This window comes from Streptomyces indicus (assembly GCF_900100315.1).
Lineage (GTDB): Bacteria > Actinomycetota > Actinomycetes > Streptomycetales > Streptomycetaceae > Streptomyces > Streptomyces indicus.
Genome location: NZ_FNFF01000001.1, coordinates 677,328 through 734,203, shown reverse-complemented (window position 1 = coordinate 734,203; position 56,876 = coordinate 677,328). Strand labels below are relative to the sequence as shown.

Below are 56,876 nucleotides of genomic sequence, written 5' to 3'. Positions count from 1 at the left end.
AGACAAGCCGGCCGCGGGCACCGAGCCGGCGCCCGAAGGCGCGGCCGCGCGCCCCGACACCGCCGAGAAGCCCGCCGCTCCGGGCCCCACGGGCGAGGGCGCGGGCCGCTCCGAGGGCAAGCTCACCGAGCCCGGCCGCAAGATGAGCCGCAGCCTGGGCCTGATGGCCTTCCTCGGCTGGATCCTCGTCCTCGGCGGCCTGGTCGGCCTCGTCTACACCGGCGTCGCCACGCTCACCTCGATGCTGCTGTTCGGCTGGCTGCTCCTGGTCGGCGGTCTGGTCGGCCTGGTGCACGCGCTGCAGAACCGCGGCTCCAACTTCTTCTGGCTCGGCGTGGTCGTGGCCGCGCTCAACCTCGCCGCCGGCGTCGTGGTGATCCGCCATCCGCAGGGCACGGCCGAGGCCCTCACCATGTTCGCGGCGCTGCTCTTCCTCACCGGCGGTGTGTTCCGCCTGGTCGGCAGTGTCGTGGTGCGCGGGCCGCAGTTCGGACTGACGCTGGTGCAGGGCGCGTTCGGCGTCCTGATCGGTGTGCTGATCCTCTTCGAGTGGCCGGGCAGCAGCCTCTACGTGATCGGCTGCTTCTTCTCGCTCGCGCTGCTCTTCGACGGGCTCGGACTCGTGGCGATGGGGATCGCGGGCCGGCGCATCGTGCGGCAGGTAAGCGGAGTTGAGGGCTCCGAGGGCCCCAAACCCCCTGAATCCCCGACAGCTTGAAGTCAGAACAAGAAGCACATCAATCAGTCGCACAACTGACGCTGTCATACGCGCTCGATCAAATACCGTCGATACACGACGAGTTCCGGTCAGCGATGCGGTACGGACCAAAACCTTCCCAAACTCGAAGCGTGGTGACAATCGAGCGTGAGGGCGGCGACCGGACGATGCGCGACTACGGCAGGGTGCCCCCCGACCCACCAGCGGCCGGGCCACTGCCGTACGAGGGCGTCTGGAGATTCACCGCACCGTCCGTGGACGCCTCCGTGCCGCAGGCCCGCAGGGCGGTGCGCGACCTGCTCGCCCGGCAGGGGGTGCCCGCCGCCGACGACACCGTGCAGGGCCTGCTCCTGATCGTCTCCGAGCTGGTCACCAATGTCGTACGGCACGCGGCGCTGCTCTCGCCGATGCTCGCCGTCGAGGTGGCGGTGGGCGCCGAGTGGGTGCGGGTCTCCGTCGAGGACAACCACCCGTACCGCCCCAAGGCGCTCGAAGCCGATCAGGGGCAGACGGGCGGGCGCGGGCTGCTCCTCGTACGCGAGATCACACGGGAGGCCGGCGGGGCCTGCGACGCCGAGCACACCGCGACCGGCGGCAAGGTGATCTGGGCCGCCCTGCCGCTCAAGCCGCTGCTCACCAGCCGGCGCCTGGACCCGTCAGCTCTCTGATCGCGGGCCGCGCGGCGTCGAGCACCGTCATGAACCAGGCGGAGAACGGACCCTGCTCATGCCGCACGAGCAGCTCCTCGGGCGTCACGAACGCCGTCTCGCCGACCTCGTCCGGGTCCGGACGCAGCGGGGACTGCACCATGCCGACGAACAGGTGGTTGAACTCCTGCTCCACCAGGCCCGAGTCCGGGTCGGGGTGGTTGTAGCGCACGGTGCCGGCCTCGGCCATCAGCGAGGGCGAGACACCCAGCTCCTCCCAGACCCGCCGGGCCGCCGCGGCGAAGGGGGCCTCGCCCGGATACGGGTGCCCGCAGCAGGTGTTGGACCAGACGCCGGGGGAGTGGTACTTGCCGAGCGCCCGGCGCTGCAGCAGCAGCCGGCCCCGCTCGTCGAAGAGGAACACGGAGAACGCCCGGTGCAGCTGACCGGGCGCCTGGTGCGCGGAGAGCTTCTCCGCGGTGCCGATGGTGGTGCCGTCCTCGTCGACCAGTTCGAGCAGGATCGCTTCCGCGGCGCCGTTCCTGGAACTGTTCGCCGCGGGGGCTGGGGTGATCGGCATAACCGTCCTTTCGGGTCGAAGCCTCAAGTCTGCCGCAGTTCGCCGGGCACCGTGCTCCGGCGCTCCGCGTCGGCCTCATTCCGGAGCTCCGCCCCGGCGACTCGCGGCTCCGCCCCGCGGCGCCGGGCCTCCGTGGAGGCTGACGCCCCCGCACCCCCGCACGGTTGCTCCGCTCAGACCCCGAACGCCGCCGGATACCGGATCGTGCCCGAGGGGACCGGGCCCTCGCCCTCGAAGACCATCGCCATCATGGCCTCGTCCGGCACCTCGAACCCGGGCCTGACGCCGAAGCCGGACGCCCGCGTGAACCCGAAGCGCGGGTAGTACTCGGGATGCCCGAGCACCGTCAGCAGGCGCTCCTGCCCCCGCGCCCGCGCGGCGTCGACCACGGCCTCGATCACGGCCTGCCCCGCCCCCTGGCGCTGGTACTTCGGGAGCGTCGCCACCGGAGCGAGCGCCAGCGCCGGCGCCTCGTCCACGCGGCACCGCGTGATCAAGGCGAACGCGGCCAGCTCGCCGTCCGGGGCCTCGGCCACGTACGACAGGCCCTCGATCCACGCGTCGGTGTCCGCGCGCAGCGCGTCCACCAGATCGGCCTCCATGGGGGTCTCGAAGGCCGCCGCGTTGAGCGCGTGCACCGCCTCGCGGTCCGCGGGCCGCTCCGGGCGCACGATCCAGTCCTGTCGCTCGCTCATACCGTTCTCCTCGTCCTGACGCTGTCCTGGCGCTTGTCGATGTCCCCATGATCAAGCAGTTTTGAAGAAGCCGTCGCCCCGCCCCTGTTCCTAGCCTGGAACCACAGACGCCGGCCCGCAGCGAAAGGCACTCCGATGGCCACCGCGAAGAAGACCACAGCCAAGACCGCCGCGCCCGCCGCGCCCGTAAAGAAGGCGGCTGCGAAGAAGGCACCCGCCAAGAAGGCGCCCGCCAAGAAGGCCGCGAAGTCGTACGAGGGCTTCTCCGAGGAGGAGCGCGCGGCCATGCGGGAGCGGGCCAAGGAGCTCAAGGCCGCCGAGAAGGCGGATCCCGAGGGCGTCGTCCGCGGCAAGATCGAGGAGATGACCGGCACCGACCGGGTCATCGCCGAGCGCCTCCACGAGATCATCAAGGAGAACGGCCCGGACCTCGTCCCGCGCACGTACTACGGGATGCCGGCCTATGCGAAGGACGGCAAGGTGCTGTGCTTCATCACGCCCGCGGCAAAGTTCAAGGTCCGCTACCTCACGCTCGGCTTCGAGCAGACCGCGAACCTCGACGACGGCGCGATGTGGCCCACCTCGTTCGCCGTCACCGAGCTGACGCCCGAGGTCGAGAAGCGGGTCGCCGAGATGGTGCGCCGCGCCGTCTCCTGACGCCGCACCGCCGGCGCCGCCCCGCAGGGGTGTCTCAGTGGCACACCTTCGCCTCGTGGTCCGCATGCCCGCCCGGCTCCAGCTGGAAGGTGCAGTGCTCCACGTCGAAGTGGTCCCCGAGGCACCCCTGAAGGTCGTGCAGGAGCTTCTCGTGGCCGATCGAGTCGAGCATCTCCGCGCTGACCACCACGTGCGCCGAGAGCACTGGCATCCCCGAGGTGATGGTCCAGGCGTGCAGGTCGTGCACGTCCTCGACGCCGGGCAGGGCCAGCATGTGCGCGCGCACCTCCTCCATGTCGACCCCCTTGGGCGCCGCTTCGAGGAGCACGTTGAGCGTCTCGCGGAGCAGTTTGACGGTGCGGGGCACGATCATCAGGCCGATCACGATGGACGCGATCGGGTCCGCGACGGTCCAGCCGGTGAGCAGGATGACCGTCGCCGAGACGATGACGGTGGCGGAGCCGAGGGCGTCCGCGAGGACCTCCAGGAAGGCGCCCCGCACGTTCAGGCTCTCCTTCTGGCCGCGCATCAGCAGCGACAGCGAGATCATGTTGGCGACGAGGCCGATCACACCGAAGACGATCGCCAGTCCGCCGTCCGTGTCGGCCGGCGTGAAGAACCGCTCGACCGCCTCGTAGAGGACGAAGCCGCCGACCCCGAGCAGCAGCACACAGTTGGCGAGCGCCGCGAGGATCTCGGCGCGGGCGAACCCGAAGGTGCGGTTCGCGCTCGCGGGGCGGTTGGCGAAGTGGATCGCGAGCAGCGCCATGCCGAGGCCGAGCGCGTCGGTCGCCATGTGCGCGGCGTCGGCCACCAGCGCGAGCGAGTTGGCCGCGATGCCGCCGATGATCTGCACGACCATGATGCCGAGCGTGATGCACAGAGCGGTACGCAAACGCCCCGTATAGGCGGCTGACGCCGTGCCACCCGAATTGCCGTGAGTGTGCCCGTGGTCGTGCCCGGCTCCCATCGGTGCTCCTTCGCTGGTTCTCGTCGGACGCAGGTGCGGTGCGCGGGCCCGTGGAGCGAGCCGGCGATCACAGTGAACTACGGGTGGGGGGTATATGGCAACGCTGCATTGAACACCGTTGTCATGTGCCCTGACCTGGGCAAACGCGGTGCAGGTCAGAGCCTTGCGGCCGGTGCGCGAAGCGTTGGCCGCCACCGTCGCGGTTTGTGACTTCAGGGCCGCATCAAGGAAGATGAACACGGCGGCCGTGCGCCCGCACGCCGCCTTGATCGGGCCGTGAACGGGCGGTGAACGGCCGCTTCCATTCATCCGATAACCTCAGCCGTCGTGCCGCCCGGCCCCGTCGGCCCGGGGGTCCCCACCTGCACGCCGCCCGGCCGCGCGCCGGCCTCCCAAGGAGTGAGTTCGTCTGTCGACCGCCATCCTCACCGGTTCGCCGGTACCCGGCTCGTCGCTCGAAGGCGATCTGCGGGCCCTGGGCTTCGACGTGCGGACCGCTTCCGCCCCGGCCGACGCCGCCGTCCTGCTGGCCTCCGTACCTGCTGATGAGCGCGTCGCCCTCGTCGACAGCGGCTTCGTCGGCCACCTGCACGCCCTGCGCCTCGGGCTGACCGACCCGCGCTTCAATGCCTCGGCCGTGTCGGGCGCCGTCTCCGTCCTGCCCTCCGCACGGGCCGCGTTCGCGCGTGCCGTGGAGCAGGCCGCCGTCAGTGCGGGCGGCGACACCGTCGTACGCGTGGACGCACTCGCCGACCGCGTGGCCACCGCACTCGAAGCGGACGGCACGGAGGTGCACCGCCCCGACCTCGGCGCTCTCGTCGCCACCGTCCCGGCCGACCCGCAGGCGCGCAACGAGGCCCGGCAGGCCGTCGCCGCGGTCGACGAAGAGGCGATCCGGCTCCGTACGGCCGTGAAGTCCCGCGACGGCTTCTTCACCACCCACTTCATCAGCCCGTACTCGCGCTACATCGCCCGCTGGTGCGCCCGCCGCGGCCTGACCCCGAACCAGGTCACCACGGCCTCGCTGATCACCGCGCTCGTCGCGGCCGGCTGCGCCGCCACCGGTGAGCGCTGGGGCTTCGTCGCCGCCGGTGTGCTGCTGATCTTCTCGTTCGTCCTGGACTGCACCGACGGACAGCTCGCCCGCTACTCGCTGCAGTACTCGACGATGGGCGCCTGGCTCGACGCCACTTTCGACCGCGCCAAGGAGTACGCCTACTACGCGGGCCTGGCCCTCGGCGCGGCCCGCGGCGGGGACGACGTATGGGCGCTCGCACTCGGCGCGATGGTCCTGCAGACCTGCCGGCATGTCGTGGACTTCGCGTTCACCGAGGCCAACCACGACGCCACCGCCAACACCAGCCCCACGGCCGCCCTCTCCGACAAACTCGACAGCGTCGGCTGGACGGTGTGGGTGCGTCGCATGATCGTGCTGCCGATCGGCGAGCGCTGGGCCCTGATCGCCGTCCTGACCGCGCTCACCACGCCGCGGATCACGTTGGTCGTGCTCCTGATCGGCTGCGCGTTCGCGGCGCTCTACACGACGGCGGGACGCGTCCTGCGGTCGCTGACCCGCAAGGCCGAGCGCACGGACCGGGCGGCCCGGGCCCTGGTGGACCTGGCCGACAACGGACCGATCGCCACGTATCTGGGCGGCGACCTGCCGGGCCGCGGGCGCCGGCTCGGCGGTTACAAGGCCCCGGTGGCCGCAGCGCTCGCCGTCGCACTGGTCCTGAACGCCGCGGTCTCGGAGTACGGCACCTGGGCACTGGTCGGCTCCGCGGCGATGTACGCGCTGCTCAGCGGCTTCGCCGTCAGCGCCCCCCTCAAGGGCCCCCTCGACTGGCTCGTCCCCCCGCTGTTCCGCGCCGGCGAGTACCTCACCGTGCTCGTCCTGGCCGCGAAGGCGGATGTGAACGGAGCCTTGCCCGCGGCTTTCGGGCTGGTGGCGGCGGTCGCCTACCATCACTACGACACGGTGTACCGCATCCGCGGAGGCACCGGTGCTCCTCCGCACTGGCTCGTGCGCTCGATCGGCGGGCAAGAGGGCAGGACGCTTCTGGTCGCGGTTGCGGCCGCGCTGCTGTCCGCACAGGACTTCACCGTCGCGCTCACGGCTCTCGCCGTGGCCGTGGCACTGGTGGTGCTCACCGAGAGCATCCGCTTCTGGGTGATCGCCGCCCGACAAGGCGCACCCGCCGTACACGATGAAGGAGAACCCGCATGATCGGCCTCGTCCTTGCGGCAGGCGCCGGACGGCGTCTGCGTCCCTACACGGACACCCTGCCCAAGGCCCTGGTGCCCGTCGATGGTGACACCACCATCCTCGACCTGACCCTCGGCAACTTCGCCGAGATCGGGCTCACCGAGGTCGCGATCATCGTCGGTTACAAGAAGGAGGCCGTCTACGAGCGCAAGGCGGCGCTCGAGGCGAAGTACGGCCTGAAGATCACGCTGATCGACAACGACAAGGCCGAGGAGTGGAACAACGCCTACTCCCTCTGGTGCGGCCGTGACGCCATCAAGCACGACGTGATCCTCGCCAACGGCGACACCGTGCACCCGGTCTCCGTGGAGCACACGCTGCTCGCCGCCCGCGGCGACGGCAAGAAGATCATCCTCGCCATCGACACGGTGAAGTCCCTCGCGGACGAGGAGATGAAGGTCGTCGTCGATGCCGAGAAGGGCATGACGAAGATCACCAAGCTGATGGACCCGGCGGAGGCCTCCGGCGAGTACATCGGCGTCACCCTCATCGAGGGCGAGGCCGCCGACGAGCTGGCCGACGCCCTCAAGACGGTCTTCGAGGCCGACCCGCAGCAGTTCTACGAGCACGGCTACCAGGAGCTCGTGAACCGCGGCTTCAAGATCGACGTGGCGCCGATCGGCGACGTGAAGTGGGTCGAGATCGACAACCACGACGACCTGGCCAAGGGGCGGGAGATCGCGTGCCAGTACTGACCCGGCTGATGCCCAGCCCGGTCGTCGTCGACATCCGGGCGGGCGCCCTCGACGACCTGGCCACGATCCTCACCGACCAGCGCATCGCCCCCACGGGCAAGCTGGCGTTCGCGATCAGCAGCGGCGGCTCCGGCAAGATGCTGCAGGAGCGCTTCGCGCCGGCCTTCCCGGGCGCGGACTGGTTCGACGACGCCGACGGCACCATCGACGGCGCCGTCAAGCTGGCCGACTCGATCAAGAAGGCAGGACGCTACGACGCGGTGGTCTCGCTCGGCGGCGGCAAGGTCGTCGACTGCGCGAAGTACGCGGCGGCCCGAGTGGGCCTGCCGCTGGTCGCCGTGGCCACCAACCTCGCGCACGACGGCCTGTGCTCCCCGGTCGCGACGCTCGACAACGACGCGGGCCGCGGCTCGTACGGTGTGCCGAACCCGATCGGTGTCGTCATCGACCTCGACGTGATCCGGGACGCACCGGCCCGCTTCGTGCGCGCAGGCATCGGCGACGTGATCTGCAAGATCTCCGCCGTCGCCGACTGGGAGCTGTCCCACAAGGTCAACGGCGAGCAGATCGACGGCCTGGCCGCCGCGATGGCACGCCAGGCCGCCCACGCGGTGCTCCGGCACCCCGGGGGCATCGGCGACGACGACTTCCTGAGCGTGCTCGCCGAGTCCCTCGTGATGTGCGGTCTCGCCATGTCCGTGGCCGGTGACTCCCGCCCCGCATCGGGCGCCTGCCACGAGATCTGCCACGCCTTCGACCTGCTCTTCCCCAAGCGCAACGCGCAGCACGGCGAGCAGTGCGGGTTCGGCGGCGCGTTCGCCACGTACCTGCGCGGTGACCACGAGACCACACAGGAGATGGTGGCGACCCTGCGCCGCCACGGCCTTCCGGTCCTCGCGGAGGAGATGGGCTACAGCGACCAGGACCTGGTGGACGCGGTGCTCTTCGCCCCGCAGACCCGTCCGGGCCGCTACACGATCCTCGAGCACCTCGACTACAACGCCGAACAGATCAAGGACGCCTACGCCGACTATGTCAAAGCCATCGGTAGCTGAGCTGCGCCCGGTCGTGCACCCCGCCGGGGTGAAGGACCGCCGCAGCGGCGAGCACTGGGCCGGCCGGCTCTACATGCGCGAGATCTCGCTGCGCGTGGACCGGCACCTGGTGAACACGAAGGTCACCCCGAACCAGGTGACCTACGTGATGACCCTCGCCGGCGCCCTCGCCGCACCTGCCCTGCTCGTCCCCGGGATCTGGGGCGCGGTGCTCGGTGTGGTGATGGTGCAGCTCTACCTGCTGTTCGACTGCGTCGACGGCGAACTGGCCCGCTGGAAGAAGCAGTACTCGCTCGCCGGTGTCTACCTCGACCGCGTCGCCGCGTACCTCTGCGACGCCGCCGTCCTGGTGGGCTTCGGCCTGCGGGCCGCCGACCTCTGGGGCGAGGGCCGCATCGACTGGCTGTGGGCGTTCCTCGGGACCCTCGCCGCGCTCGGTGCCGTCCTCATCAAGTCGGAGACGGACCTGGTCGGCGTGGCCCGGCACCAGGCCGGCAAGCCCGTGGTCCAGGAGGCGGCCAGCGAGCTGCGCTCCTCCGGGATGGCCCTGGCCCGCAAGGCCGCGGCCGCCCTGAAGTTCCACCGCCTGGTGCTCGGCATCGAGGCCTCGCTCCTGATCCTGCTCCTCGCGATCGTGGACGCGGCCCGCGGCGACCTGTTCTTCTCGCGTCTCGGTGTCGCCGTGCTGGCCGGCATCGCGCTCCTGCAGACGGTCCTGCACCTCGTGTCCATCCTGGCCTCGAGCAGGCTGAAGTGACGGCCGCGGCCACGCAGCTCAAGGTCGGGGCCGTCGTGATCACGATGGGCAACCGGCCCGACGAGCTGCGCGCCCTGCTCGACTCGGTCGCCAAGCAGGACGGCGACCGGGTCGAGGTGGTCGTGGTCGGCAACGGCTCCCCGGTGCCGGACGTGCCCGCGGGCGTACGGACGGTGGAACTGCCCGAGAACCTCGGCATCCCCGGCGGCCGCAACGTCGGCATCGAGGCCTTCGGCGCGGCGGGCAAGGACGTCGACATCCTGCTCTTCCTGGACGACGACGGCCTGCTCGCCCGGCAGGACACGGCACAGCTGTGCCGCGAGGCCTTCGCCGCCGACCCGCAGCTCGGCATCATCAGCTTCCGGATCGCCGACCCCGACACGGGGGAGACCCAGCGACGGCACGTGCCGCGCCTGCGGGCCTCCGACCCGATGCGCAGCTCCCGCGTGACCACCTTCCTCGGCGGCGCCAACGCCGTCCGTACGAAGGTCTTCGCCGAGGTCGGCGGGCTGCCCGACGACTTCTTCTACGCGCACGAGGAGACCGACCTCGCCTGGCGGGCCCTGGACGCCGGCTGGATGATCGACTACCGCGCGGACATGGTCCTGTACCACCCGACCACCGCACCCTCGCGGCACGCGGTCTACCACCGCATGGTCGCCCGCAACCGCGTCTGGCTCGCCCGCCGCAACCTGCCGGCCCCGCTGGTCCCCGTCTACCTCGGGATCTGGCTGCTCCTCACCCTGCTGCGCCGCCCGTCGCGGCCCGCGCTGAGGGCCTGGTTCGGCGGTTTCAAGGAGGGCTGGCGCACACCGTGCGGGCCCCGGCGTCCCATGCGCTGGCGCACGGTGTGGCGGCTGACCCGACTGGGCCGACCTCCTGTCATCTGACAAGCTCGTGTCTGAGAACATTCGGGCCATACCCCGGCCCCGGTGTTCGCCTGCGCGCGAGACCCACGGCGCATTCAAGAAGACGAAAGTTTCCACTTGTGAGTGAGACGACGCATGATGGCGGTGTCACGGTGACAGCGTCTCTGGGGCAGCAGTCCCCCGACGACCGGCTCTCGCGGGCCGAGCTGGCGGCCAAGTACGGCCTCAGCCAGAGCGGCGCCAGGCCAGGCCTGTTCGAGTACGTCCGGCAGCTGTGGAACCGGCGGCACTTCATCCTCGCCTTCTCGCAGGCCAAGCTGACGGCCCAGTACAGCCAGGCCAAGCTCGGCCAGCTGTGGCAGGTGGCCACGCCGCTGCTCAACGCGGCGGTCTACTTCTTCATCTTCGGTCTGCTGCTCGGCGGCCGCGGTGGCATGGGCAACGACATGTACGTGCCCTTCCTCGTCACCGGCGTCTTCGTGTTCACCTTCACGCAGAGCTCGGTCATGGCGGGCGTGCGGTCGATCTCGGGCAACCTCGGCCTGGTGCGCGCCCTGCACTTCCCGCGCGCCTCGCTGCCCATCTCGTTCTCGCTCCAGCAGCTCCAGCAGCTGCTGTTCTCGATGATCGTCCTGGTCGCGATCCTGGTCGGCTTCGGCCACTACCCCGACCTGTCGTGGCTGCTGCTCCTGCCGGCCCTCGCCCTGCAGTTCGTCTTCAACGTCGGCCTCTCGATGATCATGGCGCGCCTCGGCAGCAAGACGCCCGACCTCGCGCAGCTCATGCCGTTCATCCTGCGGACCTGGATGTACGCGTCCGGCGTGATGTTCCCGCTGGCCCCGATGCTGGCCAAGGCGCACGCACCGGCCTGGCTGGCCGACGTCCTGCAGGCCAACCCGGCCGCGGTCTACATGGACCTGATGCGCTACGCCCTGATCGACGGCATCACCCAGCACAACCCCATGCCCCCGCACGTGTGGGCCCTCGCCGTGGGCTGGGCCGTCCTGATCGGTGTCATCGGTTTCGTGTACTTCTGGAAGGCTGAGGAGCGCTACGGCCGTGGCTGAGACCCCCTTGAACCAGACGAGGATTCCCACCGTCATCGCGGACGAGCTGCACATCGTCTACCGCGTCAACGGTGCCAAGAGCGGCAAGGGCAGCGCCACCGCCGCCCTCAGCCGCATCCTCAAGCGCGGCGAGGAGCGCGGCGTCCGCAAGGTGCACGCGGTGCGCGGCGTGAGCTTCACGGCGTACCGGGGCGAGGCCATCGGCCTGATCGGCTCCAACGGCTCCGGCAAGTCCACCCTGCTGCGCGCCATCGCGGGCCTGCTGCCCGCCGAGCGCGGCAAGGTCTACACCGACGGCCAGCCCTCCCTGCTCGGTGTGAACGCGGCCCTGATGAACGACCTGACGGGCGAGCGCAACGTCATACTCGGCGGGCTCGCGATGGGTATGTCCCGCGAGCAGATCAGGGCGCGCTACCAGGACATCGTCGACTTCTCGGGGATCAACGAGAAGGGCGACTTCATCACCCTGCCGATGCGCACCTACTCCTCGGGTATGGCGGCCCGCCTGCGGTTCTCCATCGCGGCGGCCAAGGACCACGACGTCCTCATGATCGACGAGGCGCTCGCCACCGGTGACCGCGCCTTCCAGAAGCGCTCCGAGGCGCGCATCCGCGAACTGCGCAAGGAGGCCGGCACGGTCTTCCTGGTCAGCCACAACAACAAGTCCATCCGCGACACCTGCGACCGGGTCCTGTGGCTGGAGCGCGGCGAGCTGCGCATGGACGGACCCACGGACGAGGTCCTCAAGGAGTACGAGAAGTTCACCGGCAAGTAGCCGTTCGAACGCGAAAAGCCCCGTCGCAACCCCGGCGGGGCTTTTCCGCGTCCCGCCTTGCATCGGCGCACCCGGGTTCTCGCCCAGGGTCAATTCCTGGTCAACTTCCTTGTGTGCGCGGAAGGTTGACATGAATCGCTGCGTTGTTGTGATGTGCAGAACACCCCGGCATTCCGCCCGGCGCTGTACAACGTAAGCTGGATCGGTCGGATGGCGTGTCCGAAATAGAGTGAATTGCGTCGGCAGTGTAGAACGGGAGAGTGACGGCCATGGCTACGGAAAACTCCCAGCTCCGACAGTGTTTCGCCGTCCCTTCGCCGCGCCTGCGCGCAGGTGGCGGCCGATGACGCGCAGCCCTGGCGTCCAAGAGCGCGCGACACTGGACAAGGCCGCCGACGAGAACTTCCCGGTGGCCCCGTTTTTTCTGCCCAGGGCCTGGCGCGAGGACCTGATGGCGGTCTACGGCTTCGCCCGCCTCGTCGACGACATCGGCGACGGTGACCTGGCACCCGGCGGCGCCGACGCCCTGGCGCTCGGCCTCGACCCCGCGCAGAGCGACGACCGGATCGCGATGCTGGACGCCTTCGAGAAGGACCTGCGCAAGGTCTTCGACGGCCGCCCCGGCCACCCGCTGCTCCAGCGCCTGCAGCCCACCGTGCGCCGCCGCGCGCTGACCCCCGAGCCGTTCCTCGGCCTCATCGCCGCCAACCGCCAGGACCAGCTCGTCAGCCGCTACGGGACCTACGACGACCTCCTCGCGTACTGCGAGCTGTCGGCGAACCCCGTGGGCCGCCTGGTCCTGGCCGTGACCGGCACCGAGACCCCCGAGCGCGTACGGCGCTCGGACGCGGTGTGCACCGCGCTCCAGATCGTCGAGCACCTCCAGGACGTCTCCGAGGACCTGGCCCGCGACCGGATCTACCTGCCCGCCGAGGACATGAAGCGCTGCTCGGTCCAGGAGTCCGATCTGGCCCGGCCGCACGCGGGCGCCGCCGTGCGCTCCCTGATCGCCTACGAAGCGGAACGCGCCCGCGAACTCCTCGCCGAGGGCACGCCCCTCGTGGGCAGCGTCCACGGCCGGCTGAAGCTGCTGCTCGCCGGCTTCGTCGGCGGAGGACGGGCGGCTCTGCGCGCCGTCGCCGCCGCCGGGTACGACGTGCTGCCCGGCCCGCCCAAGCCCACCAAGGCGCAGCTGCTGCGCGAGGTGGGCGCCGTCCTGCGACCCGACCGTGGAGAGGGGTGAGCGAGGCCGTGGAGGAGTTCAGCGCCGCCGGCGCCCCCGTGCTCGCCGCGTACAGCTACTGCGAGGCCGTGACCGGGCAGCAGGCGCGCAATTTCGCCTACGGGATCCGGCTGCTGCCCACGCCCAAGCGGCGCGCGATGTCCGCGCTCTACGCGTTCTCGCGCCGCGTCGACGACATCGGTGACGGCGCGCTCGCGCCCGAGGTGAAGCAGGCCCGCCTGGAGGAGACCCGCGCGCTCCTGCAGCGGATCCGCGAAGGCCGGATCGACGAGGACGACACCGACCCGGTGGGCGTCGCGCTCGCCCACGCCTCCCGCGTCTTCCCGATCCCGCTCGACGGGCTCGACGAGCTCATCGACGGCGTCCTCATGGACGTACGCGGCGAGACCTACGAGACCTGGGACGACCTGAAGGTCTACTGCCGCTGCGTGGCCGGCGCCATCGGCCGCCTGTCGCTCGGCGTGTTCGGCACCGTGCCGGGCGCACGCAACACCGAACGCGCCCCCGAGTACGCCGACACGCTGGGCCTCGCCCTCCAACTCACCAACATCCTCAGAGACGTTCGCGAGGACGCCGGCAACGGCCGTACCTACCTGCCCTCCGACGACCTCGCCAAGTTCGGCTGCTCGGCCGGTTTCTCCTCCGCCGAGCCGCCCGCCGGATCGGACTTCGCGGGCCTCGTCCACTTCGAAGTGCGCCGCGCCCGCGCCCTGTTCGCCGAGGGCTACCGGCTCCTTCCGATGCTCGACCGCCGCAGCGGCGCCTGCGTGGCCGCGATGGCCGGCATCTACCGCCGGCTCCTCGACCGCATCGAGCGCGACCCCGAGGCCGTGCTGCGCGGCCGCGTCTCCCTGCCCGGGCGCGAGAAGGCCTACGTGGCCGTCCGCGGCCTGTCCGGATTCGACGCCCGCAGCATCGCCCGGCACACATCCGCCGGGAGGGCGTGACCATGTGGTCCCCTGGCGGTTTGTACGGGGTGTGTCTCCTCATCGCGGCCGACGGCCGCATCCCCTGCGATGCCCGGGCAAATCCCCCCAAGCGGCAAGCAACCCTCCACGAGCGATCGGCGTCCCTGACTGAGATGACCCACCAGGTGTTCATCCCGGGCGTTGCCGCGGGGGAGGGCGTATGACCGCGCAGGAAGTGCAGGCCGACAGCGACGCGCGCCGCTCCGCGGTGGTCGTCGGCGGCGGACTCGCCGGGATCACCGCGGCTCTCGGACTCGCCGACGCGGGCCTCTCGGTCACGCTGCTCGAAGGCCGCCCGCGGCTCGGCGGACTCGCGTTCTCCTTCCGCCGCGGCGACCTCACCGTGGACAACGGCCAGCATGTCTATCTGCGCTGCTGCACGGCGTACCGCTGGTTCCTCGACCGCGTGGACGGCGCCGCCCTCGCACCGCTCCAGGACCGGCTCGACGTGCCCGTGCTCGACGTCGCGGCCCCGAGCCCCCGGCTCGGCCGGCTGCGCAGGGCGGGACTCCCGGTGCCCCTGCACCTGGCCCGCAGCCTCGCCACGTATCCGCACCTCTCGCTCGCCGAGCGCGCCAAGGTGGGCCGCGCGGCGCTCGCGCTCAAGGCGCTCGACCTGGCCGACCCGGCCCTCGACGACGAGGACTTCGGCAGCTGGCTCGCCCGCCACGGGCAGTCCGCGCGCGCCGTCGAGGCGCTGTGGGACCTGGTCGGCATCGCCACGCTGAATGCCGTGGCCGGTGACTCCTCGCTGGGCCTGGCCGCCATGGTGTTCAAGACCGGGCTGCTCTCCGAGCCGGGCGCCGCCGACATCGGCTGGGCCCGCGTCCCGCTCGGCGACCTGCACGACCGGCTGGCCCGCCTGGCGCTCGACAAGGCCGGGGTGCGCACGGAGCTGCGCGCCAAGGTCGCGGGCCTCTCCCGTACGGAAGCGGGAGGCTGGCGCGTGCGGACGGACGGCGAGGAGCTGGCGGCGGACACCGTCGTGCTCGCGGTCCCGCAGCGCGAGGCCCACGAGCTGCTGCCCGACGGCGCGCTCGACGCCAAGGACCAGCTCCTGGAGATCGGCACCGCGCCGATCCTCAACCTGCATGTGATCTACGACCGCAAGGTGCTCAGGCAGCCCTTCTTCGCCGCGCTCGGCACCCCCGTCCAGTGGGTGTTCGACCGTACGGAGGCCTCCGGTCTCAGCGGCGGCGGGCAGTACCTCGCCGTGTCGCAGTCCGTGGCGCAGAACGAGATCGAGACCCCGGTCGCCGAGCTGCGCGAGCGGTATCTGCCCGAGCTGAAACGATTGTTGCCCGCGGCCCGCGGCGCTGCCGTACGCGACTTCTTCGTCACGCGCGAGCGCACGGCCACCTTCGCCCCCGCGCCGGGCGTGGGCCGGCTCAGGCCCGGACCCCGCACCCGCGCCCCCGGCCTCTACCTGGCCGGCGCGTGGACCGACACCAAATGGCCCGCGACCATGGAGAGCGCCGTCCGCAGCGGCGCAGCGGCCGCACGGGCCGCACTCGGTGCCCTGGGCCGCCCCCACGGCCACCTGTTCGAGGAGGCGGCATGAGGACCGGCATCACCGACGGAACCACCAGCACCACCATCGGAAGAGGAGAGACAGTGCCGACTGAGCCTTCGGCCAAGGCGGTTGCCGACCACGGGCAGGAGGAGGCCGCCGTCGACGTGGCCGCTCTGCTCGAGCGCGGCCGGACCCTGGCCACGCCGGTGCTGCGCGCCGCCGTCGACCGGCTCGCGCCGCCGATGGACACGGTCGCCGCGTACCACTTCGGCTGGATCGACGCCGAGGGCCGCCCCTCCGACGGCGACGGCGGCAAGGCCGTACGTCCCGCGCTCGCGCTGCTCTCCGCCGAGGCCGCGGGCGCCGCGCCCGAGGTCGGCGTCCCCGGCGCGGTCGCGGTCGAGCTGGTGCACAACTTCTCGCTCCTGCACGACGACCTGATGGACGGCGACGAACAGCGCCGCCACCGCGACACCGTGTGGAAGGTGCACGGCCCCGCGCAGGCGATCCTCGTCGGCGACGCGCTGTTCGCCCTGGCCAACGAGGTGCTGCTCGAACTCGACACCGTCGAGGCCGGCCGCGCCGCGCGCCGCCTCACCACGGCGACCCGCGCCCTCATCGACGGCCAGGCACAGGACATCTCCTACGAGCACCGCGAGCGGGTCACCGTCGAGGAGTGCCTGGAGATGGAGGGCAACAAGACGGGCGCGCTGCTCGCCTGCGCCGTCTCCATCGGCGCGGTCCTCGGCGGCGCGGACGACAGGACGGCGGACACCCTCGAGAAGTACGGCTACCACCTCGGGCTCGCCTTCCAGGCCGTCGACGACCTGCTGGGCATCTGGGGCGACCCGGAGTCCACCGGCAAGCAGACCTGGAGCGATCTGCGCCAGCGCAAGAAGTCCCTGCCGGTGGTGGCCGCGCTCGCCGCCGGCGGCGAGGCTTCCGAGGAACTCGGCCGGCTGCTTGCCGCCGACGCCAAGTCCAACGACTTCGAGAACTTCTCCGAGGCGGAGTTCGCGCACCGCGCCGCGCTCATCGAGCAGGCGGGCGGACGCGAGTGGACGGCCCAGGAGGCCCGGCGCCAGCACACCATCGCCCTGCAAGCGATCGAGAGCGTGGCCATGCCCGAGTCGGTCAGGGCCCAGCTCGCGGCGCTCGCCGACTTCGTCGTCGTACGGAAGAGATGATCGTCATCACCCAGCGGAACAGCAGCCTCATATGACTCGCAGTCGCCGGCCGGTGCCTCGACAGCAGTGACAGAGCAGTCGCAGCAGTCGGAGCACTGACGCAGCAAGTCAAGGCATCGGCCGACGGCTAACCCCAGCACAGCAGCAAGCCAACTGCACGAAGGGGAAGCCATGACAGCGACGACCGACGGCAGTGCCGGGGCCATCCCGCCCCGTGCTCCCGCGGCCACTGAATCCGCCCGTATCCCTGCCGTGCCCGACGGGGCGCAGCAGGCCAATCAGCGTGCCATCGAGTATCTGCTCGCCCACCAGGACACCGAAGGCTGGTGGAAGGGCGACCTCGAGACCAACGTGACGATGGACGCCGAGGACCTGCTCCTGCGGCAGTTCCTCGGCATCAGGGACGAGGAGACCACCCGGGCCTCCGCGCTGTTCATCCGTGGCGAGCAGCGGGCGGACGGCACCTGGGCCACTTTCTACGGCGGCCCCGGCGAGCTGTCCACGACGATCGAGGCGTACGTCGCGCTGCGGCTCGCGGGGGACGACCCCGAGGCCGCGCACATGGCGAAGGCCTCCGCATGGATCCGCGCGCAGGGCGGCATCGCCTCCGCGCGGGTGTTCACGCGGATCTGGCTGGCGCTGTTCGGCTGGTGGAAGTGGGAGGACCTGCCCGAACTCCCGCCGGAGCTCATCTACCTGCCGAAGTGGTTCCCGCTCAACATCTACGACTTCGGCTGCTGGGCACGCCAGACCATCGTGCCGCTCACCATCGTCTCGGCGAAGCGCCCGGTACGGCCGGCGCCCTTCCCGCTGGACGAGCTGCACACCGACGCGCGCGACCCGAACCCGGCCAAGCCCCTGGCCCCCGCGGCCAGTTGGGACGGCGTGTTCCAGCGGCTCGACAAGGCGCTGCACGCCTACCACAAAGTGGCGGTGCCGGGTCTGCGGCGCATGGCCATGCGCTCGGCGGCCCGCTGGATCATCGAGCGGCAGGAGAACGACGGCTGCTGGGGCGGGATCCAGCCGCCCGCCGTGTACTCCGTGATCGCCCTCCACCTCCTCGGCTACGACCTCGACCACCCGGTGCTGCGCGAAGGGCTCGCCTCGCTCGACCGGTTCGCGGTGTGGCGCGAGGACGGGGCGCGGATGATCGAGGCCTGCCAGTCGCCCGTGTGGGACACCTGCCTCGCCACCATCGCGCTGGCCGACGCGGGGCTGCCCGCCGACCATCCGGCGCTGGTGAAGGCCGTCGACTGGATGCTGGCCGAGGAGATCGCACGGCCCGGCGACTGGTCGGTGCGCAGGCCCCAACTGGCGCCGGGCGGGTGGGCGTTCGAGTTCCACAACGACAACTACCCGGACATCGACGACACCGCCGAGGTCGCCCTCGCGCTGCGCCGCGTACGGCATCCGGATCCCGCGCGCGTGGACGCCGCGATCAAGCGGGCCACGACGTGGACGTACGGGATGCAGTCGAAGAACGGCGCCTGGGGCGCGTTCGACGTGGACAACACCAGCCCGTTCCCCAACCGCCTGCCGTTCTGCGACTTCGGCGAGGTCATCGACCCGCCGTCGGCCGATGTCACCGCGCATGTCGTCGAGTTCCTCGCGGGCGAGGGCAAGGCGCACGACCCGCGGACCCGGCGCGGCATCACCTGGCTGCTCGCCGAACAGGAGCCCAGCGGCGCCTGGTTCGGGCGCTGGGGCGTCAACTACCTGTACGGGACCGGGTCCGTGGTGCCCGCGCTCGTCGCCGCCGGACTGCCCGCCGCACACCCGGCGATCCGCCGGGCCGTCGCCTGGCTGGAGTCGGTGCAGAACGACGACGGCGGCTGGGGCGAGGACCTGCGCTCGTACGTGGACGAGTCCTGGGTCGCGCGCGGGGAGTCCACCGCGTCGCAGACCGCCTGGGCGCTGCTCGCGCTGCTCGCGGCGGGGGAGCGGGACTCCAAGGCCGTCGAGCGCGGCATCGCCTGGCTGGCCGAGACCCAGCGCCCGGACGGCAGCTGGGACGAGCCGTACTTCACCGGCACCGGCTTCCCCTGGGACTTCTCCATCAACTACCACCTGTACCGGCAGGTGTTCCCGCTCACCGCCCTCGGTCGTTACCTCAACGGGCACGGGCACGAGGGGGGTTGATGAGCACCACGCACGAGCCGGTTGCCCCGCTGCTCATCGCCTGCGCGCTGGGCATCGAGAAGTTCGCCCTGCGCAGCGGCGAGCGCGGCGGTGCCGCCGGACCGGTCACCGTGCTGCGGACCGGCATGGGACCCAAGGCCGCCGAGCGCGCCGTCGGGCGCACCCTCGACGACGACGCGCTCAGGGGCGCCGCGGTGATCGCCACCGGCTTCTGCGCCGGTCTCGCGCCCGGAATGCACCCGGGCGACCTGGTGGTCGCCGAACAGACCGTGGACCATCGGGGCAGCACGCCCTGCGAGGGAACGGAGCTGCTCGTCAAGGAGCTGGTCAAGGCCGTGCCCGGCCGGACCGTGCACACCGGACCCCTGACCGGCTCCGATCACGTCGTACGCGGCCACGAACGCGCCGAGTTGCTCGCCCGGGGCTCGATCGCGGTCGACATGGAGTCGGCCGCGACCCTGCGCACCGCCCGCGACCGTGCCTTCGCCGGAGGGCTGCGCCCGGTTGCGGCCGTCCGGGTGGTCGTGGACGCCCCGGAACATGAACTCGTACGGATCAGCACGGTGCGCGGTGGAATATCTGCTTTCCGCGTTCTTCGCTCCGTACTTCCCGCTTTCCATGAATGGCACCGTTCTTTGCTGCTCCCCCGGAGGTGAGCCAGATGGCCATGCCCCTTCGACAGTCCATCAAGGTCGCGACCTATCTTGCCGAGCAGAAGCTGCGCAAGCGCGACAAGTTCCCGCTCATCGTGGAGCTCGAGCCGCTCTACGCGTGCAATCTCAAATGCGAGGGCTGCGGCAAGATCCAGCACCCGGCCGGGGTGCTCAAGCAGCGGATGCCCGTGGCGCAGGCCGTCGGGGCGGTGCTCGAATCCGGTGCGCCGATGGTGTCCATCGCCGGCGGCGAACCGCTGATGCATCCGCAGATCGACGAGATCGTGCGGCAGTTGGTGGCGAAGAAGAAGTACGTGTTCCTCTGCACCAACGCGATGCTGCTCCGTAAGAAGATGGACAAGTTCAAGCCCTCGCCCTTTTTCGCGTTCGCCGTGCACATCGACGGAATGCGGGAGCGGCACGATGAATCCGTCGCCAAGGAGGGCGTGTTCGACGAGGCCGTGGCGGCGATCAAGGAGGCCAAGAAGCGCGGCTTCCGTGTCACCACCAACTCGACCTTCTTCAACACGGACACCCCGCAGACCATCATCGAGGTGCTCAACTTCCTCAACGACGACCTCCAGGTCGACGAGATGATGCTGTCTCCCGCGTACGCCTACGAGAAGGCGCCCGACCAGGAGCACTTCCTGGGTGTGGAGCAGACCCGGGAGCTGTTCAAGAAGGCCTTCGCGGGCGGCAACCGGCGGCGCTGGCGGCTCAACCACTCGCCGCTGTTCCTCGACTTCCTCGAGGGCAAGGTGGACTTCCCGTGCACCGCGTGGGCGATCCCCAACTACTCGCTGTTCGGCTGGCAGAAGCCCTGCTACCTGATGAGCGACGGCTATGTGCCCACGTACCGGCAGCTCATCGAGGAGACCGACTGGGACGCGTACGGCCGCGGCAAGGACCCGCGTTGCGCCAACTGCATGGCGCACTGCGGTTACGAGCCGACGGCCGTGCTCGCCACCATGGGCTCCCTCAAGGAGTCGCTGCGGGCCATGCGCGAGACCGTCAACGGAAACCGCGGGTGACGTGATGGAGCCCGTGGCGTTGGGGATCCCGTCCGTCCCGGTCAGGCTCGCCGAGCGGCGCCGGGCACGGCAGATCCACGTGGGTTCGGTGGCGGTCGGCGGGGACGCCCCGGTGTCCGTGCAGTCCATGACGACCACACGGACCTCGGACATCGGCGCGACCCTCCAGCAGATCGCCGAACTCACCGCCTCCGGCTGCGAGATCGTCCGGGTCGCCTGCCCCACGCAGGACGACGCGGACGCCCTCGCGACCATCGCGCGCAAGTCGCAGATCCCGGTGATCGCGGACATCCACTTCCAGCCGAAGTACGTGTTCGCGGCCATCGACGCGGGGTGTGCGGCGGTCCGGGTGAACCCGGGCAACATCAAGCAGTTCGACGACAAGGTGAAGGAGATCGCGCGGGCCGCCGCGGCCGCCGGCACCCCGATCCGTATCGGCGTCAACGCGGGCTCGCTGGACCGCCGCATCCTGGAGAAGTACGGCAGGGCGACCCCCGAGGCGCTGGTGGAATCGGCGCTGTGGGAGGCCTCGCTCTTCGAGGAGCACGGGTTCCGCGACATCAAGATCTCGGTCAAGCACAACGACCCGGTCGTGATGATCCAGGCGTACCGGCAGCTCGCGGCCGCCTGCGACTACCCGCTGCACCTCGGCGTGACGGAAGCGGGCCCCGCGTTCCAGGGGACGGTGAAGTCCGCTGTGGCGTTCGGTGCGTTGCTGTCCGAAGGCATCGGTGACACCATCCGGGTCTCGCTGTCGGCACCCCCGGCCGAGGAGGTCAAGGTGGGGCTGCAGATCCTCCAGTCGCTGGGGCTCAGGGAACGCCGCCTGGAAATCGTCTCCTGCCCCTCCTGCGGCCGCGCCCAGGTCGACGTCTACAAGCTGGCCGACGAGGTCACGGCCGGGCTCGACGGCATGGAGGTGCCGCTGCGGGTCGCGGTCATGGGCTGTGTGGTGAACGGTCCGGGCGAGGCGCGGGAAGCGGACCTCGGGGTCGCGTCCGGCAACGGCAAGGGACAGATCTTCGTCAAGGGCGAGGTCGTCAGGACCGTGCCCGAGTCGAAGATCGTCGAGACGCTGATCGACGAGGCCATGAAGATCGCCGAACAGATGGAGAAGGACGGCGTGGCTTCCGGGGAACCCGCCGTCACCGTGCAGTGAGGCGCTTGCCTCAGGGCGCGCCGCCGTGTCACGAGGCTCGCGGACGAGCCGGACGGTACGCGGGCGGGCCGAAGGGCACGCGGTCGAGCACGAGTTGAGCAACCCAACCGAGAGGGGGCCCGGCGTGACGATCCTGGAGACCATCCGGGGGCCGCGCGACGTGAAGGCGCTGGCCGAGGAGGAACTGGCCGAACTGGCCGAGGAGATCAGGGAGTTCCTGGTGCACGCGGTGGCCCGCACCGGGGGCCATCTCGGGCCCAACCTGGGCGTGGTGGAGCTCTCCATCGCGCTGCACCGGGTGTTCGACTCACCGGTCGACCGCCTGGTCTGGGACACGGGCCACCAGAGCTATGTGCACAAACTGCTCACCGGCCGGCAGGACTTCTCCAAGCTGCGCGGCAAGGGCGGCCTCTCCGGCTACCCCTCGCGCGAGGAGTCGGAGCACGACATCGTCGAGAACAGCCACGCCTCCACGGCGCTCGGCTGGGCCGACGGGCTCGCCAAGGCCGCTCAAGTACGTGGCGACGGCGGCCATGTCGTCGCCGTCATCGGCGACGGGGCGCTGACCGGCGGCATGGCCTGGGAGGCGCTCAACAACATCGCCGCCGCCAAGGACCGCCCGCTGATCATCGTCGTCAACGACAACGAGCGCTCGTACGCCCCGACCATCGGCGGCCTCGCCAACCACCTCGCGACGCTGCGGACCACCGACGGCTACGAGCGGTTCCTGGCCTGGGGCAAGGAGGTTCTGCAACACACCCCCGTCATCGGCCAGCCGCTCTACGAGTCGCTGCACGGCGCGAAGAAGGGCTTCAAGGACGCCTTCGCGCCCCAGGGCATGTTCGAGGACCTCGGACTCAAGTACGTGGGGCCGATCGACGGGCACGACATCGCGGCCGTCGAGTCGGCGCTCAGCCGCGCCAAGCGGTTCCACGGTCCGGTGCTCGTGCACTGCCTCACCGAGAAGGGCCGCGGCTACGAGCCGGCGCTCGCGCACGAGGAGGACCACTTCCACACCGTCGGCGTGATGGACCCGCTCACCTGCGAACCGCTCGCACCCTCCAACGGCCCTTCCTGGACCTCGGTGTTCGGCGACGAGATCGTACGGATCGGCGAGGAGCGGCCCGACGTCGTGGCGATCACGGCGGCGATGCTGCACCCGGTCGGGCTCGGCGCGTTCGCCGAACGGTTCCCCGACCGTGTGTGGGACGTCGGGATCGCCGAGCAGCACGCGGCGGTGTCGGCGGCCGGGCTCGCGACCGGCGGGCTGCACCCGGTGGTCGCGATCTACGCCACCTTCCTCAACCGCGCCTTCGACCAGCTCCTGATGGATGTCGCCCTGCACAAATGCGGGGTCACCTTCGTGCTGGACCGGGCCGGTGTCACGGGCGCCGACGGGGCTTCGCACAACGGCATGTGGGACCTGTCGGTGCTCCAGGTCGTGCCCGGCCTCAGGATCGCCGCGCCGCGCGACGCCGCGCAGCTGCGCGCCCAGCTCAGGGAGGCGGTGGACGTGGACGACGCGCCCACGCTCGTGCGTTTCCCGAAGGAGTCGGTCGGCCCCGAGATCCCGGCGCTCGACCGCGTGGGCGGTCTGGACGTGCTGCACCGCGGGCCGGGCGAGGACGTGCTGCTGGTCGCCGTGGGCGTGATGGCCCCGGTCTGCCTCAAGGCGGCCGAGCTGCTCGAAGGCCGCGGCATCGGCTGCACGGTGGTCGACCCCCGCTGGGTCAAGCCGGTCGACCCCGCGCTGCCCGACCTGGCCGCCGGGCACCGGATGGTGGCGGTCGTGGAGGACAACAGCCGTACATCCGGGGTCGGTTCGGCGGTCACCCAGTCGCTCCAGGACGCCGAGGTGGATCTCCCGGTACGGACCTTCGGCATCCCCGAGCAGTTCCTCGCCCACGCCAAGCGCGGCGAACTCCTCGCCGACCTGGGGCTCACCGCCGTCGACATCGCGGGGCGGATCGGGGCCACCTGGGACCGCAAGCAGAAAGAAGGAAGCGAAGGATGACGGACGAGGTCGTCGAGCGGGGCGATACGGGCCGCGGCGAGGCGGCGGGCAAGGGCTTCGACCTGGGCAGACTCCTTGCCGAGCGCGGCGCCGAACGCTACGAGCTGCACAGCCGCCACCTCAACCACCAGCTGCCGCGCATGCTGCACACCATCGGCTTCGACAAGGTCTACGAGCGGGCCGAGGGCGCGTACTTCTGGGACTCCGAGGGCCAGGACTACCTGGACATGCTCGCCGGGTTCGGCGTGATGGGCCTCGGCCGGCACCACCCCGTCGTCCGCAAGGCCCTGCACGACGTCCTCGACGCCTCGCTCGCCGACCTCACCCGCTTCGACTGCCAGCCGCTGCCCGGCCTGCTCGCCGAGAAGCTGCTCGCGCACTCACCGCACCTGGACCGGGTGTTCTTCGGCAACAGCGGCACGGAGGCGGTGGAGACCGCCCTGAAGTTCGCCCGGTACGCCACCGGGAAACCGCGCATCCTCTACTGCACCCATGCCTTCCACGGCCTGACCACCGGCTCGCTCTCGGTCAACGGCGAGAGCGGCTTCCGGGACGGCTTCGCGCCCCTGCTGCCGGACACCGCGGTCGAGCTCGGCGATCTGGACGCGCTGGCAAGGGAGTTGAAGAAGGGCGATGTCGCGGGCCTGATCGTCGAGCCGATCCAGGGCAAGGGCGTCCATGAGGTGCCGCCCGGCTATCTGCGCGCGGCCCAGGAGCTGCTGCACCGGCACAAGGCGCTGCTCATCGCCGACGAGGTGCAGACGGGCCTCGGCAGGACGGGCGACTTCTACGCGTACCAGCACGAGGACGGGGTGGAGCCGGACCTCGTGTGCGTGGCCAAGGCGCTGTCCGGCGGCTATGTGCCGGTCGGCGCGACCCTCGGCAAGGACTGGATCTTCAAGAAGGTCTACTCGTCCATGGACCGGGTTCTCGTGCACTCCGCGAGCTTCGGCTCCAACGCCCAGGCGATGGCGGCGGGGCTCGCGGTGCTCACGGTCATGGAGGACGAGCAGACCGTGGCGAACGCGCGGGCCACGGGTGAGCTCCTGAAGTCACGGCTCGCGGCGCTCGTGGACCGCTACGAGCTGCTGCACGACGTACGCGGCCGCGGGCTCATGGTCGGGATCGAGTTCGGCCGGCCGAACTCCCTCAAGCTGCGCAGCCGTTGGGCCGCCCTCCAGGTCGCCCGCAAGGGGCTGTTCGCGCAGATGGTCGTGGTGCCGCTTTTGCAGAAGCACCGGATCCTCACGCAGGTCTCCGGCGACCACCTGGAGGTCATCAAGCTGATCCCGCCGCTGGTGATCGGGGAGCGGGAGGTCGACCGCTTCGTCGAGGCGTTCACCGCGGTGATGGACGACGCGCACAGCGGCGGGACCCTCATGTGGGACTTCGGGAAGACCTTGGTGAAGCAGGCGGTCGCGAACCGGTAGCCGCCACCCGGCTGGCACGCGTGCTGCGGGCTCGGGGCTCTCAGCTCGGAGCCCGCAGCTCGGGTTTCGGCTCGGGCTTTTGCCTCTGAGGCAAGTAATTTGCCGCAGGGGCAAAGCTCTGGCTCAATCGACAGCATGAGTCCTGCCGACCCCGCGGCACCGGAGCAGTCCGAAGCGCTGCTCGGCGTCGCGCCCCAGCTGCGGGCGCTGCGCCGCCGCGCCGCGCTCACGCTCGAAGCGGCCGCCGCTTCCGCGGGCCTGTCGCCCGCGCACCTGTCCCGGCTCGAGACCGGTCACCGCCAGCCCTCGCTGCCGATGCTGCTCACGCTGGCACGGGTCTACGGTACGACGGTCTCCGAGCTCCTCGGCGAGACCCCCGCCGAACGCCAGTCCGTGATCCGGGCCGCCGAGGCCGAGCCGAGCGTGGCGGGCGGCTGGACCTACCGCCAGGCCGGGGCGCCCGGGCGCGGCATGCAGGCCCTGCGCGTGCAGGTCCCGTACGGCGCGCAGGGCGACATCGTGCGCGTGCATCCCGGCGAGGAGTGGCTGCACGTGCTGAGCGGCCGGCTGCGGCTGCGTCTCGCGGACACCTCGTACACCTTGGAGCCGGGCGACAGCGCCCACTTCGACTCCGCCACCCCGCACCGCATCGCCGCAGCGGAACGCGAAGGCGCCGAACTCCTCTTCGTCCACACGCTGTTGCAGAGCCCGGCCGACGCGCTGTGCCTCGGCGGCACCCACCCCCGTACGGCCGGAGGCGCACGATGAGCACCGAACCCCAGGACGGCGGCAAGGCCCGCCGGTTCATCGAGGACAAGTTCCCGCGCGGCCTGGCGATCCGCCTGTTCGTCTATCTGGTCGTCGGGCACTTCGTGGCGTTCTTCCTGTTCCTGCTCTTCGAGCTCGGGGCGAAGAACCAGTAGGGAAGCGGGGCGCCGAGTCCGCGCGGACGCGGTGGTCCGGCGCCCCCGACCCGTCAGTCGAGGAGCTTCGCCCGCAGCTTCTCGCGCAGCTCGGGCGTGGCGCCCAGTCCCTCCTCCAGGTACCGCTCGACGGAGCCCCAGTTCTGCTCCATCTCGTCGAAGGCCGCCTCCAGGTACTCGGCGCGCGCGTCGAACAGCGGGCTGAGCAGCTCCATGACCTCCGGCGACCAGGCCTCGGGGGCGTCGCTGGAGCGGCGCACCTTGTAGCGGCGGTGCTTGGCGTTGGACTCCAGGTAGTCGGCGATGATCGCCTCGCGCTCGACCCCGATCGCGAGCAGCGTCACCGCGATCGACAGGCCCGCCCGGTCCTTGCCGGCTGCGCAGTGCATGAGCGCCGGCACGCTGTCCTCGGCGAGCTCGGCGAGCACCCGGGTGTGGTCGGCGGTGCGCTCGCGGACGATGGCGCGGTACGTGGCGGACATACGGGCCGCGGCCTTGCCGTCGCCGAGGAGCTCGCGCAGCTGGTCCACATGGCCGTCGCGGACCATCTGCCAGAACTCGGCTCCGTCGGCCGGGTCGGTCAGCGGCAGGTTGAGATTGCGCACCCCGGGCAGCTCGACATCGGCGCCCTCGAGCTTCTGGTCCGCTGCGTTGCGGAAGTCGAAGATCGTGTGCAGGCCGAGCGAGCCGAGGAACTCGGCGTCCGTGGCGGTCGCGTGGGCCAGGTGACCGCTGCGGAACAGGACGCCGTGGCGCACGCGCCTGCCGTCGACGGTCGGCAGACCGCCCACGTCGCGGAAGTTGCGTACCCCGGCGAGTTCCGGCTCTGTCGACGGGATCTGCTGCGTCACGGGGGCTCCTCCCACGGTGGTCCGCCGCCGGAGCGGCCGGCGGCGTGCTGCGCATCGGGTGCACGCGCCATCGACGATACGACATGGCTTCCTCAGGCAATCATCTGCGGCCGGGGGTCCATGCTGTCCGGTCGGTATGGGCGAAATCCCGGTGAACGCTGCGGACCGCGCCATTGCGGGGGCGCTCCCGACGCCTCGATGATGTGCGTACCTGAGTGGTCCTGTCGGAATGTGCGGGAATGGGTGGGGCTCGATGACCGAGGTCGGCGGGGACGGGCGCGTATGGCTGCTCTCGGGGCCCACCAGCAGTTACGCGATGATGCTGACGGAGCGCGCCGAGCTGGTGCATCTGCACTGGGGCCCGCGCATCGCCCTCGCCGACGCCGAGGCGCTCGCGGCCGAACCCGGGCCCGCCGACTGGCCGTTCGAGTCGCGGCTGGACGGGCGTGAGGAGTACCCCGTCGAGGGCGGGCCGCGGTTCGTACGGCCCGCGCTGTCCGTGCGGACGCCCCAAGTACGCGGTACCGAGTGGCAGTTCGCGAGCGCGGCCCAGGAGGACGGCGGGCTGGCGCTCGGCTTCACCGACGCGCTGCACGGCTTGCGGATCACCCTGCGCTACGCGATGCGCGGCGATGTCGTCGAGCGGTCCGCCGAGCTCGTCCATGAGGGGACAGGGCCGGCCGTGGAGGTGTTGCGGGCGGACTCCGCGGCGTGGACTCTGCCCGAGCGCGAGGCCTGGCGGCTCACCCAGCTGCACGGGCGCTGGGCCGCCGAGTCGCGCGTGGAGCAGGTGCCGCTCGCGTACGGCGAGCATGTGATCGGCAGCCGGCGAGGGCACACCGGCCACCAGTACCTGCCGTGGGTGGCGCTGGACGCCGAGGGGGCGGGGGAGGAGCAGGGCGAGGTCTACAGCTGTGCGCTCGCGTGGTCGGGGGCGTGGCGGATCGCCGTACAGAAACTGCCCGGCGGGCTGGTGCAGATCACCGGCGGCACCGGGCACGACGCCTCCGGGCAGGTGCTGCTCGAGCCCGGACGGACCTGGCGTACGCCCGTGTTCGCCGGGTTGTGGAGCGGCGGCGGCTTCGGTGGTGCGAGCCGGGCCTGGCACGCGTATCAGCGCGCGTACGTGATCCCGGACGCGGACCGGGTACGGCCGGTGCTCTTCAACTCGTGGGAGGCCACCGGCTTCGACATCTCGGCGCCCCAGCAGCTCGAACTCGCCCGGCGCGCCGCCGAGACGGGCGTCGAGCTGTTCGTCGTGGACGACGCGTGGTTCGGCGCGCGCGTGAACGACCGGGCCGGGCTCGGCGACTGGACCCCCAACCCCGAGCGCTTCCCCGGCGGTCTGAAGCCGCTCGCGGACGAGGTGCACGCGCTGGGGATGCAGTTCGGCATCTGGGTGGAACCGGAGATGGTGAACCCCGACAGTGATCTGTACCGGGCGCATCCGGACTGGGTCCAACACCATTCCGGACGCACCCGGACCGAATTCCGTAACCAACTGGTGCTCAATCTGGCCCGCGAAGATGTCCAGGCGTATCTGTGGGAGCAGCTGCACGGGCTGCTTTCCGCCGTGCCCGTCGACTATGTGAAGTGGGACTTCAACCGGTGTTTCACGGACGCCGGATGGCCGGACGAGCCCTATCCGCAGAAGCTGTGGAATGAGCATGTGCATGCCTTCTACCGACTGCTCGACCGGCTGCGCGCGGCCCATCCCTCGGTGGCCTTCGAGTCCTGTTCGGGCGGTGGCGGCCGGATCGACCTCGGCGTCCTGAGCCGCACCGACCAGGTGTGGATCTCCGACAACACCGACCCGCTCGACCGCCTGGACATTCAGCATGGCTTCACCCATATCCACCCCGCGCGGGTGATGGCGGCCTGGGTCACCGACAGTCCGAACGTGCAGCTGAACGACCGGGTCAGCTCCCTGCGTTTCCGCTTCGTCAGCGCCATGGCGGGGGTGCTCGGCGTGGGCGGCGACCTCGCCGCCTGGAGCCCTCAGGAACTCGACGAGGCGCGCGTATGGGTCTCGCTCTACAAGGACATACGGGACACCGTGCAGCTCGGAGACCTGTACCGGCTGCTGCCTCCGCGCGGCGGGCTCAGCGCGGTGCAGTACGTACGCGGCGACGAGGTCGTGGTGCTCGGCTGGCTCCAGGCGCAGCGGTACGGGAAGCCCGTGCCCCGGGTGCGGCTGCGCGGGCTCGACGCCGACGCCTCGTACGCGCGCGTCGGGACGGACGAGGTGCAGCGCGGTGCCGTGCTCCTGCACCACGGACTGCGGACCGGCCTCAAGGGCGACTTCGATGCCGGTGTCTACCGGTTCCGTCGCGTCCGCCCCTAATGACCGTTTCAGGACCTAAGGCATAACTGGCCCTGAATTAAAGGGCGGTGGGGTTCGCGGCGTGAGCGGGATCATATTCGTGACGGTGTGTGGCGATCTTCTTCCGTGAATTCCGCTGGGTATCCGCACGGTAAAGATCGTTCCTCCACGGAGTGTCACGGCAATTCCCGGAATGGATCAGCTTCTGTGTGGTCCAAGGGAATTGAGGTGTTTGTTTTCCGGCGTACCGCTCGCTTACGTTCTGCGGCATCCGGTGGACGCCCAATCCTGCCGCCGCCGGATCCAGGCCACTCACCCGTGCACGGCAGGAGCGGGGGACCCGAAGGCACGACGCCGACTCCGGTCCCACCGGAGCGGCTTGGGGTGCAGTCGCCTCACGGCGGCCGGGCAGCTCCAGCCCGAACCCGACAGCTCACCTCGCAGGCGCCGGAGAGGAATCCGCCATGCCCGCGAAGGGTAAGCACCGCCGTCCGAAGTCCGCCCGCCTCACCCGCTCGTTCGCCGTCGCCGGCACGGGCGGAGCCGCCCTCGCCCTGCCGCTGCTCGGCGCGACGGGCGCGAACGCCGCACCGCAGACCGCCGGCGCGGCCCAGGCGTCCGTGCAGAACACCGCCGTGCAGAACGTGGCCGTCCAGAGCGCCCCGGTCCAGAGCGCCCCGGTCAAGAAGGCCGGGTCCGCCACCGAGACGTACACCGTCGTCGCCGGCGACTCGCTCTCCGCGATAGCCGCCGACCAGGACATCGACGGCGGCTGGCAGCCGCTCTACGCCGCGAACAAGAAGGCCGTCGGTGACAACCCCGAGCTGATCCACCCCGGTCTGAAGCTCAAGGTCGGTGCCGCCGTGAAGGCCGCGGCCGACTCGGCAGGTGAGCAGAAGTCCGCCCCGAAGCCCGCCCCGAAGCCCGCGGCGCAGTCCTCCGGCTCCGCCGAGCGCGAGAAGGCCCCGGCCGCCGAGGCCCCCGCCCCCAAGGCCGAGCAGGCCGCCGCCACGACCTCCGGCTTCACCGCCCCGGTCGCCGCCGGTGTCTCCACGCAGTACCGCACCGCGGGCTCCATGTGGTCCAGCGGCTACCACACCGGCACCGACTTCGCGGCCGCCTCCGGCACCCCGGTGAAGGCCATCGGTGCGGGCACCGTGGTCTCCGCGGGCTGGAGCGGCTCGTACGGCAACGAGGTCGTCATCCGGCACGCCGACGGCCACTACTCGCAGTACGCCCACATGTCGCAGCTGTCGGTGTCCACCGGCCAGACCGTCTCCGGCGGCACGCAGATCGGCAACGTCGGCTCGACCGGCAACTCCACCGGTCCGCACCTGCACTTCGAGGTCCGCACCGGTCCGGGCTACGGCTCGGACGTGGACCCCGTCGCCTACCTGCGCTCGCACGGCGTCTCGCTCTGACCCGTCCGACCGGCGTCCCGGTCGGCTCGTCGGCGAGAAATGCCCGGGTTGCGGAGCCACTGCGGCTCCGTAACCCGGGCATTCGTCGTGAAACGGTCTATTCCAGGTTGGTCGAGACTTTACGAGTGTCCTATCTCACGAGTCGTCAAGGGGCACCTACGGTGGCGTAGGTCACGTCCCGCGGTGAAAAATATGCCGACGTGGCAGACGATTCGACGACACCAGCACCCAGCGCCGCCGTGACCCCGGCGGTTTTCGCCTCCTATGTGGCCATCGGCGACAGCTTCACCGAAGGCGTCGGCGACCCGGGCCCGGACGGGGCCTTCGTCGGCTGGGCCGACCGGCTCGCCGTCCTGCTGGCCGACCGCCATCCCGAGCACAGCTTCCGCTACGCCAACCTCGCGGTGCGCGGAAAGCTCCTCGACCAGATCGTCGAGGACCAGGTGCCGCGCGCGAAGGCCCTCGCCCCGGAGCTGATCACCTTCTGCGCCGGCGGGAACGACATCATCCGCCCCGGCACCGACCCCGACGACGTGGCCGAGCGCTTCGAGCGGGCCGTCGCCGACCTCACCTCCTCGGTCGGCACCGTCGTCGTGACGACCGGCTTCGATACCCGCAATGTCCCGGTGCTCCGGCACCTGCGCGGCAAGATCGCCACGTACACCGCGCACGTGCGGGCCATCGCCGACCGCTACGAGTGCCCCGTGCTCGACCTCTGGTCGCTGCGCTCGGTGCAGGACCGGCGCGCCTGGGACCACGACCGGCTGCACCTGTCGCCCGAGGGGCACACCCGTGTCGCGCTGCGCGCCGCCCAGGTGCTCGGCCTCGACGTGCCCGCCGACCCCGACCAGCCCTGGCCCGAGCTGCCGCCGCGCAGGGCGCTCGAGGTGCGCCGGGACGACATCCAGTGGGCGCGCGAGTACCTGGTGCCGTGGATCGGGCGCCGGCTGCGCGGGGAGTCCTCCGGGGACCACGTGGCGGCGAAGCGGCCGGATCTGCTGCCGCTGTAGCGCAGGACGGGCCGTATCCGCACCGGCTCGGGCGGGTCAGCCGCTCTCCGGTGCGGAGGGTGCCCCGTGCGAGTGGTGCGGAGGGGCCTCGAGGACCGGGATGGTCTCCGGTACGCCCAGGTAGCTGAGGATGCGCAGCACGAACGGGTCGGTGCACACCAGGACCATCGAGCCGTCGGTGAGTTCGAGGCGCCGCCGCAGCCGCTCGATGAGGGCGATGCCGCTGCAGTCGACGAAGGTCAACAGGCGGATGTCCAGGACGAGTTCGGACGTGGGCAGGCGCAGCTCCTGGAGCAGCGGATCCTCGATGTCCAGGACCATGGCGACGTCGAGCTCGCCGTGCAGCTCCACGGTGAGCCGGTCGCCGTCGCGTCGCATGAGGGGTGCGGGCCGTCGGGTGTAGGGAAACACCTTGCCCCCAGGTCGTGTGCTGCCTCGTCGGGCGACACCAGGGGCCGGGGTGTCCGGCGCCGAATCTAAGCGGCTTGCATACGGGCGGGGAGGTGCGCCGGAGGGCAGTCACTCGATGGCGTGAATCTGATGTGTACCTCTTGACGTCTTGCCGCATCGGGCCCTCCGAAGGGTGGCTGGACCGGTGAGGTGATGCTCCGCCGCGGGCGGGAGTGGCGCGGCCCCGGGCCGGGCCGACGGTGCTGGGATGTCCGCGCGCACGGCCGCGCAGGCCGGGTGCGCGCGCCACCTCACCGGAAGGTCCACACCCATGGCCGTACGACCCTCGTCCCCGCTCGCCGTGCGCACCGCCGCGGCAGCTCTGCTCGCCGGCGGCATGCTGGCGGCGGGCGCGGCCCCGGCGCTCGCCGCGGAGCCCGCGGCGGCTTCCGCGCCGCAGCGCGCCGCGGCCCCCGCGCCGACCACCGTGACCGTCACCGGAGACGGTCAGGCCACCGCGAAGCCCGACATCGCCATCCTGCACATCGGTGTCGAGACCACCGCGAAGACCGCGCAGGCGGCGCTGACCGCACAGAACAAGGCCTCCGAGGCGATGCTCGACGCCGTGCGCAAGCAGGGCGTCGAGGAGCGGGACATCCGCACCGAGAGCCTCAACGTCTCCGCGGTCACGCAGCACGACCCCGACGGCGGCAGCAAGGTCACCGGCTACCAGGCGGGGCAGGTCTTCTCGGTGCGCGTGCGAGACATCGACAAGACCGGCGTGGTCCTTCAGGACGTGATGGACGCGGCCGGTGACGCGGGCCGCATCCACTCGGTGGCCTTCGACGTCGCCGACACGGGCGGACTGCGCGAGCGGGCCCGCAGCGCCGCACACCGCGACGCCCACGCCAAGGCGGCCCAGTACGCGAAGCTGAGCGGGATGAAGCTCGGGCGTCTGGTCTCCGTGAACGAGGGCGACAGCGGCGCACCGCGCCCGGTGGCGCTGCCCGCGGTCCAGTTCGACAAGGAGGGCGTGCCGGTCGCGCCCGGCGAGGTCGAGGACCGTGTGTCGGTGACCGAGGTGTACGAACTGCGCTGAGGCGAGGCGGTTCCGCGCGGCCCGGTGGACTCGATCCGCCGGGCCGCGTTCGTGTCGGCGCTTGCGTGGTGGCGCGGCGCGCTGTGTTCAGCGGCCGGAGCGGGCGAACGACCCTCGGTCCAGGCCGAGTTCACCGGCCAGTGCGTCGTCCACCCAGGTCAGCATGGCCGTGCGCGAAGGGCCTTTGGCGTACGCGGTGTTCTGCACCGCGAGACCGTCCAGGAGCGCGGTCAGGCGCAGTGCGGTGGCGGCCGGATCGGGGCAGGTGAACTCGCCCGCCGCGACGCCCTCGGCGATCACACCCGCGAGCGCGTTCTTCCACTGCCGGTCGAGGTCGCGGGTCACCCGGCGCAGCTGCGGTTCGCGCTGCCCCGCGGCCCAGCCCTCGATCCACAGCCGCCAGCCCTTGGCGCTGCCGGTCGGCGCGTACCAGCGGATGGCCGCGCGCAGCCGGCGCAGGGCCGTGGTGCGGCGGCCGAGCAGCTTGTGGAGATGGGCGAGGTCGCCCTGCGCGGCATGCGCGAAGGCGGCGGCGACCAGCTTCTCCTTGGTCGAGAAGTGGTACAGGACCAGGGCGTTGCTGACGCCGAGCGAGGCGGCGACATCGGCGATCCGGACCGCGGCGACACCGCGCTCCTCGATCTGCTCGACGGCGGCACGCAGGAGTTCCTCGCGTCGCTCCTGCACACTCAGACGGACCCTGGCCACACCGTCACCCTAGTTGGCGATCAACGCGGCGGGTGAGCGGGGGTTCGGGCGCCTCAGCGGTACGGGCCGGGCACTTCAGCGGTACATCCCGGGCACTTCAGCGGTACGGGCCGTAGCGCGCGTCGATCTCGGCCTGTCGCTCGCCCGCGAGGGCGTGCGCCGCCGCGCGCGGGGTGCCGCCGTCCGCCGCGGCGCGGTCGAGCACCGCCCCGACCAGATCGCGCAGCGCACGGCGGGTGTATGCGAACGCCTCCTCGGCATCGGCACCGATGTCCCCGAACAGCGTCCACCACCACCAGGCGTTGGTACCGGAGTTGACCACCACGTCCGGCAGCACTGTGATCCCGCGCGCGGCGAGCAGCGCCTCGGCCTCGGGCAGCACCGGCATGTTCGCCGCCTCGACGATCCAGCGGGCGGTGATCCGCTCCTGGTTCGCGGCGTCGATCGCGTACGAGACCGCCGCGGGCACCAGCACGTCGGCCTCCACCGACAGCCAGGCGTCGCCCGGCAGTTGACGGTCGGCGGGCCGCAGCGCCGTGCGGTCCACCGCTCCGTACGCGTCGCGCGCGGCGAGCAGTGCCTCGACGTCGAGGCCCTCCGGGTTCGCGACCGTGCCCCGGACGTCGGCCACGGCCACCACCTTCAGCCCGGCCCGGGCCAGGAAGCGCGCGGTCGCACCGCCCATCGTGCCGAGCCCCTGGACGGCGACGCGGGTCCCCTCGTACGGGACGCCCGCGCGGTCCAGGGCGGTCAGCACGGACTCCGCGACGCCGCAGCCGCCGACGAGTTCGTCCAGGCCGATGCCGTCCACCCGCAGCGCGAACGCCGCGGCGAGTCGCCTCCGCGCCTCGGTCTCGTCCTCGAGCAGCGGGTAGACGGCCTGCACGGAGGAGACGAGCCCGGCCTCCGCCATGGCCTTGTCGACCACGTCCTGGGTGAGGCCGAGGTCCTCGCCAGTGGTCCAGAAGCTCTCCACATAGGGGCGCACCGCCTGTAGATAGCGCACGAGGACGCCGTACGCCTCGGGGTCGCGCGGGTCGCAGTCGATGCCGCCCTTGGCGCCGCCGAGCGGGATGTACCGCGCGCCGGGCCGGTGGTGCAGGGCCTCCTTCATGGACATCCCGCGCGCCAGGCCCGCCACTTCGTCCAGGGTGCAGCCCGGGCGCATCCGCAGTCCGCCGCTGCAGACCCCGCGCACGAGCCGGTCCACCACCAGGTGCCCTTGGCGTCCGGTGACGTGGTCGGTCCACGTGAGGGTGAGCAGTGGGGTGTCGGGCATGGTGCCTCCGTACGGGCGGCTACTGATCGGCCGTTCAGTATGGGGAGGCGTCGCGCGGCCCGTCAACGCGCGGCGGGCGACCAGTGCGCGGGGCGGTGCAGGCCGTCCGGAAGGAGCGTCGCGGCATCGCCCTTGGCCGCGACCAGCTGGGACTGCGTCAGATAGACGGTGTCGCGCAGGTCGGCCCCGGACAGGTCCGCGTCCCGCAGATCGGCCCCGATCAGATCGGCCTGGCGCAGATCCGCGCCGCTGAGATCGGCCGCGACGAGCAGCGCCCCGCGCAGGCTCGCGCCGCGCAGGTCGGCGCGGGCCAGATCCGCGCCCATGAGGTCGGCGCCGCGGTGGTTGCGGGGGCGGCCGGGCGCCTGGGCGCGGTGCAGGTCGCCGGCGCGCAGGAGCAGGGTGTTGACCTCGTGGCGCACGGCCGGGACGTCCGTGTCCAGGAGCGTGCCGGCGTTCTGCCGGGTCAGGGCATCGACCCTCTCGTACGCGGCGCGGAGCTCGCGGTGGACCGGGCGGGCGGCGGGCAGGGTGAGGGCCTCGGCGAGGAAGCGGAGCAGCTCGTGCAGCTGCCGCATCACGGGGAAGACCGCGAACATCTGCCGCGCCGTCCCCTGGGACGTACGCCAGTCCGCGCCGCCGAAGGTCACCTGGGACACCTTCTGGCCGGCGCCCGCGCAGTCGAACACCGTGCAGCCCGTGAACCCCTTCGCGCGCAGGTCGGCGTGGATGCCGCAGCGGTGGTCCTGCCGCAGATTGCGACAGGGCGTGCCGGCCGCCTTGTTCACGGCGAAGTCACCGGACTTGGCGAAGGGCAGCGCGACACAACAGAGCGCGAAGCAGGAGGCGCAGTCTGCTTGGAGGTCGGGGTGGGTGGGGGTCGGGTGGCTCGGGGTGGGGTTGTTCGGGGTGAGGGGGAGGAGGGGGCGGGGTGGGGTGGAGGTGGGCTGGGTGGGGGCGGTTCGGGAGGACGTGGGGGAGGGTGATTGGGTGCGGGTGGGCTTGGCGGTGCGTGAGCGGGGCTTCTTGCGGGCGGATCCGCGTCCGTTATCCGTTGGCCTGGGGCTCCCGGGGGCCGGCGTACCCGAGGTGCGCTTGTCGGCGGCGAAATCATCGGCGGTCCTGCCGGGTTTGCTGCCCGAGGTCGGCTTGGTCCCTTGCGGGTTGCTGCCCGAAGTCCGCCTGGTTGCTTGAGAGTTGCTGCCAGGCGTCGACTTCGTCCCTCGCGGCCCGACACCCGAACGCGGCTTCTCGCCGCTGCTGCTTCGGCTCACCCTGCCGCCGGTGGCCGCCTTCCGGCCGGTGCCGGCCTGCGTCGCTTTCGCGCCCGCGCCGCCGGACGCTGCATGGGCCGTACGCGCCTTGCGTTCCCCCGAGCTGCGCGTGCCCGCCGTACCGCCGACCGCATCGCCCGTGCCGTCGCCCGAGCCGCGCGCACCCTCCCTGCGGTCACCCGACGCGGGCCTCCCCGGCGTTTCGGGTTCCTGACGCGTGGGCTTCCTGCGCTGGCGTGACACCGGGTGAGCTCTCCTGTCGTGGGGCGGGTACGAGACCCGCGGCGATCCCCTCATTGTGCGAGGTCCCGGACGAGGCGGTGGAATCAGGCCCTTCGGTGAGGGTGTGGGCGGGCGAGACCATTGGGTCGGCGGCGGAACCGCTTCGTTCGGCACGGGCGTCACGGTCCGCTCGGATGCGGCCGCACTGCAGGATGATCCCGGCCGTGCAGACCCCGATGCCGAAGGCGGCCCAGGCGACGAAGGCCAGGTGGGCGGTCGGCCCGTCCGCCCAGGTGTCCAGCCAGGCCACGCCGCACAGACCGAGCGCGCCGAGCAGACCGGCCACGCGGGCCTTCGCCGGCGTGCGGTCGGAGTGGGGTGCGGGGCCGACGGTCACGGGGCGACATTCTAGGGCGGCTCGGGCATACGTTCGGTGCTCCGCCCTGTCCGCCACTCTCTGCCCCGCACCGCGGCCCTGTCCCACCTGTCATGGTGGTGGCCACACCTGCGATGGCAGTAGCGAACCGCGCCAAGGCCGGCCGCCGCCCCGCCACGGCATACCGTCCGCCGGCACGCGCACCTGTGCGATCCGGCCCCTGAGCCGCTCCGGCGACGGTTCGAGAGCGGCTCGCAGGAGGAGTTGAGAGGCGGGCCCCGGGCGAACCTCGGGCGGTGGCCGTGCAGGTTCGAGCGAGGCAGGAGCGCCACCTGGGCAGGCACGGGTCTGCGGCCGAATCGGGGCGTTCGGGGCGGTGCCGACGCGGTTCGCGGGCGGCTTCCGGGCGGCTGCGGAATCGCAGGCGGAGTGGAGGCACCTCCAAGGCGATTCTGCCGACGGAACGGAACGGGGCTGCGGCCAGTGCAGCGCGGGCGGGGCGGGCGTGCGGGTGAGGCAGGGCCGGCCGGGAGCAGGCCCCGTGCTGCCCGCGAACGGTCATGCCCGCGAACGGTCCCGCTCGCGGACGGCTCCGTCTGCGAACGGCGCCCGTGAAAGGCCCCGCCCCTGAACGGCGGCCCCCACCCCGCACCCGCCGCGGAATCTTGCGTGCCCCTCCCACGTTGAGCAGGGCGTGACGTCCACGAGTCGCCCGAGTTCCGCGCACCGCGGATCCGGGCGGGCGCGTGCCCATAATGAAGCCCCACGCCCCCCATCCTGGAGCTGCCGTGACCGCCTCGCGTTCCCTGAGTTCCGCTGTCCGTTCGCTCAGGCCCCTCGCGTTCGGCGCGGATCCGACCGGTGAGCGGATGGCGCGTATCCGCAGATCCCCGCACTTCGCCGACGGCACCTTCCAGAATCCCGTCGAGGGCAGGCCCGGCCCGCACGGCTCGAAGCTCGCGTTCGCCAAGACGTTCTTCGACAAGGAGCAGCGCATGCGGCGCTCTCCCGCCGGCCTGATCCCCGTGCACCCGACCACCCTCGCCGACCTGGCCGAGCCCCCGGCCGACGGGCTGCGGATCACCTGGATGGGGCACTCCAGCGTGCTCGCCGAGATCGACGGCCGCCGGGTGCTCTTCGACCCGGTGTGGGGTGAGCGCTGCTCGCCCTTCTCCTTCGCCGGGCCCAAGCGCCTGCACCCCGTACCGCTGCCGCTCGCCGCGCTCGGCCCGGTCGACGTCGTCGTGATCTCGCACGATCACTACGACCACCTCGACCTGCCCACGATCCAGGCCCTGGCCGGCACGGACACCGTGTTCGCCGTCCCGCTCGGCGTGGGAGCGCACCTGGAGCGCTGGGGCGTCTCCGCGGACCGGCTGCGCGAGCTGGACTGGCACGAGTCGACGTCGGTGAACGGCCTGACCCTGACCGCCACCCCGGCCCGCCACTTCTGCGGCCGCGGCCTGCGCAACCAGCAGCACACGTTGTGGGCCTCCTGGGTCGTGGCCTCGGACGGGCACCGCGTCTACCACAGCGGGGACACGGGCTACTTCCCCGGCTTCGCCGACATCGGCCGCGACCACGGCCCGTTCGACGTGACGATGATCCAGATCGGCGCCTACTCCGAGTGGTGGCCCGACATCCACATGACGCCCGAGGAGGGGCTGCGCGCCCACCTCGACCTCCAGGGCGGGCCGCGCGGCGTGCTGCTGCCGATCCACTGGGGCACGTTCAACCTCGCCCCGCACCCGTGGGAGGAGCCCGCCGAGGGCACGCTCGCGGCCGCCCGTACGGCGGGCGCGGCCGTGGCCCTGCCGCACCCGGGGCTGCCCTTCGAACCCGCCGGGGCGCTGCCGACCGACCCGTGGTGGCGCCCGGTCGCGGCGCGCGCGGCGGCGGGCGAAACCGCTCCGGAGCCCGCGCCGGCGCCCGTGGGCACTCCCACCACCGCCGCGTAGCGGGGTACCGGCCTCGGCGCCAAGTCCCGCCCCCTGTACGGCGGGTCACCCGCCTGGCCGGTGCGCACGCCCGTCCGTCAGACTGCCCCGCATGGAGCTGATCGGGCAGGGGCGGGACGCCGATGTGTACGCCCTGGACGAGACCAGGGTGCTGCGGCGCTACCGGAGCGGCGGGCGGCCGACCGAGCGGGAGGCCCGCCTGATGACGCATCTCGCGGCGAGCGGCTTCCCGGTCCCGGAGGTCCACGGGGCCACCTCCACCGACCTCGTGTTGGAACGCGTGGCCGGGCCCACCATGCTGGAGGTGCTCGCCCGGCGTCCGCTGCAGTTCCACACGCTGGGCCGGATGCTCGGCGCGCTGCACGACCGGCTGCACGCGCACCCGGCGCCGACCTGGCTGCCGCAGCGGTTCGGCGGGACCGGAGACGACCGGGTGCTGCACCTGGACCTGCACCCCGGCAACGTGATCCTCACCGGGCGCGGCCCCGTGGTCATCGACTGGAGCAACGCGGCCGCCGGCGATCCGGCCGCGGATCTGGCGATGACGCTCGTCACCGTGGGCGGGGCCGAGGTCCCCGGCCTGGCGGCGCGGCTGGGGCGCGGACTGCTGCTGCACGCCGTACGCAGGGGGAGCGCCACCGACCCCGGGCCGCGCCTCGCGGCAGCCGTCGAGGTCAAGTTGACGGATCCGAACCTGCGCCCGGCCGAGGAAGCCTGGCTGCGGCGCCGTGCGGGGCGACTCAGGCCGTCGGTCTGAGCCAGGCGCGAGTCGGGCCAGGGGAGGGCTGGGCCGGTGCAACTCAGGCCATAGGTCTGAGCCCGGCGCCAGTCAGGCCGGCGGACAAGCCACCCGGCTGAGCCTGGCGGCCACCCGCCTCCGAAGCCGGCGCCTCACATCCACTTCACCCCGTCCTCCTCGTGCTCCCGCACCCGGTACGCCATCATGCGCGCGAGCAACTCCTCGGGCACCGGCTTCCCGTACGGCAGCTTCACCGAGCCCTTCCCCGTGTCGTACGCGGAGAGCTCCGGGGCGAAGGCCTCGCGCGTGCTCGGCGTGAAGACGATGTTGGCGTGCGCCTTGTGCCCGCTGAGCGCGAACAGGATCGTGCCCGAGGGGTGCACCCACGCAGGACAGCCCCATTTGATGGCCTCGGCAGCGGACGGGACGGTCCTCCCGATCAGCGCCACCACCTGGTGGAGGAGCTCACGCGCCGGACCGGAGAAGCCCGCCAGATACGTGTCCACTGTCGTCGGCTTGTCCATGAGGCCAGTCTGGCACCAGACACGGAAGCCGGTCCGGCGTCAGGCGGAGGGGCCGGTCCGGCGTCAGGCGAGGGACCGGTCCGAGCACCGGCCGGGTGACGAAGGGATGCCATGAGCGCGTACGGACGCTGGATCGACGACTCGGGACTGCCGGCGTTCGCCCTGCCCGGCGGCCCGCCGCCACCGGCCTGGAACCGCGTCATCGACCCGCCTACCCGCCGGCGCTGGGTCCACCTCGGCAACCGCAGGCTCACTCTGGTGGCCGACACGGACGGCCGCTGCGGCCTGTGGGACGAGTACGAGGACCTGCGCTGGCTGACCGAACCCGAACCCCGGGGCACGGGCGTCGGACGGGTGACCGAGGACGGGCGCGAGCTGCTGACCTCGGCGCGGGACGAGGGCGGTGACGGGGACGGACCGCGGATCGTCTTCGGGCCCACGTATGTGCGCGCGAGCAGGGAGACCGCCGACCTCGCCCTCGAACGCACCGTGACCGTGCCCGAGGGCGAGGTGCCCGTCGTCCTCATCCGCGTCACCGTCACCAACCGGCGTGCCGGGCACGTCAGTTGGACGCTGAGCGAGGAGTGGGACGTACGGCAGCGCGTGCTCGACTACCTGGAGATCGGGGTGCGCGCCCACCCGCCCGTGTACGAGGGCGGGCACCCGCTGAGGCTGGAGGGCCCGGACGGCGTCGCGAGCGAAGGGGCGCAGGGGCTGCTGCGCGTGGAGGTCCCCCTGCGTCTCGGTCCGGGTGAGCGGACGTCGGTGCTCTTCCGGTTCGGGACCGCCGCCGATGCAGCCACAGCCGCACCCGCACCCGCGGATGCAGCCGCAGCCGCCACCGACGACCTCGCCGCCCTGCGCCGCCGCCTGCCCGAGGCCCACGCCGACCAGGCGCCGCAGGCCGCCCGCGAGGTCCCCTGGCACGCGGCCCTGCTCACCGGCGGCGCCTGCGCGGACGGCGTCCTCGGCGGGCACACCCTCGACCAGGGATCCGCGTATTCCTACCGGCACGGCTTCAACGGCGCCGCACGCGACCCGTTGCAGCACGCGCTGCCCCTCGTCTACACGGAGCCCGACCTCGCCTTGTCCGTGCTGCGCAACACCTGCGCCTGGGCGGGCCCCGACGGTGAACTCCCGTACGCCCTCGACAACAGGAAGCAGCCCCGCACCGACCTGTTCCGGCCCTCCGACCAGAACCTGTGGACCCTGTGGCTGGCCGCCGAGTACGCGGCCGCGACCGGGGACCTCGCCGCCTTCGACGAACCCGCGCCCTTCCATCCCGTGCACCGCGCCCCCGAAGTGCCGCTCAAGGAGCATCTGCGCGGACAGTTCCGGTACTTCAGGGACGTCATCGGGACCGGGGAGCACGGGCATGTGCGGATCCGCAACGCCGACTGGAACGACCTCGCCCTCGACGAGGCCGCGGGCGTGGACCGGCAGACGATGATCGAGCGCGGCGAGTCCGTGCTCAACTCCGCCATGGCCGCCTGGGTGCTGCCCGTCTACGCCGGACTCGCGGACCGGCTCGGGGACGCGGAGACGGCCGCCGAGGCGCGGACGTTCGCCGAGGAGCTGCGGCAGCGGGTCGCGGGGGAGTGGACCGGGCGCTGGTTCCGGCGCGCGCTCGGACCGGGCGGCGCACAGGTCGGCGCGGACGACCTGTGGCTCGAAGTGCAACCCTGGGCGATCCTGTGCGGCGCCGCGAGCGACGGGCAGGCGCGTGAACTCCTCGCAACCATCGACGCGTTGCTCCGCCGGGACGCCCCGCTCGGTGCCCGGCTGCACTGGCCGCCGCGCACCGACGGCATGGGCGGCCACTGGTACGCCGTCAATGCGACGCTCGTGTGGGCCGCCGCGCGGATCGACCCCGCACTCGCCTGGGACGAGTGGCGCCGTATGTCCCTCGCGGCGCACACCGAGGCCTATCCCGACGTCTGGGAGGGCACCCTGTCAGGCCCCGACGCGTATCTGCCGCCCGAGTCCGAACGCCCGGGCCGTACTTGGGTGTTGCCGGACCTCGGTGTCGCGATGCAGGCCTGGCCCGTCGGCAATCTGCACAGTCACTCGCAGCCACTGCTCGCGTATCTCAGGCTGCTCGGCGTCGGGCCCACGGCGCACGGACGGCTCGCGGCCGGCGCGGGCGCCGCCTTCCGCAGCCGCACCCTCACGGTGCGGCCGGACGGTTCGGGACGCCTCCTGGGGCGGGGGGAACTGGCCGTCGAGACCCCCGACGGAAAGCTCAACTGCGGTAAAACAGAGGCCGGTTGGGGAGCACCGCCCGCGGGATGAGAAGCTGTGGCCGATGAGACTCCGGTTACGCGGGCGCACAGGCCTCGCACACCTTCGTTCACCAGTCCGAACGCATATAGCAGAGCTCGCCGAGCTTCGCTCGACTTTGTCAACTGACGCTCGCACATGATGCATTCGCGACTACCGTGTGTGTTCGCCGATGTACGTGCCGGACGCAAGCCAGTGCCCGGACGGACCGGCCGTGCGGTGCTGCCACATCGCACTCTTCCGCATGCCACCCGGCACCCGGACCAGGCTCCGTAGCACCACCTTGCGCATCACACGTTGCACCAGACCCAAGCGAATTCCACCCGAGGACGCCGATGTCGAATCTCCGCGAACCGGCCGCACGCGCAGATCGCCGTGAGGGCGGGCGGCACGGCAGGCAGCCGAACCGCGCCGCCCAGCCGTCGCTGCCCGAGACGCACATACGCCGACAGCTCCTGCGTATCGCGGTCCTGCCCGCCGTCGCGGTGACCCTGTGCGGCGCGGCCGCCGTCCTGTTCACCCTGCGCTCCACCGGCGCGAGCCCGGACACGAAGCTCTGGGTCGTGCTCGCGGGCGCCGGCCTCGTCGCCCTGGCCGGAGTCGCCGCGGCAGCCGTCGCCGCCGACCGTTCGGCCCGCGCCGCCCGCGAGCGGCTCGTCTCCCTGCGCAAGAACAGCGCCCGCAGCCAGGCCGACCTGCGCCAGCTCGTCGAGCGGCTGCGCCGCGGCGAAGGCCCGCCGCCGCGCAAGGCGCCCCCGCGGCCCAGCAGCGACCCGGATGAATTCGAGCAGCTGGCCGAGGAGTTGCACCGCGCGCACGACATGGCGGTCGCCTCCGTGGTCCAGGCGTCCCAGCTCTCCAGCCACGCGGGCAGCGAGCAGAAGGTCGAGGTCTTCGTGAACCTCGCCCGGCGCCTGCAGTCCCTGGTGCACCGCGAGATCCAGCTCCTCGACGAGCTGGAGAACGAGGTCGAGGACCCCGAGCTGCTCAAGGGCCTCTTCCACGTCGACCACCTGGCCACCCGCATCCGCCGGCACGCGGAGAACCTCGCGGTGCTCGGCGGCGCGATCTCCCGCCGCCAGTGGTCCAACCCCGTCACCATGACCGAGGTGCTCCGCTCGGCCATCGCCGAGGTCGAGCAGTACTCCCGGGTCAAGCTGGTCCCGCCGATCGACGGCACCCTGCGCGGCCACGCGGTCGCCGACGTCATCCACCTCCTGGCCGAACTCGTCGAGAACGCCACGGTGTTCTCCGCCCCGCACACCCAGGTCCTGCTGCGCGCCAGCCATGTCACGGCCGGCCTCGCGGTCGAGGTCGAGGACCGCGGCCTGGGCATGCCGGTCACCGAGCAGAACAAGATGAACGGGCTGCTCTCCGACCCCGACCAGGTGAACGTCGCGAGCCTGCTCTCCGACGGCCGCATCGGCCTGTTCGTGGTCTCGGCGCTCGCCCGGCGGCACGGTGTCGCGGTGCGGCTCCAGTCCAACATCTACGGCGGCATCCAGGCCGTGATCGTGCTCCCGCAGGGCCTGCTCGGATCCGAACCGGCGGCCCAGCAGCAGTCCGGCCAGACCGGTCAGTCGGGCCAGACCGGCGAGCAGCCGCGGGTCAAGGCCACCCCGGCCGCAGAGCCCGCTCAGCTCACCGCCGCGCAGGACACCGGCGCCGTCCGGCAGCCGATGCCCCAGCCCGTCCCGCAGCCCGTGGCACGCACCACCGGGACACCCGCCCTCGCCTCGCACGCCGCCCCGGCACCCTCGCTCGGCCACGTACCGGAGCAGCCGCAGCGCGATGCACCGCCGTACCAGCCCAACGGCGCGGGCCTGCCCGTGACGGGCAACGGCGCGCGTCTGAACGGCAGTTCACCCCTCCCCGTGCGGGCCACCCACGAGGAGCGGAGCACTCCCGCCGAGGCCGTCCCGGGCATCCGCCCCGAGGACCGCGCCGCCGCCACCGAGCACCACAGCACGCCCCCGCCGGTGCAGGGCGCCGTGCGCGGCACCATGGGCCGCCCCCAGCTGCCCAAGCGCCGCGCCCAGGAGCACCTCGCCCCGCAGCTGCGCGACGAGCCGGCCACCCGCTCCGACAGCGGACACCTGGTCGGCCACGACCCGGGCCTGATGGCCGCGTTCCAGCGGGGCATCGGACTCGCCGAGGCGCAGGACGCCCTGCCCGACCCCGCTCAGGACCGTGAGCAGAGCCTGCGCGGCCGGGGAAGTGACCCGGCCTCATGACCGCCCTGCCCACGACCCCCGGGGCACCCGCCACCCCCGGGACCCACGCCCCCGTAATCCCGCCGCATGACCCTCGTACCCCAAGGAGTCGATCCACCATGGCGAGCGATGTGCCGACCGGCCATGTCTCCGATCTCGACTGGCTGTTGAGCGGACTCGTACAGCGAGTGCCGCACACACGGAGCGCGGTGCTCCTCTCCTCCGACGGCCTGGTGAAATCCGTCCACGGACTCGACACCGACAGCGCCGACCACATGGCGGCCCTGGCCTCCGGGCTGTACTCCCTCGGCCGCAGCGCCGGTGCCCGCTTCGGGGACGGCGGTGAGGTGCGCCAGGTCGTCGTGGAGCTGGACTCCACCCTGCTGTTCGTCTCCACGGCCGGCTCCGGCACCTGTCTCGCGGTGCTCGCGGGCCGCGACGCCGACGCGGCCGTCCTCGGCTACGAGATGGCGATGCTGGTCAAGAGCGTCCGTCCCTACTTGGTGACACCAGCGCGGCAGACCGCCGAGTCCGGCCCGAGGCTCTGAGCGTGGCGGCCCCGCAGGACGGGCCGTGGCTCGACGACGCGGCCGGCCGGTTAGTGCGCCCGTACACGGTGAGCAACGGGCGCACCCGGCCGACCGCGGCCCTGGACCTGCTGTCGATGGTGATGACCACCGGTGCGCTGCCGGCCGGTCAGATGGGACCCGAACACACCGAGGTGCTCGGTCTGATCGGGTCCCGGCCCACCTCGGTGGCGGAGGTGGCCGCGCACCTGCGGCTCCCCGCCGTGGTCACCAAAGTGCTGCTCTCGGATCTCGTCGACTGCGGGGCGCTCACCGCGAAGGCCCCGTCGTTCCGTACGCACAACCCCACCGACCGGTCGCTATTGGAGGCAGTGCTCGATGGCCTACGACGACGGCTCTGACGCCTTCGCCCAGGACTCCTTCCCCACCGCGCTCAAGATCCTCGTCGCGGGCGGGTTCGGGGTCGGCAAGACGACATTCGTGGGCGCCGTCAGCGAGATCGAACCGCTGAGCACCGAAGAGCTGCTCACCACCGTCAGCATCGGCACCGACCGGCTCGACGGCGTCGAGCACAAGACGACGACCACCGTCGCCATGGACTTCGGCCGGATCACGCTCGACGCCAAGAATGTGCTGTACCTGTTCGGCACCCCGGGCCAGGAGCGCTTCTGGTTCATGTGGGACGAGTTGTCCGAAGGGGCGCTCGGCGCGGTCGTCCTGGCCGACACGCGCCGTCTGGAGGACTGCTTCTCCGCCGTGGACTTCTTCGAGCGCCGCGGCATCGGCTTCGTCGTCGCGGTGAACGAGTTCGACGGCGCGTTCCGCTACGAGCCCGAGGAAGTGCGCGCCGCCATAGATCTCCGGCCCGAGGTCCCGGTGGTCCTGTGCGACGCCCGTATCTCCTCCTCCGGGGTCCAGACCCTGGTGACCCTCGTCCAGCATCTGCTCACCAAGACCACTCCGGCCCCGAGCTTTGGAGCTACGACATGACGTACGACCCGACCGGGCATCTGCTGCTCACGCCCATCGACAAGGACGCGCCGAGCCGGGTGCAGCGGCTGCGCCAGCTCGGCCTGGGCGAGCATCCCGACCCGGCCTTCGACGCCTTCGCGGACCGGCTCGCGGAGGTGACCGGAGCGCCCTTCTCGATGGTCAACTTCATCGACGAGAACCGGCAGTTCTTCGCGGGGCTGCACACGCCGACCGGTACGCACTCGGGCTCCGAGCTGGGCGCGGCCGCGGCGAACTCGGGCGTCAGCCGCTATATGGCCCGCGACCACGGCTACTGCCCGCACGTGGTGGTCCGCCGCAAGGCCCTCGTCCTCGAGGACGTCTGCGACTACCCGCGCTTCGCGGGCAACCCGGTGGTCGACGAGATCGGCATCCGCTCCTACCTGGGCGCGCCGCTGATCGACCGTACGGGCATGGCGCTCGGCACCATCTGCGTGGTCGACACCGAGCCGCGCCCCTGGGGGAGGGCGGGGCTCGAAACGATCAAGTCGATGGCCGCGGAGCTGATCGAGCAGATCCACCGCCGGGAGGACGGCCGGATCTGACCATGACCACCGGCGGAGCAGTCAGCCGCCGACTCCGGGTTCCGCCGACGGCAAGGGAGTTCAGACCTTGCCGACAAAGTGCGTGCGCTGCTGCGGGACCTGACCCCAGGGCCCTTCCGTCCAGTCCAGCTCATCCCTGGCCGCCGGCGGCTCCTCCCTGGGAGTCGGCGGCTCCTTCCGTACGAGCTCGCTGAGCCGGCGCGACCAGCTGCCCTTCGCCGTGCCGAGCGCGACCTCGGCGAGCCGGAGCAGCTGCACGTCCGAGGTGCCGGCGGGCGCGAAGATGTGGTGGGCGTCGCGCAGGAAGCGCTCGATGGGCCGGTCCGTGAAGAGCCCGGCGGCCGCGTGGATCTCCATCGCGTTGCGCGCCGAGTCCAGGGCCGACTCGACATTGACCACTTTGGCGTTCATCAACTCCGCGTCGCAGTCCGCCCCTTGGTCGAGCAGATGCACCGCGTGGTACGCCGAGAGCCGCGCCGTCATCAGCCGGGACTGCATCTGCCCCAGCTTGATCTTCACGTTGGACAGCGCGTGCAGCGGCTTGCCGTACCGCTCCCGCTCCGCGCAGAACCGGGTCGTCTCCTCCACCAGAGCCTGATGGATGCCCAGCGACACCGCGGTCAGGTTCGCCCGTCCGTACAGGACGCTGGAGGAGTACGCGACGGCCAGACCGTCACCTTCCTCGCCGAGCCGATTGGCCGCCGGGACACGGCAGTTGTCGAAGATCAGCTCACCGAAGCTGAAGCCGTGCAGACCCATGGCGGGCTGCTGCTCGCCGAGCGAGAAGCCCGGGCGGTCCGCCTCCACCAGGAAAGCCGTGAGCCCCTTCGAGCCAGGACCCGTGCGCACGACGACACCGTGGAGATCGCCGACGTGGCTGTTCCCCACGTACACCTTGCGGCCGTTGAGGATGTAGTCGTCCCCGTCCCGCACGGCGCTGGCCGCCATGCCGAGGACGTGCCCGCCCGACTCGTGCTCGGTGACCGCGATCGTGGGCAGGCAGTGTCCGGCCGCCACGGCCGGGAGCCACGTCTGCTTCTGCTCCTCGCTGCCGAAGTGCACGATCTTCGCCACGCCCAGCTGAGAGGCCTGCACCATCGCGCCCATCGCCCCGCTGACGCGGGAGAGTTCCTCGATGATGATGGTTTTGGCCAGATGCCCGGCAGCCATGCCGCCGTACTCCTCGGCGATGGTCGCGCCCAGCCAGCCCTGCTGGGCGATCAGGCGGGATATGCCATGGGCAGTGGTACGCGACTCCTCCATGGCCGGGATCCGCGGGCGGACCTCCCGTTCGGCGAAACCCCTGACCTGTTCGCGGAGTTGATGGTGCCGCCGGCTGGTGAAGTAGCTGTCCATGGGTCCCATGGTGTCCATCGCGAGCCTTCCTCCGTGAAAAGCCTGCTCGCAGGGTTGTTCGAGCAGGAGTTTTCTTCGAAGTGGTCCCGTCCCGAACAGACCACCACACCATCTTGTTGAAGCTTGAGGCATCCACAAGATCGTCCAGCAACTTTGGCGCAAAAACGGACAGTTGACGATCCGCTACGCGGCGTCAGGTGCGGTGAGTCCATCCGGTCCACGCCCGAGGCATTCCCTCCGGCCCGCCGGGTGCCACATGCCCGAGGCAACAGTTTCTGCGGCATATGGCAGACCGGGTCACGAGATCGGCCTCTATTGCTCAGAGTGTCTCCATCGAGCGACAGAATCCGGACACACTCGCCCTCGTCCGGGCCGGAATTGGACTCATAGTTTGAGCCATCCTCGTTCCGCATCCTGAGACGCGGTTACGGGAGTGCCGGGGTAGGTCCGGAGTGCCGGGGTTTCGGCTGCCGGGCTCAGTCGTAGCGCGCATCTTCCGGAGGCTCGCCCGTCCCACCCGTCGCCGCCCGGGGGAACGGGTGTTCGCTGGCCGGAAGGCCGATGATGCAGGAACGGTTCGGCTACACCGGGGTACGGGAGCGGGCGGCCCGGCGCGTGGAAGCGTGAAGGGGCGTGAAGGGGGCGCCTTTCGGGTGGCGCGGCGCCCCCGGGGTGTGCCGGATCAGGCCAGCACGTCCACCGCCAGCTCCCGGACCACCGCCTCGTCCACCTCGACGCCCAGGCCCGGCCCGGTGGGAACGTGGGCCACGCCCTTCTCCACCCGCACGGTCGGCCCCGCATAGGGGGAGCCGATGAACTGGCGCCCGTTGAGGTCGACCGGGGAGTCGATGCCATGGGCCGCGAACAGGTGCAGCGATGCGGCGAGGCCCAGGTCGGAGTCGGTGAGGCCCGAGCCCATCAGCCGCACCCCGCTGTCCTCGGCCAGCTGGCAGAGCCGGCGCGACAGCGTCAGCCCGCCGCTGCGCTGCACCTTGGCGATCGCCACGTCCACCGCCTCCAGGCGTACGAAGGTGGCGAGGTCGGAGGGGTGCCGCAGGGACTCGTCGAGGGCGACCGGCAGCGGAGAGGCGTCCCGCAGCCGGCGCAGCCCCGCCACGTCGTTGGCAGGCAGCGGCTGCTCGAAGGCCGTCACGCCGAGCTCGTCCAGGCGGCGGGCGATGCGGATCGCGCTGTGCACGGAGTACGCCTGGTTGGCGTCCACCCACAGCGGGGCGCCCGGGGCGTGCTCCCGTACGGCCGCGACGACCGCGAGGTCCGTCTCTTCGTCGTGCAGCCCGATCTTGACCTTGAAGGCCTGGTAGCCGAGAGCGAGTCCTTCGGCCACGCTCTCGCCCACCTGCGACGGGGTCTGCCCCGACACGATCCACCCCAACTGGAGCGATTCCGTGCGCCGTTGACCCCACAGCACACCCAGGGGGACGCCCGCCGCCCGGCCGAGCAGGTCGTGCAGGGCCACGTCCACCGCCGACTTGGCGAGTGGGGCGCCGATGCTGAAGCCCCGGTTCACCGCACGGTCGAAGGTGCGGTCGACGCCGTCCAGGTCCCAGGCGGCGCGGCCGGTGACGGCCGGGGCGAGATAGCGGTCGATGGTCGTCACGATCGACTCGGCCGTCTCGTAGGTCCAGGCGGGGATCGGGGTGGCCTCACCCCAGCCGTGCACGCCGTCCGCGCTCACCTTCACCAGGACCCGGATGCTCGGCCGGCCCGCGACGGCCACCGAGCCGCCGGAGACCCCGAAGGAGCGGTGGGTGGGCAGGGCCACGGCGAAGGTCTCGACGCGGTCGATCGTCAGCGAGGTGAGGGGCGCCGGGGGTGCGGCGGGCGGGGAGTCGGAGGAGGCGGTCGGTGCGGTCGGCTGGGGAAGTGCTCCGGTCGGTTCCATGTCCCACGGGGGCCTCTCGGTCGGGGAGTTGCGGACGTACGGCGCACGAACCTCGGGCAGGGCCGGCTCGGCGGCGCGGAAACCTGTGCACGACCTATTGACCGTGCACTCGGGCGGTCATTAGCGTGACCGGAAGCGTATCAGAAAGCGCTTTCTGAAAGCGGTTCCGGTCGGATGGGGAGCGGCAAGTGGGCTTCCGTCGAAGGGAGTTGCTTCGGGAGGCGGCAGGGGTGCGGCGCGGAGCACGCGCACGCGCCGTCACCGGCCACCGGCGGCCGGGCATCACCCGAGTCATCACCGGCCACCGGCGGCCGGGCACCACCCCGAGCACCCGGCTCTCCGTCAACTGAAGTCACCCTCAGGGGAGTTCCTCGTGAGTCAGAGCGCACTGTCCTCGGCACCCGTGAAGACGGCGGGTGTCGCGCTACGTGAAAGCCCGAGCGCGCGCGAGCGGTTCGCCGACGCCGTGGAGAAGAGCTGGCGCCCCGTCGCCCTGCTTGTCGCGTGCTTCGTGGCGTGGTGGGTGATCGCGGCCATGGAGCTGGTCGAGCCCTACCTGGTGCCCTCGCCCGGCAAGACCTTCGAGGTCATCCTCGACAAGCCCGACTACCTGTGGCAGCACAGCTGGGTCACCACGTACGAGACCCTCATCGGGTTCGTCGTCGCGGTGGCCATCGGCGTCCTCGCCGCCGTGGTGATGGTGTACTCGACCACCGTCGAGAAGACCCTCTACCCGATCCTGCTGTTCGCCCAGGTCGTCCCGAAGATCGCCATCGCGCCGCTGTTCGTGGTGTGGCTGGGCTTCGGCATCGCGCCGAAGATCGTGATCGCGGTGCTCATCGCCTTCTTCCCCGTGGTGATCTCCATGGTCACCGGCCTCAAGGCGGTGGACCCGGAGATGCTCCAGCTCTCCTCGACGATGGGCGCGAGCCCCTGGCAGACCTTCGTGAAGATCCGCTTCCCCGCCTCGCTGCCGCACCTCTTCTCCGGCCTCAAGGTCGCCGTCACGCTCGCCGTGACCGGGGCCGTGGTCGGTGAGTTCGTCGGGGCGAACGAGGGACTCGGCTATGTGATCCTCCAGGCCAACGGCAACCTCGACACCCCGATGCTGTTCGCCGGCCTCCTGGTGATGTCCCTGATCGGCGTGGTCCTCTTCGTCATCGTCGAACTCGCCGAGAAGCTGCTCCTGCCCTGGCATGCGAGCCGCCGCGAGTCCGGCGTGACGACCGCCTTCTGAGCGCACCGCCCGGCGCAGTACCCCCGGCACGTCCACGAACCGCCCGGCCCACACCCGCAAGCGCCACCCCCCCCGGCACGTCCCGTACCGCATTCCCGTCAAGACATCGATGTCCGCTCGTGAAAGGGCAGGCCACATGCACCCGCGCAGAACCCTGATCGGCCTCGTCCCGCTGCTCCTGGTCGCCGCCACGGCCTGCGGCGGGGACGACTCCTCCACCACGACCAGCAAGGACGGCAAGAAGCTGGACAAGGTGACGCTCACGCTCAACTGGTATCCGTACGGAGAGCACGCGCCGTTCTACTACGGCAAGGCGCAGAAGATCTTCGAGAAGCACGGCATCGACCTGACCATCCAGGCGGGCCAGGGCTCGCAGAAGACGGTCCAGGCCACCGCCGCCGGGCAGACGGACTTCGGCTGGGCCGACACCCCCGCCGTGCTCGCCGGTGTCGAGCAGGGCGTGAACGTCAAGAGCCTCGGGGTCTTCCTCCAGACCACCCCGGCCTCCGTGCAGTTCTTCGCCGACCAGGGCATCAAGTCGCCCGCCGACCTCAAGGGCAAGGTCATCGCCGGTACGACGGGCGACGCGCTGTCGAAGACGTTCCCGGTGTTCCTCGCGGCCAACGATCTCGAAGAAGGGGACGTCACCGTCCAGAACACCGACCCCGCGGGCAAGATCGCCGCGGTGATCTCCGGCAAGACGGACGCGCTGCTCGGCTACGCCAGCGACCAGGGCCCGACCATGGCCGACAAGGCCAAGAAGGACGTCGAGTACCTGCGCTTCTCGGAGCACGGACTCAACTTCTACTCCAACGGCCTGATCGCGGGTCAGAAGACCCTGTCCGACAAGGACTTGGCCCAGCGCATGGCGAAGGCCGTCAGCGAGGCGTGGACCGCGGCCGAGAAGGCGCCCGACGACGCGGTGGCCGCGATGGACGGCGCCTCGGAGCAGCTGCCGCCGGAGGCGGTGCTCACGGAGCAGTTCAAGACGACGCTGACGCTGCTGCACACGGAGGCCACCGAAGGTCAGGTCCCCGGTGCGAACACCGAGGACGACTGGCAGAAGACCATCGACGTCTTCAAGGAGGCCGGCATGGTCCAGGACGCCAAGCCCGTGGCGGACTACTGGGCCGAGGACCTGGCCCCGAAGAGCTGACCATGCCGGGAGCGCAGATGTCACCCACACCGACCCACCGGCCCGACGGGGCGAAGATGACCCAGCTCGTCAAGGACAGAGCGCCGGACGGCGCGCAGGAACCGGCCGTACGGCTCGCCGATGTCGCTGTCCGCTTCCGCAGCAAGAAGCGGGACGTCACCGCACTCACGGATGTCTCGCTCGACGTCACACCCGGGGAGTTCGTGGCGATCGTCGGCCCCTCGGGGTGCGGCAAGTCCACGCTCCTGAAGCTGGTCGCGGGCCTGCTCAAGGCCTCGGCCGGACAGGTGCGGCTGCACGGCGAGCAGGTCGCGGGACCGCGCCACGACATCGGATATGTCTTCCAGCGGGCCGCTCTCCTTGAGTGGCGCTCGGCGCTGAAGAACATCCTGCTGCAGGCCGAGATCCGCAAGCTGCCGGCCGCCGAGGCGCGGGCGCGGGCGGACGAGCTCATCCGGATGACCGGCCTCACGGGCTTCGAGGACGCGCTGCCGCACGAGCTGTCCGGCGGCATGCAGCAGCGCGTGGCCCTGTGCCGGGCGCTGCTGCACCGGCCGCCGGTGCTGCTCATGGACGAGCCGTTCGGCGCGCTCGACGCGCTCACCCGTGAGCAGATGAACGTCGAACTCCACCGGATCTGGCGGGAGACGGGCACCACGGTGCTCCTCGTCACGCACTCCATCGCGGAGGCCGTGTACCTCGCGGACCGCGTCGTGGTGATGAGCCCGCGCCCCGGCACCATCCAGGAGATCATCCAGGTGGGCCTGCCGGCGGAGCGCGACTACGCGGAGACCATGGGCCGCGCGGAGTTCCGGGATGCCACCACGCATATCCGGGGGCTGCTCGGGACGTCGGCGGAGGACGACTGACCTGCCGAGGTCCCGTACGAAGAGCGCCCCGCCCCCTTTCTGACGAGGGGGCGGGGCGCTTCCAGTTGCTGTGCCTCAGTGCACGAGCAGGTCAGTCAGCACCTCAGTACCTCAGCGCCGCAAGGTGCCGGTAGCTGTGGCGGGCCGTGGCGAACGGGTCGGCCGGGCTGTCGTGCTCGACCAGCCACTGCTGTACGCCGCCGACGTGCGCGTTCTCGAACATCGCGGCGAAGTCCAGGGTTCCGGACCCCACGTCCGCGAAGCCGCCGTCCGCCGCCATGTCCTTGACGTGCAGCGCCGGGAAGCGCCGCGGGTGCTCGACGAACAGCCGGGCCGGGTCGGCCCCGCCCTTCGCCGCCCAGTACACGTCCAGCTCGAAGGCGACCAGGTGCGGATCGGTCTCCTTGAGGAGGATGTCGTACAGGTTCTCGCCGTCGACCACCGCATGGTCGGACCCGTGGTTGTGGAACTGCACCGGACCGAGCCCGGCCTCGCGCGAGGCCTGCCCGATCCGGTTGAACTGCCGTGCCGCCTCACGGAATCCGTCCGGCGTGTGCAGCGCGCCCGGCAGGCTCGGCACCACCGGCCACTTGGCGCCGAGCGTGTGCAGATCCTCCAGGGCCTGGGGGAGTCCGGGACCGGTGAGCGTGGTGTACGCGACGTGCTCGAGTACGGCGCGCAGCCCCGTACGGTCGAGGAAGCCGCGGATCGCCGCCGCGCTGTTCCCGTGCCGGCCGCTCACGCCCACCGTCGCGTAGCCGATCTCGGCCAGCCGCTCCAGCGTGCCGGGGAAGTCCGCGGCCAGCGGGGTGCGCATCGTGTAGAGGTGCATGCCGATGCCGCCGCGCGGGATCACCCGGCAGCGCGCCGCGTCCGCCTCGGGCCCTGCTTCGAGGGCGTACGACGGCGTGGTGGCGAGCCCCGCGGCCGCCGCGATCCCCAGGGAAGTGCCCAGGAAGGCACGTCTGCCGAGCGTCATGCGGTTCCTCCTTCGGCCACGGTGAGCTGCACCGAGCCGGTCGTGGTGTCGCCCTTGTCGTCGGTGACGGTCAGGCGTGCGGTGTAGGCGCCGGGACGGGCGTAGGTGTGCGCGGCGGTCGGGCCCTCCTCGCCCGCGGGCTTGGTGCCGTCGCCGAAGTCCCAGTGGTACGAGGTGATCCGACGCCCGGCGGCGACCTTGATCTCACTCGTCAGCTGGACCGCGCCCGCGGTCTGCGTCTTGGCGAGTTCGACCTTCGTGCCGCCCTTCTTCTCCACGCCGGGCCCGTTGAAGTGCAGCCAGTCGAGGGTCAGCAGGTCGGCCTTGTCCGGAGTCCAGGCGGGGTTGGTGAAGACCACGTACAGCTTGCTGGTCTCCTCGATGTCCTCGAGGGCGGTGGTGGGCGAGATGAAGTTGCCGTAGCCGCCGGTGTTCGGGACGGTCACCTTGCCGAGCAGCGTGCCGGTGGGCGAGCCCGCGCGGAACTCGATGTCGCCGCCCAGGCCACCGGACCCGGCCCCGACGGTCACCGAGTCGATGCCCTTGAAGTTGCTCGGGTCGAGCGTGATCCAGTCGCCGTGCTCGATCTCGATGAGCCGTTTGCCGGCCGAGGCGTCGGTGCGGCTGCCGATCTCGACTCCCTTGCTGGGACCGCCCGTTGCGGTGAAGTGCTCGGCCTCGCGGAAGGTGGTGCGCAGGGTCAGCGAGGACGAGCCGGTCAGCGCCGGGACCCCGCCCGGGCCGCCCTTGTCCTCGTACTGGGCGCTGATGCCGTAGTACAGGTTCTGTCCGGGGCCGTGGCTGTCACCGGCGTCGGTGACGATCTCGCCCGTGCAGCCCGTGTAGTTGTCCAGCGGATGCAGATGGGTGTCGTGGCCGAGCTGGGACTGCACGACCACCCGCGAACAGTCGATCGTGCCGTCCTCCGGATCGCTCACCCGGACCTCGAACGGGATGGTGTCGCCGAAGGCGAACAGGCCTCCATTGGGCGGCTGTTTGATGCTCACAACCGGCCGGGTGTTGCCGACGGTGACGTCCTGCACCGCGAGCGCCGTGAGGTCACCGGGTGCGGTCACCTTGAGCCGGGCGGTGAACTGGCCGTTCTCGGTGTACACATGGGTCGGGTTGGCCTCGGTGGAGTCCGTGGTGCCGTTGCCGTCGAAGTCCCAGGCGTACGTGACGTCGCCGCCGCCCGGTATCCCGGAGCCCTCGCTGGAGAACCGCACGGTCAGCGGGGCCTGCCCGGTGTCCGGGACGGCCGTGGCCCGCGCGTCCGGCAGCCGGCCGTCGCCCACGTAGTCGATCCGGTAGATGCCCGAGCCCTCGTTGCTGCCACCGCGCCCGGTGCCGCTGCCGAGCCCGAAGTCGATGACGTAGAGCGCTCCGTCGGGACCGAAGTCGGCGTCGAAGGGCTGGTTCCACTTCATGTCGCCGAACACGGTGTTGATCGAATGCAGATCGCCGGCCTTCGCCGCGGGGAAGCGCGGATCGGTGAACGTCTGGTCCTTCTCCTGCATGGAGAAGGTCTTGAACCACTTGCGGGTGAGCTCGTAGTTGAGCCACTTCCCCTCGAAGTACTCGGGGAACTTGGTCCGGTACGTGTTCTCCGGGTCGTAGTCGTAGACCGGACCGCTCATCGGGCCGCCGCCGCCCGTGCCCAGCTCCGGGAACTCGGCGGAGGCGGAGTACGCGTACCAGACGGTCGCGGGCTCGGCGTCCGGCAGGTCCGTGAGGCCGGTGTTGTTCGGCGAGTCGTTCTTCAGGGCACCGCAGTCGAACTTCGGCCCTGAGGTCTTGGTCGCGAAGTCGTAGTCGTTGAACGGGGTGTTGTTGCCCACGCAGTACGGCCAGCCGAGGTTGCCGGCCTTGGTGACGCGGCTGAACTCGACCGTGCCCTCCGGGCCGCGGCTGGGGTTGGCGGCGCGTGCGTCTGGCCCGTAGTCGGCCACCAGGAGGGCGCCCGAGTGCGGGTCGGTGGTGATGCGGAACGGGTTGCGCAGCCCCATCGCGTAGATCTCGGCGCGGGTCTTGTCCGTGCCGGGCGCGAAGAGATTGCCCTCGGGAACGGAGTACGTGCCGTCGTCCTTCGGCGTGATCCGCAGGATCTTGCCGCGCAGGTCGTTGGTGTTGCCCGAGGTGCCCTGGGCGTCCCAGGCGCGGCGGCCCTCCTGCTCGTCGATCGGCGTGAAGCCGTCGGAGGCGAAGGGGTCGGTGTTGTCACCGGTGGCGACGTACAGGTTCCCGCTCCTGTCGAAGGTCAGCGAGCCCGCCATGTGCGAGTTCGCGCGGCCCTCGCCGCGGAAGGTCGGGATGGTCAGCAGCCGCTTCTCGCTCGCCATGTCGACCTTGCCGCCGGCCTCCGTGAACCGCGAGAGGTTCAGCTGCTTCTCCGTCTTGTCCGAGTGCAGCAGATACAACCAGTGGTTCTCCTCGAACTTCGGATCCAGAGCGAGACCGAGCAGGCCGTCCGACTGGCTGGTCATCTCCGGCGTGTACGCGAAGTCCAGGGCGGTGGTGACCTTCAGGCTCTCCTGGTTGACGATCTTCAGCTTGCCGGTGCGCTGGATGAAGAACACCCGCCGGTCCGGCGCCACCGCCAGCTCGAACGGGTCGGC

General features: G+C 71.3%; 51 protein-coding genes and 1 riboswitch (1 of these 52 only partly in view). Of the genes, 37 read left to right on the top strand and 14 right to left on the bottom strand.

All coding sequences use genetic code 11. The features are described from left to right. Positions 1 to 142: 142 nt before the first annotated feature. Complete coding sequence (locus BLT97_RS03330; RefSeq protein ID WP_093607744.1) at positions 143 to 718, top strand: HdeD family acid-resistance protein; 576 nt, start codon at positions 143 to 145, stop codon at positions 716 to 718. 131 nt (positions 719 to 849) lie between these two features. Beyond that, positions 850 to 1,386: an ATP-binding protein gene (locus BLT97_RS03325; RefSeq protein ID WP_425442637.1), complete on the top strand. Its 537-nt coding sequence runs from the start codon at positions 850 to 852 to the stop codon at positions 1,384 to 1,386. Here BLT97_RS03325 and idi read toward each other — a convergent pair. Then, entirely contained in the window at positions 1,352 to 1,945 is a 594-nt protein-coding gene (gene idi, locus BLT97_RS03320) for an isopentenyl-diphosphate Delta-isomerase (protein WP_093607094.1), read from the bottom strand. The two genes, BLT97_RS03325 and idi, sit on opposite strands and share 35 nt — an antisense overlap. 173 nt (positions 1,946 to 2,118) lie before the next feature. Then, positions 2,119 to 2,640 (bottom strand): GNAT family N-acetyltransferase, encoded by a 522-nt coding sequence (locus BLT97_RS03315; protein ID WP_093607093.1) that lies wholly within the window; start codon positions 2,638 to 2,640, stop codon positions 2,119 to 2,121. A 135-nt stretch (positions 2,641 to 2,775) separates the two neighbouring features. Between BLT97_RS03315 and BLT97_RS03310 the strand changes: the two genes are divergently transcribed. After that, on the top strand, positions 2,776 to 3,297 hold the full coding sequence (locus tag BLT97_RS03310; RefSeq protein ID WP_425442636.1) for an iron chaperone: 522 nt from the start codon (positions 2,776 to 2,778) through the stop codon (positions 3,295 to 3,297). Positions 3,298 to 3,331: 34 nt separating this feature from the next. Here BLT97_RS03310 and BLT97_RS03305 read toward each other — a convergent pair whose 3' ends face one another. Beyond that, positions 3,332 to 4,267: a cation diffusion facilitator family transporter gene (locus BLT97_RS03305; RefSeq protein ID WP_093607092.1), complete on the bottom strand. Its 936-nt coding sequence runs from the start codon at positions 4,265 to 4,267 to the stop codon at positions 3,332 to 3,334. A 409-nt stretch (positions 4,268 to 4,676) separates the two neighbouring features. On the opposite strand from BLT97_RS03305, the gene BLT97_RS03300 reads away from it, so the two are divergent. The 19 genes from BLT97_RS03300 to BLT97_RS37730 all read left to right on the top strand — a co-directional run bounded on the left by BLT97_RS03300 (position 4,677) and on the right by BLT97_RS37730 (position 26,011). After that, positions 4,677 to 6,494 (top strand): DUF5941 domain-containing protein, encoded by a 1,818-nt coding sequence (locus BLT97_RS03300; RefSeq protein WP_093607091.1) that lies wholly within the window; start codon positions 4,677 to 4,679, stop codon positions 6,492 to 6,494. Next, complete coding sequence (locus BLT97_RS03295; RefSeq protein ID WP_093607090.1) at positions 6,491 to 7,228, top strand: phosphocholine cytidylyltransferase family protein; 738 nt, start codon at positions 6,491 to 6,493, stop codon at positions 7,226 to 7,228. The genes BLT97_RS03300 and BLT97_RS03295 overlap by 4 nt, the downstream gene beginning before the upstream one ends. Continuing rightward, complete coding sequence (locus tag BLT97_RS03290; protein ID WP_093607089.1) at positions 7,216 to 8,283, top strand: iron-containing alcohol dehydrogenase family protein; 1,068 nt, start codon at positions 7,216 to 7,218, stop codon at positions 8,281 to 8,283. The genes BLT97_RS03295 and BLT97_RS03290 overlap by 13 nt, the downstream gene beginning before the upstream one ends. Next, complete coding sequence (locus BLT97_RS03285; RefSeq protein ID WP_093607088.1) at positions 8,261 to 9,040, top strand: CDP-alcohol phosphatidyltransferase family protein; 780 nt, start codon at positions 8,261 to 8,263, stop codon at positions 9,038 to 9,040. Before BLT97_RS03290 ends, BLT97_RS03285 begins: the two co-directional genes overlap by 23 nt. Before the next feature lie 44 nt (positions 9,041 to 9,084). Beyond that, positions 9,085 to 9,930 (top strand): glycosyltransferase family 2 protein, encoded by an 846-nt coding sequence (locus tag BLT97_RS03280; RefSeq protein ID WP_093607742.1) that lies wholly within the window; start codon positions 9,085 to 9,087, stop codon positions 9,928 to 9,930. Between the two features lie 98 nt (positions 9,931 to 10,028). Beyond that, complete coding sequence (locus BLT97_RS03275; protein WP_093607087.1) at positions 10,029 to 10,976, top strand: ABC transporter permease; 948 nt, start codon at positions 10,029 to 10,031, stop codon at positions 10,974 to 10,976. Next, the gene (locus BLT97_RS03270) at positions 10,969 to 11,751 is read left to right on the top strand and encodes an ABC transporter ATP-binding protein (RefSeq protein ID WP_425442635.1); all 783 of its coding nucleotides are present in this window, start codon (positions 10,969 to 10,971) and stop codon (positions 11,749 to 11,751) included. Before BLT97_RS03275 ends, BLT97_RS03270 begins: the two co-directional genes overlap by 8 nt. A gap of 343 nt (positions 11,752 to 12,094) precedes the next feature. Beyond that, complete coding sequence (gene hpnC / locus BLT97_RS03265) at positions 12,095 to 12,994, top strand: squalene synthase HpnC (RefSeq protein WP_093607086.1); 900 nt, start codon at positions 12,095 to 12,097, stop codon at positions 12,992 to 12,994. Further along, positions 12,991 to 13,941 carry a presqualene diphosphate synthase HpnD gene (gene hpnD, locus BLT97_RS03260; RefSeq protein WP_093607085.1) on the top strand — a complete coding sequence of 317 codons (951 nt, stop codon included), beginning with the start codon at positions 12,991 to 12,993 and terminating at the stop codon, positions 13,939 to 13,941. Before hpnC ends, hpnD begins: the two co-directional genes overlap by 4 nt. A gap of 181 nt (positions 13,942 to 14,122) precedes the next feature. Further along, a complete protein-coding gene (hpnE, locus tag BLT97_RS03250) occupies positions 14,123 to 15,523 on the top strand; it encodes a hydroxysqualene dehydroxylase HpnE (protein WP_093607083.1) in 1,401 nt (466 codons plus the stop codon). Further along, the gene (locus BLT97_RS03245) at positions 15,520 to 16,662 is read left to right on the top strand and encodes a polyprenyl synthetase family protein (protein WP_093607082.1); all 1,143 of its coding nucleotides are present in this window, start codon (positions 15,520 to 15,522) and stop codon (positions 16,660 to 16,662) included. Before hpnE ends, BLT97_RS03245 begins: the two co-directional genes overlap by 4 nt. 171 nt (positions 16,663 to 16,833) lie before the next feature. After that, positions 16,834 to 18,801, top strand: a complete 1,968-nt coding sequence (shc, locus tag BLT97_RS03240; protein ID WP_093607081.1) for a squalene--hopene cyclase — start codon at positions 16,834 to 16,836, stop codon at positions 18,799 to 18,801. Continuing rightward, the gene (locus BLT97_RS03235) at positions 18,801 to 19,457 is read left to right on the top strand and encodes a phosphorylase family protein (protein WP_093607080.1); all 657 of its coding nucleotides are present in this window, start codon (positions 18,801 to 18,803) and stop codon (positions 19,455 to 19,457) included. The genes shc and BLT97_RS03235 overlap by 1 nt, the downstream gene beginning before the upstream one ends. A gap of 5 nt (positions 19,458 to 19,462) precedes the next feature. After that, entirely contained in the window at positions 19,463 to 20,485 is a 1,023-nt protein-coding gene (gene hpnH, locus BLT97_RS03230) for an adenosyl-hopene transferase HpnH (protein WP_093607079.1), read from the top strand. A 4-nt stretch (positions 20,486 to 20,489) separates the two neighbouring features. Then, positions 20,490 to 21,644, top strand: a complete 1,155-nt coding sequence (gene ispG, locus BLT97_RS03225; RefSeq protein WP_093607740.1) for a flavodoxin-dependent (E)-4-hydroxy-3-methylbut-2-enyl-diphosphate synthase — start codon at positions 20,490 to 20,492, stop codon at positions 21,642 to 21,644. A 124-nt stretch (positions 21,645 to 21,768) separates the two neighbouring features. Further along, entirely contained in the window at positions 21,769 to 23,658 is a 1,890-nt protein-coding gene (dxs, locus tag BLT97_RS03220; protein WP_093607078.1) for a 1-deoxy-D-xylulose-5-phosphate synthase, read from the top strand. Beyond that, complete coding sequence (locus BLT97_RS03215; RefSeq protein WP_093607077.1) at positions 23,655 to 25,088, top strand: aspartate aminotransferase family protein; 1,434 nt, start codon at positions 23,655 to 23,657, stop codon at positions 25,086 to 25,088. Before dxs ends, BLT97_RS03215 begins: the two co-directional genes overlap by 4 nt. 135 nt (positions 25,089 to 25,223) lie before the next feature. Then, entirely contained in the window at positions 25,224 to 25,856 is a 633-nt protein-coding gene (locus BLT97_RS03210; RefSeq protein WP_093607076.1) for a helix-turn-helix domain-containing protein, read from the top strand. Next, complete coding sequence (locus BLT97_RS37730; RefSeq protein WP_176953622.1) at positions 25,853 to 26,011, top strand: DUF6126 family protein; 159 nt, start codon at positions 25,853 to 25,855, stop codon at positions 26,009 to 26,011. Before BLT97_RS03210 ends, BLT97_RS37730 begins: the two co-directional genes overlap by 4 nt. A 53-nt stretch (positions 26,012 to 26,064) precedes the next feature. On the opposite strand, the gene BLT97_RS03205 is transcribed toward BLT97_RS37730, so the two are convergent. Continuing rightward, positions 26,065 to 26,862: a tyrosine-protein phosphatase gene (locus tag BLT97_RS03205; protein WP_093607075.1), complete on the bottom strand. Its 798-nt coding sequence runs from the start codon at positions 26,860 to 26,862 to the stop codon at positions 26,065 to 26,067. 253 nt (positions 26,863 to 27,115) lie between these two features. Between BLT97_RS03205 and BLT97_RS03200 the strand changes: the two genes are divergently transcribed. The 3 genes from BLT97_RS03200 (at position 27,116) to BLT97_RS03190 (ending at position 31,616) form a co-directional block, all read left to right on the top strand. Beyond that, entirely contained in the window at positions 27,116 to 29,206 is a 2,091-nt protein-coding gene (locus BLT97_RS03200; RefSeq protein ID WP_093607074.1) for an alpha-galactosidase, read from the top strand. Positions 29,207 to 29,470: 264 nt separating this feature from the next. After that, positions 29,471 to 29,645, top strand: a riboswitch (cyclic di-AMP (ydaO/yuaA leader). A 4-nt stretch (positions 29,646 to 29,649) separates the two neighbouring features. Beyond that, positions 29,650 to 30,606 (top strand): M23 family metallopeptidase, encoded by a 957-nt coding sequence (locus BLT97_RS03195; protein ID WP_093607073.1) that lies wholly within the window; start codon positions 29,650 to 29,652, stop codon positions 30,604 to 30,606. A gap of 200 nt (positions 30,607 to 30,806) precedes the next feature. After that, entirely contained in the window at positions 30,807 to 31,616 is an 810-nt protein-coding gene (locus BLT97_RS03190) for an SGNH/GDSL hydrolase family protein (RefSeq protein ID WP_245769110.1), read from the top strand. A 36-nt stretch (positions 31,617 to 31,652) separates the two neighbouring features. On the opposite strand, the gene BLT97_RS03185 is transcribed toward BLT97_RS03190, so the two are convergent. Further along, positions 31,653 to 31,994 carry an STAS domain-containing protein gene (locus tag BLT97_RS03185; protein ID WP_093607071.1) on the bottom strand — a complete coding sequence of 114 codons (342 nt, stop codon included), beginning with the start codon at positions 31,992 to 31,994 and terminating at the stop codon, positions 31,653 to 31,655. Positions 31,995 to 32,337: 343 nt separating this feature from the next. Here BLT97_RS03185 and BLT97_RS03180 point away from each other — a divergent pair, with 343 nt between their 5' ends. Next, a complete protein-coding gene (locus BLT97_RS03180) occupies positions 32,338 to 33,105 on the top strand; it encodes an SIMPL domain-containing protein (protein ID WP_093607070.1) in 768 nt (255 codons plus the stop codon). 87 nt (positions 33,106 to 33,192) lie between these two features. Here BLT97_RS03180 and BLT97_RS03175 read toward each other — a convergent pair whose 3' ends face one another. The 4 genes from BLT97_RS03175 to BLT97_RS38370 all read right to left on the bottom strand — a co-directional run bounded on the left by BLT97_RS03175 (position 33,193) and on the right by BLT97_RS38370 (position 36,985). Further along, a complete protein-coding gene (locus tag BLT97_RS03175; RefSeq protein ID WP_176953621.1) occupies positions 33,193 to 33,813 on the bottom strand; it encodes a TetR/AcrR family transcriptional regulator in 621 nt (206 codons plus the stop codon). A gap of 97 nt (positions 33,814 to 33,910) precedes the next feature. Beyond that, positions 33,911 to 35,092 (bottom strand): glutamate dehydrogenase, encoded by a 1,182-nt coding sequence (locus tag BLT97_RS03170; protein WP_093607069.1) that lies wholly within the window; start codon positions 35,090 to 35,092, stop codon positions 33,911 to 33,913. 62 nt (positions 35,093 to 35,154) lie between these two features. After that, a complete protein-coding gene (locus BLT97_RS38375; RefSeq protein ID WP_245769175.1) occupies positions 35,155 to 35,910 on the bottom strand; it encodes a pentapeptide repeat-containing protein in 756 nt (251 codons plus the stop codon). Between the two features lie 631 nt (positions 35,911 to 36,541). Beyond that, a complete protein-coding gene (locus tag BLT97_RS38370; protein WP_245769109.1) occupies positions 36,542 to 36,985 on the bottom strand; it encodes a hypothetical protein in 444 nt (147 codons plus the stop codon). Positions 36,986 to 37,752: 767 nt separating this feature from the next. Between BLT97_RS38370 and BLT97_RS03160 the strand changes: the two genes are divergently transcribed. After that, positions 37,753 to 38,922, top strand: coding sequence for an MBL fold metallo-hydrolase (locus BLT97_RS03160; RefSeq protein ID WP_176953620.1), 1,170 nt, complete (start codon positions 37,753 to 37,755; stop codon positions 38,920 to 38,922). A 91-nt stretch (positions 38,923 to 39,013) separates the two neighbouring features. Further along, positions 39,014 to 39,679: a phosphotransferase gene (locus BLT97_RS03155; protein ID WP_093607066.1), complete on the top strand. Its 666-nt coding sequence runs from the start codon at positions 39,014 to 39,016 to the stop codon at positions 39,677 to 39,679. A 134-nt stretch (positions 39,680 to 39,813) separates the two neighbouring features. Here the strand turns inward: BLT97_RS03155 and BLT97_RS03150 are convergent, their stop codons facing one another. Next, a complete protein-coding gene (locus BLT97_RS03150; protein ID WP_093607065.1) occupies positions 39,814 to 40,185 on the bottom strand; it encodes an iron chaperone in 372 nt (123 codons plus the stop codon). Positions 40,186 to 40,296: 111 nt separating this feature from the next. Between BLT97_RS03150 and BLT97_RS03145 the strand changes: the two genes are divergently transcribed. The 6 genes from BLT97_RS03145 (at position 40,297) to BLT97_RS03120 (ending at position 46,761) form a co-directional block, all read left to right on the top strand. Beyond that, positions 40,297 to 42,477 (top strand): GH36-type glycosyl hydrolase domain-containing protein, encoded by a 2,181-nt coding sequence (locus BLT97_RS03145; protein ID WP_093607064.1) that lies wholly within the window; start codon positions 40,297 to 40,299, stop codon positions 42,475 to 42,477. 323 nt (positions 42,478 to 42,800) lie between these two features. Next, positions 42,801 to 44,699 carry a sensor histidine kinase gene (locus BLT97_RS03140; RefSeq protein WP_093607063.1) on the top strand — a complete coding sequence of 633 codons (1,899 nt, stop codon included), beginning with the start codon at positions 42,801 to 42,803 and terminating at the stop codon, positions 44,697 to 44,699. A 98-nt stretch (positions 44,700 to 44,797) separates the two neighbouring features. Then, a complete protein-coding gene (locus BLT97_RS03135) occupies positions 44,798 to 45,226 on the top strand; it encodes a roadblock/LC7 domain-containing protein (RefSeq protein ID WP_093607062.1) in 429 nt (142 codons plus the stop codon). Between the two features lie 2 nt (positions 45,227 to 45,228). Next, complete coding sequence (locus BLT97_RS03130; RefSeq protein ID WP_093607061.1) at positions 45,229 to 45,606, top strand: DUF742 domain-containing protein; 378 nt, start codon at positions 45,229 to 45,231, stop codon at positions 45,604 to 45,606. Further along, entirely contained in the window at positions 45,584 to 46,195 is a 612-nt protein-coding gene (locus BLT97_RS03125; RefSeq protein ID WP_093607060.1) for a GTP-binding protein, read from the top strand. Before BLT97_RS03130 ends, BLT97_RS03125 begins: the two co-directional genes overlap by 23 nt. Beyond that, positions 46,192 to 46,761 (top strand): GAF domain-containing protein, encoded by a 570-nt coding sequence (locus BLT97_RS03120; protein ID WP_093607059.1) that lies wholly within the window; start codon positions 46,192 to 46,194, stop codon positions 46,759 to 46,761. The genes BLT97_RS03125 and BLT97_RS03120 overlap by 4 nt, the downstream gene beginning before the upstream one ends. Before the next feature lie 60 nt (positions 46,762 to 46,821). Here BLT97_RS03120 and BLT97_RS03115 read toward each other — a convergent pair whose 3' ends face one another. Together BLT97_RS03115 and BLT97_RS03110 are read right to left on the bottom strand one after the other, a co-directional pair. Then, positions 46,822 to 48,117, bottom strand: a complete 1,296-nt coding sequence (locus BLT97_RS03115) for an acyl-CoA dehydrogenase family protein (RefSeq protein WP_093607738.1) — start codon at positions 48,115 to 48,117, stop codon at positions 46,822 to 46,824. Between the two features lie 682 nt (positions 48,118 to 48,799). Beyond that, positions 48,800 to 50,020 (bottom strand): mandelate racemase/muconate lactonizing enzyme family protein, encoded by a 1,221-nt coding sequence (locus BLT97_RS03110; RefSeq protein ID WP_093607058.1) that lies wholly within the window; start codon positions 50,018 to 50,020, stop codon positions 48,800 to 48,802. Between the two features lie 373 nt (positions 50,021 to 50,393). On the opposite strand from BLT97_RS03110, the gene BLT97_RS03105 reads away from it, so the two are divergent. From BLT97_RS03105 to BLT97_RS03095, 3 genes are all read left to right on the top strand, one after another. Then, positions 50,394 to 51,257 carry an ABC transporter permease gene (locus BLT97_RS03105; protein WP_093607057.1) on the top strand — a complete coding sequence of 288 codons (864 nt, stop codon included), beginning with the start codon at positions 50,394 to 50,396 and terminating at the stop codon, positions 51,255 to 51,257. A 136-nt stretch (positions 51,258 to 51,393) separates the two neighbouring features. Continuing rightward, a complete protein-coding gene (locus BLT97_RS03100; RefSeq protein WP_093607056.1) occupies positions 51,394 to 52,413 on the top strand; it encodes an ABC transporter substrate-binding protein in 1,020 nt (339 codons plus the stop codon). A gap of 56 nt (positions 52,414 to 52,469) precedes the next feature. After that, entirely contained in the window at positions 52,470 to 53,282 is an 813-nt protein-coding gene (locus BLT97_RS03095) for an ABC transporter ATP-binding protein (RefSeq protein WP_093607737.1), read from the top strand. A 103-nt stretch (positions 53,283 to 53,385) separates the two neighbouring features. On the opposite strand, the gene BLT97_RS03090 is transcribed toward BLT97_RS03095, so the two are convergent. Then, a complete protein-coding gene (locus BLT97_RS03090) occupies positions 53,386 to 54,261 on the bottom strand; it encodes a sugar phosphate isomerase/epimerase family protein (protein WP_093607055.1) in 876 nt (291 codons plus the stop codon). After that, positions 54,258 to 56,876 carry the 3' portion of a ThuA domain-containing protein gene (locus BLT97_RS03085; protein WP_245769174.1) on the bottom strand. 789 nt of this gene lie beyond the right edge of the window, so only the last 2,619 of its 3,408 coding nucleotides appear in the window; its start codon lies off the right edge, out of view; its stop codon occupies positions 54,258 to 54,260. The genes BLT97_RS03090 and BLT97_RS03085 overlap by 4 nt, the downstream gene beginning before the upstream one ends.

Coding starts and splice junctions, on each gene's coding strand:
- BLT97_RS03210 (WP_093607076.1), top strand. CDS start 25,224: ATGAGTCCTGCCGACCCCGCGGCACCGGAGCAGTCCGAAGCGCTGCTC.
- BLT97_RS03295 (WP_093607090.1), top strand. CDS start 6,491: ATGATCGGCCTCGTCCTTGCGGCAGGCGCCGGACGGCGTCTGCGTCCC.
- BLT97_RS03135 (WP_093607062.1), top strand. CDS start 44,798: ATGGCGAGCGATGTGCCGACCGGCCATGTCTCCGATCTCGACTGGCTG.
- BLT97_RS03195 (WP_093607073.1), top strand. CDS start 29,650: ATGCCCGCGAAGGGTAAGCACCGCCGTCCGAAGTCCGCCCGCCTCACC.
- BLT97_RS03235 (WP_093607080.1), top strand. CDS start 18,801: ATGAGCACCACGCACGAGCCGGTTGCCCCGCTGCTCATCGCCTGCGCG.
- idi (WP_093607094.1), bottom strand. CDS start 1,945: ATGCCGATCACCCCAGCCCCCGCGGCGAACAGTTCCAGGAACGGCGCC.
- BLT97_RS03200 (WP_093607074.1), top strand. CDS start 27,116: ATGACCGAGGTCGGCGGGGACGGGCGCGTATGGCTGCTCTCGGGGCCC.
- BLT97_RS03215 (WP_093607077.1), top strand. CDS start 23,655: ATGACGGACGAGGTCGTCGAGCGGGGCGATACGGGCCGCGGCGAGGCG.
- BLT97_RS03310 (WP_425442636.1), top strand. CDS start 2,776: ATGGCCACCGCGAAGAAGACCACAGCCAAGACCGCCGCGCCCGCCGCG.
- BLT97_RS03330 (WP_093607744.1), top strand. CDS start 143: ATGAGCCGCAGCCTGGGCCTGATGGCCTTCCTCGGCTGGATCCTCGTC.
- BLT97_RS03115 (WP_093607738.1), bottom strand. CDS start 48,117: ATGGACAGCTACTTCACCAGCCGGCGGCACCATCAACTCCGCGAACAG.
- shc (WP_093607081.1), top strand. CDS start 16,834: ATGACAGCGACGACCGACGGCAGTGCCGGGGCCATCCCGCCCCGTGCT.
- BLT97_RS03185 (WP_093607071.1), bottom strand. CDS start 31,994: ATGCGACGCGACGGCGACCGGCTCACCGTGGAGCTGCACGGCGAGCTC.
- BLT97_RS03315 (WP_093607093.1), bottom strand. CDS start 2,640: ATGAGCGAGCGACAGGACTGGATCGTGCGCCCGGAGCGGCCCGCGGAC.
- BLT97_RS03280 (WP_093607742.1), top strand. CDS start 9,085: ATGGGCAACCGGCCCGACGAGCTGCGCGCCCTGCTCGACTCGGTCGCC.
- BLT97_RS03090 (WP_093607055.1), bottom strand. CDS start 54,261: ATGACGCTCGGCAGACGTGCCTTCCTGGGCACTTCCCTGGGGATCGCG.
- BLT97_RS03305 (WP_093607092.1), bottom strand. CDS start 4,267: ATGGGAGCCGGGCACGACCACGGGCACACTCACGGCAATTCGGGTGGC.
- BLT97_RS03125 (WP_093607060.1), top strand. CDS start 45,584: ATGGCCTACGACGACGGCTCTGACGCCTTCGCCCAGGACTCCTTCCCC.
- BLT97_RS03180 (WP_093607070.1), top strand. CDS start 32,338: ATGGCCGTACGACCCTCGTCCCCGCTCGCCGTGCGCACCGCCGCGGCA.
- hpnH (WP_093607079.1), top strand. CDS start 19,463: ATGGCCATGCCCCTTCGACAGTCCATCAAGGTCGCGACCTATCTTGCC.
- BLT97_RS03285 (WP_093607088.1), top strand. CDS start 8,261: ATGTCAAAGCCATCGGTAGCTGAGCTGCGCCCGGTCGTGCACCCCGCC.
- BLT97_RS37730 (WP_176953622.1), top strand. CDS start 25,853: ATGAGCACCGAACCCCAGGACGGCGGCAAGGCCCGCCGGTTCATCGAG.
- BLT97_RS03145 (WP_093607064.1), top strand. CDS start 40,297: ATGAGCGCGTACGGACGCTGGATCGACGACTCGGGACTGCCGGCGTTC.
- hpnE (WP_093607083.1), top strand. CDS start 14,123: ATGACCGCGCAGGAAGTGCAGGCCGACAGCGACGCGCGCCGCTCCGCG.
- ispG (WP_093607740.1), top strand. CDS start 20,490: ATGGAGCCCGTGGCGTTGGGGATCCCGTCCGTCCCGGTCAGGCTCGCC.
- BLT97_RS03245 (WP_093607082.1), top strand. CDS start 15,520: ATGAGGACCGGCATCACCGACGGAACCACCAGCACCACCATCGGAAGA.
- BLT97_RS03095 (WP_093607737.1), top strand. CDS start 52,470: ATGACCCAGCTCGTCAAGGACAGAGCGCCGGACGGCGCGCAGGAACCG.
- BLT97_RS03120 (WP_093607059.1), top strand. CDS start 46,192: ATGACGTACGACCCGACCGGGCATCTGCTGCTCACGCCCATCGACAAG.
- BLT97_RS03140 (WP_093607063.1), top strand. CDS start 42,801: ATGTCGAATCTCCGCGAACCGGCCGCACGCGCAGATCGCCGTGAGGGC.
- hpnC (WP_093607086.1), top strand. CDS start 12,095: ATGACGCGCAGCCCTGGCGTCCAAGAGCGCGCGACACTGGACAAGGCC.
- BLT97_RS03150 (WP_093607065.1), bottom strand. CDS start 40,185: ATGGACAAGCCGACGACAGTGGACACGTATCTGGCGGGCTTCTCCGGT.
- BLT97_RS03170 (WP_093607069.1), bottom strand. CDS start 35,092: ATGCCCGACACCCCACTGCTCACCCTCACGTGGACCGACCACGTCACC.
- BLT97_RS03110 (WP_093607058.1), bottom strand. CDS start 50,020: ATGGAACCGACCGGAGCACTTCCCCAGCCGACCGCACCGACCGCCTCC.
- BLT97_RS03155 (WP_093607066.1), top strand. CDS start 39,014: ATGGAGCTGATCGGGCAGGGGCGGGACGCCGATGTGTACGCCCTGGAC.
- BLT97_RS03100 (WP_093607056.1), top strand. CDS start 51,394: ATGCACCCGCGCAGAACCCTGATCGGCCTCGTCCCGCTGCTCCTGGTC.